Consider the following 45,794-nt stretch of genomic DNA (forward strand, 5'->3'; position numbering starts at 1 on the left):
CGCGTCACACCGACAGAGTGCTCACACTACTTCGAAAACTCAGGCTATGACCAAAGCTAATCTCATCCCGCTCTAGGGAATTGCGTGAAAACAAAGAGTCTAAAACCACATATCGCGCACGCAGCGGCCATCGCGGGGCAGATCGTCGTAAGAGTCGAGACCGTCGAAATGGTCGATCGGCAGATCGGCGACGGCTTCGGGCGGCGCCAGCCGCACATTGACGGCGATGCGTATTCGGCCAGAATCGCTGGCGCGCATGCCGCGCCATGCCAGCACGCAGGCGCAGATCGGGCAAAACAGGATTTCAAGCGACGGCTTGTCCTTTGCGGCGCGCGTATAGCTGGCCGTCGGCCCCGAAACGCGAATGCGCTCGTCGACATAATCATAAGCCCAGAGCGCGCCATAGCGACGGCAAAGGGTGCAGTTGCAAGCCGTCACCGGGCCGGGATCGCCTTCCAGGGTCCAGTGGGCAGCGCCACAGTGGCAGGTTCCCGTCAGCATGCGTTCTCCCCGGTTCCGACGATGGAGGCTCTACTCGACGACCATTTTGCCGGACCCGATGCGATGCGCGCAAGCCGCGGCTTGGCTCGCTACACCAGCCGCTCACGCACGACGTCACCTTAGTTCCGTGTAATGTCCTTGCCTTCACCGCGGGCTTTCGCCAGAGAAGGCCGATGAATTCGCCTCCGCCAGCCAGCACACGCCAGCGGCTCGACGACCTGCTCGTCCAGCGCGGGCTGTTTGCCAGCCGTTCGCGCGCCCGCGACGCGGTCGAGCGCGGCACGGTGATGGTTGACGGCGCCATTGCCCGCAAGCCCGGCCAGAACGTTTCGCCGCAATGCCTTGTTGTCATCGACGATCCGGCGCGAGGCTATGTTTCGCGCGCGGCGCTCAAACTGATCGGCGGACTGGACCATTTCGGCCTCGATCCCGCCGGCCGCGAAGCCCTCGACATCGGCGCCTCGACAGGCGGGTTCACCCAGGTGTTGCTCGAACGCGGCGCGTCCCATGTCACGGCCATCGATGTCGGCCACGGCCAGATGCATCCCGATGTCGGCGGCGATCCGCGCGTAACCGTGGTCGAAGGCTTGAATGCGCGCGATCTCACGACCGCCGATCTTGCCGGCCGCAGTCCGGATTTCATCGTTTCCGACGTCAGTTTCATCTCGCTTAAACTGGCGCTGCCGCCGGCGCTTGCTCTTGCCAAGCCCGGTGCCGGCGCGGTCTTTCTGGTCAAACCGCAATTCGAGGCCGGTCGCGAGGCGATCGGCAAGGGCGGTCTGTTGAAGGATCCCTTCGATGCCGCCCGTGTCGCGGGCCTGCTGCAGGATTGGCTGGATGCGGTTCCCGGCTGGCGCTCGCTCGGCCTGCATCTGTCGCCGATCGAAGGTGGCGACGGCAATCGCGAATTCCTGCTCGGTGGGATCAAGGACCGATGAGCGCACGCTTCACGATACGAAAGCTCGGATCGCAGGGTGACGGCATCGCTGAAACCGAAAGCGGCGATCTGTTCATTCCCTTCACGCTGCCGGGCGAGACCGTCACTGCCGCGCGCGAACGGGATCGCGCCACGCTGATGGCGGTGCTGGAGGCCTCGCCGCTGCGCATCGAACCCGCCTGCCGCCATTTCACCGAATGCGGCGGCTGCGCCCTCCAGCATTTCGAGGCCGAAGCCTATCGCCAGTGGAAACGCGAAAAGGTGGTGCACGCCCTGAAGGGCAAGGGGATCGAGTGCGAAATCATCGGAGAGTTGGTCGCCTGCGCGCCGCAGTCGCGCCGCCGTGTCGTGCTTGCCGCCCGGCGCACCGAAACAGGCATGTTGCTCGGCTTCAATCGCCATCTGTCGCCGGAAATCATCTCAATATCCGAATGCCCGATCTCGCTGCCCGAGATCGTCGCGGCACTCGGCCAGCTGAGGGCGCTGGCCGAATTGATATGCGCCACCACCAAATCGTTCCGGATGGCGGTCACCGTTACGGGTTCCGGTCTCGACATCGCGGTGCATGACTCCGGCAAGCTCGGCGAACACCAGCGCCGTATCGCCTCCAATTTTGTCATTGCGCAGGGCTTTGCCAGACTGTCCATCGATGACGAGATCGTCATCGAGCCAAGGAAGCCCGTGGTCATGTTCGGCAGCGTCGCGGTGGCGCTGCCGCCGGGCGCCTTCCTGCAGGCGACCGAGGCAGCCGAACGGTCCATGGCCGAGATTGTCGGCGGACATCTGAAGCGAGCCAAGAAGGTCGCCGACCTTTTTGCCGGTTGCGGCAGCTTCGCCTTGCGGTTGGCCGCGAAGTCGGAAGTGCACGCGGTCGAAGGCGATGCGGCCGCACTTTCGGCGCTCGACCGGGGATCCCGCTTCGCGACAGGCATCAAGCGGGTGACGGGCGAGCGGCGCGACCTGTTTCGACGGCCACTGACATTCAAGGAGTTGAACACCTTCGACGGCCTGGTCTTCGATCCGCCGCGCGCCGGCGCAGAGGATCAGTCGAAGCAGATCGCCCGCTCGGATGTTCCATTCGTTGCCGCAGTGTCCTGCAACCCGGTGACGCTGGCTCGCGACCTGCGCATCCTCATCGACGGCGGATATGCGTTGAAAAGCGTGACGCCGATCGACCAGTTCCTGTGGTCATCCCATGTCGAGGCCGTCGCGCTGCTGGAGAAGCCGAAGCGGCGGCGGTAGTTCACGACCGCCGGTTCGCAGGAAATTTCTGAAGCCTCTGTTCTTTCGACGAAATTGCGCCCCAAAAGCCGCCTTTGCGCGGGCTCCTAATTTCGCATCTTTGGGAAACATTTCGACCCATTCGTCGTTACTAATATGAACCGATGGCGATAGCGGACATGCAGACGCTTCAGAAATTCACCGGCCTCATCGTCGTTCTTATCTTTTTCGCGGTCAGCTCGGCGACCGGGGCTCTCGCGCAAGGTGAAAGGCGCTTGGCGTTCGTCATCGGCAATGGCGCGTATCAGTCCGGCGAGCTCGCGACCGCCGCCAATGATGCGGGCCTGATCGCGCAGACCTTGCAGGCGGCCGGGTTCGATGTGGTCGGGGCGCGCGATGTCGATCAGGAATCGCTGCGCGGCGCATTGCGCGATTTCCTCGGCAAGGTCTCCGCTGCCGGTCCCGACGCGACCGTTTTCGTGTACCTCGCCGGCCGCGGCGTGCAGTTCGAAGGTGAGAACTATTTCTTGCCGGTCGACGCCCAGATCGCCAGTCCAGCCGACGTGCCGCTGCAGGCCATGCGCCTCTCCGATATCACCAAGTCCCTGGCCGGACTGCCGGCGAAGGTCAATATCGTCGTCCTCGATGCGGCCCGGCCGAATGCCTTCCCAAAAATGAGCCAGCCGCTGGCCGGCGGTCTCGCGCTGGTCGATCCCGACCCGAACATGCTGATTGCGTTCAATGCGGCTCCGGGAACAGTCGCGCCGGAAGGCAAAGGCCCGTACGGCGCCTATGCTCAGGCGCTCGCCGAGATGATACGCGATGGAGGCTTGTCGCTTGACGACGTGTTCGATCGCACACGGCTGCGTGTCAACGAGGTGACGCAAGGCGCGGAAGTGCCATGGAACGCCTCGAAAATTATTGCGCCGTTCGTCTTCTTCGACCGTGCTGCGGACGCGCCTGCACCCAAGGTTTCGGAGGCCGAATCCCGGGCCGACCGGACTAGGGCGATCCGCGATTTCAACGCTCATGACGCCTACGTCGCGGCTCTCGACCGCGACACGATGCGCGGCTACGAGGATTTCCTCGTCACCTATCCACACGATCCGATGGCCAAGCGCGTGCGCGCCATGATAGCCGCGCGCCGCGAGGCGATCACGTGGCGCGAGACCTGGCTGCAGGACACGCCGGAAGCTTACTGGTCTTATCTGCGGCGCTATCCGCATGGTCCGCATGCTTGGGACGGGCGCCGGCGGCTCGAACATTTCGACGCTGCCCTGGAGCCCCCGGCGGAGTTCACCGTCTATGAGTATGATTTGCCGCCGCCGCCGGAGGAGGAAATCGTCTACGTCGACAGGCCGGTGCTCTATTTCGACGATCCCGATTTCGACTTCGAGCCGCCACCGCCGATCGCGGTGATCTTCCTGCCGCCGCCGCCGCCGGATTTCGTCGTGCTGGCGGCGCCGCCGCCGCCGGTCGACGTCTTCGTCCTGCCGACGCCGGTGTTCGTGCCGATACCTGCGTTCATCAACCCGCCGCGTCACATCGTGCCGCCGCCGAACGACATCATCTTCAACAACATCCACAACACGACCGTCATCAACAACATCAACAATACGACGATCAACGAGACCGCCAATCAGGCCGGGCAGCCAAGCGGCGGTCTAACCACCGGGCAGAAGATGGCCGTTGGTGCGGGCGCGGCCGCGCTCGCGGCCAAGGTGGCGCTGCCGCCTCTGCTGCAGAAAAAGGCCGTGCTGTCGAAGCAGAGTCAGGGCGGCCAGCCTCTGAAGCCCGGCCAGGCTGCCACGCAAGGCCAGCAGCCGGGTGCGACGCCACAGTCGAAGACGGGCAAGCGCTCTACCGACCACGCCTTGCCGGGGGCCAATGGCAAGACGCTGCCGCTCGTCAACGGCAAGCCGGTGCTCAACGGCCAGAACGCGCCAAACCGGAAAGTGCCGGGCAAGCAAGGCACGGTGAGCGGCAACCAGCAGCCTACCGGAAATGCCGGTGCCGCCGTTACCGGCAATGGCCAGCAGAACGGAGCTGTCAACGGTCAGGGCAAGAATGGCAAGTTCCGCAAGCCGCCGACCGTCAATGGCGCGCAGGGCGAGAACGGGCAGAACGCTCAGCAGAGGCCCGGGAAGAACAACCCGAATGCGTTGTCCGGCCGAGGCAAGCCGAAGAAGCTGACCCGCAAGGATCTGTCGGCAGGCCAAACGGCTGTCGGATCGAGCGATCAAGGCTCGGCCAACGGAAGCGAAAGGGGCAAGAAGCTCCGCAAGCTGCCGACCGTCAATGGTGCGCCGGCCGACAACCGGCCGAGCGTGCAGGAGCGGCTCAGGAAGAACAATCCGAACGCGTTCTCCGACCAAAATCAGGGTTCGGCCAATGGGAATAGGAGGTTCCGCAGGTTGCCGAACGGTCAAGATGGTTCCGCCGGTGCGAGCACCAACGTCCAGCGCAACTTCAAGCAGCAAAGGCCGAACGTGCAGGTGCTGAGTCCGCAAAGACCGAAGTTCCAGGCGCAGCCGAAGCCTCAGGTGCAAGAGAGACGCCTGCAGCAACAGCCGAGGCCTCAGCCTCAGGAGCAGCAACGACGCCTGCCGCAGCAACCTAGGGAGCAGCCGCCACAGGGAAACAAAAAGCCGACCTGCGGGCATCCTGGGGAGCCGCCCTGCAAGCAATAGCCCGGCAGGCTTGCTCGGCCGAGGGCGGCGACGCCCCCGTTCATGGGCCGGATTTTCCGGCCCGTGAACTTGCGAGGTAGAGGCATCAGGTTGATGAAGCGTCAGGCGATCGAAGAAGACCGCTCCGGTCGCGGCGAGAGCAATTCCGGGAAAGCGGCGACTTCGCCCTGGCCCTCTGTTCGCAATTTAAGCAAGGAATAGAGCGGTTCGCCGTCTCCATAGAACGGTGAAACGCTCCAGCCTTTACGAGTCGGGCAATATTCGCTTCGCGGTGCCGCCCCGCTGGTTGATCGATAACCAGACGTTCGGATTCTGCTGCGACTGACGTTTCAGGAAATAATAGCCGGTCGCGTTCCAGGGCCTGATTTCGTCGACCATATTGTCGAGGATGAGATCGCCTCGGTCGGTTTTCACTGTCAAGACGGTGTGGCCTTCATTGTTGAGGTCGCGCACGACCGTCATCAACAGTGCCTGCCGGGGAAATCCAGCCTCCTGAAGGAGCTTGCGCTTGTAGAGCGCGTAGATCTTGCAGTCGCCCTTGCCGTCCACCGGATAGTCCCAGTGGTCCATCATCGTGCCCCAGTGGTCGAAATTGCTGACCGGTTTGATGGAACTGTTCGCCTTCTGATTTATCCGTTTGAGGATGCGGAGGGTCCGCGCTGTCAGCTTGACGTTCACAGCCGGCAGAGCAGGCACCTTGCACTCTTTTGGTCTGCGATGACAGAAATCGATCCAACCATAGGGGACGCTGGTGCTTCCACCCACGGAGGCCGAGCGCAACCCATCGATGGCATATTGGGTCGATCGCGACCTGAACAATGTCGACTGCGCCGACGCCGGGCCGGCTAGCAGCGATGTCGCGCCAATCAACGAAACAAGGCCAAGCCGGAGAGCCAGGACGGGGGAGTGCCGCATTGCCAAAACCACCACCGCAACGAGGAACTGGCGCTGCGTTCGTGCGCCAAAGGCAGCCCAGGCAGTCAAAGACCTAATAATTTGTTAATGGGATTGTGTTCACTTCAAGGTCCGGCCGCCGAAATGCCCGCACCTGTCAGGACGACGATGGGCATGGTCGAGGGCACCTGCGTCCGGAAACATCACTCGGCGGGTGATGATACCGGACCGAGCCTCAAACCCGCGTGCCGCCGACCGTCATCTGGTTCATCCTCAGATGCGGCTGGCCGACGCCGACGGGTACGCCCTGGCCGGCCTTGCCGCACATGCCGATGCCATTGTCGAGCTTCATGTCGTTGCCGACCATGGTGACGCGGTGCATGGCGTCAGGCCCGTTGCCGATCAGCATGGCACCCTTGATCGGCTGCGTCACCTTGCCGTTCTCGATCATGTAGGCCTCGGTGCAGCCGAACACGAATTTGCCCGACGTGATGTCGACCTGGCCGCCGCCGAAGGAGACGGCATAGATGCCGTTCTTGACGGAAGCGATGATCTCGTCCGGCTCCATGTCGCCCGAGGTCATGTAGGTGTTGGTCATGCGCGGCATCGGCTGGTGCGCATAGCCTTCGCGCCGGCCGTTGCCGGTGGCTTTCATGCCCATCAGCCGGGCATTCTGCCGGTCCTGCATGTAGCCGACCAGCTTGCCGTCCTCGATCAGCACGTTGCGGGCCGAAGGCGTGCCTTCGTCGTCGACGGTCAGCGACCCTCGCCGTTCGGGGATGGTGCCGTCGTCAACGACCGTAACGCCCTTGGCGGCCACCTGCTGCCCCATCAGGCCGGCGAAGGCCGATGTCTTCTTGCGGTTGAAATCGCCTTCCAGTCCGTGCCCGACGGCTTCGTGCAGCATGACGCCCGGCCAGCCGCTGGACAGCACGATGTCGAAAGTGCCGGCCGGGGCCGGGATCGCCTCCAAATTGACCAGCGCCTGCCTGAGTGCCTCCCTGGCGGCGTCCTTCCAGCTATCCTCGATCAGGAAGTCGCCGAACGCCTTGCGTCCGCCCATGCCATAGGAGCCGCTCTCCTGGCGGTCGCCGTCGCCGACGACGACCGAGACGTTGACGCGGACCAGCGGCCTGATATCGCGCACCACCTGGCCGTCGGCGCGAACGATCTCGACATGCTGCCAGGACGCGGCGATCGAGGCCGTCACCTGGCGCACGCGCGGATCCTCGGCGCGCAGCCAGGCGTCGATTTCCTGCAGCAGCTTCGCCTTGGCCTCGAAGGAAGGCGAGGGGATCGGGTTCTCGTCGCCGTAGAGGTGGCGGTTGGTGCGGGCGGGGGCTGCGGCAAGCGTACCGGAATAGCCACCTTTAACTGTCGACACGGCTTCGGCCGCGCGCAGCAGCGATGCCTCGGACAGGTCGCTGGAATGGGCGTAGCCGCTGGCTTCGCCGGCGACGGCCCGCAGGCCAAAGCCCTGGTCGGTGTTGAAATTGGCGGTCTTGAGCCGGCCGTTGTCGAACATCAGCGCCTCGCTCTCGCTGTATTCGAGGAAAAGCTCGCCGTCGTCGGCGCCCTTGATGGTGTCGGCGACGATCTGCTTGATGCGGTCGTCTGAAATGTCGAATTGGCCGATCAGGCTGTTCATGGCGCGTCCGTCCGTGGGATGATTGCTTTCCCCCGATGTAGGCGTGAAGCCGCGCGCGTACAATCGGCAATGAAGATCGGCGCCCACGAATGACACCGTCCACTGGATGCAAGGCATGCGTCTGGCGTCGGCAAAAGCCGCGTCCAGGTCTGGTTCAGCGCGAAGCCGCGATCAGGGCAGGGCGGCGAAGCCTTCGGCGAAACCCTTGAGGTCGACCGGGATGCCGATGCCTTCCTCAGGCGTCTGGAAGACGATGAACGTTGCCGACGTGCCGGTCTTCAGCGTGTCGAGCAGCGGCTTTTCGAGAATGACCTCGGCATAACAGCCGTCCTGGAAGCAGCGCACGAAATAGGCGCGGCCGATGTCCTTGCCGTCGACGTTGAGGCCGAGGCCGTTCGGCAACAGCACGCCGAGCGGCGCCAGCACGCGCAGGATCTCGGCCTTGTTGTCGGCGGTGCGCAGCACGACGACCGAAAGCCCCATCTCCGGACGGTCCTCGGCGACGACGTTCTGCATCATCACGCATTGTTCCGAGGTGGCTCCGGCCGGCGTGTCGCAAATGATCGACCAGGCACCATGCGTCGAGCGCACCGTGCCGCTCGGCTGGGCGGCATCGGCTTGACCAGCGACGAACAGACCGGCCGCGGACAGGACAGCGAGAAACACGGCGTTCGCCAGGGTTCTCGAGAGTCCCGGTCGCGTATGCCTCAGTCTCGAAAGCCAAGAGTTCATGACGGCTCCATTGCGAATCACGGCACTTTAAGCCGCGCCAATGCCAAGTAAAGGACGAGACCGCGGCCGGACTGTCCCGAACAGCGCTTTTCCCTGCCAAATTCGCCTGAATTACGACGCTTTGCCCGGTCGCCGGCATAGGACGGACAGCCCGCCGAATAGACCCGATTCGCCACCATGGCCATTGCCCCGGACGAGCCACGCCAGCTCGCGCGCAAAAATGCCGCACGGTTTCGACCGCTCCTTTCTTGCGGAGGGAAAAAGAGTATGGTTTGAACCACCTTGAGACTGTCGGGATTCCCGTCCCGGCATTGTTCGTTATTCTCGTTGGCAAAGCCGCGAGGAACTGGGAGACGAAGAGGGCGATGAGAAATTTCCTAGCTGGCGCCAGGTTTCTAGCAAGTGCCAAGTTTCTGAGTGCTTGTGCCGCCGCCACGATTTTTGCCGGCACATCCGCCCATGCCGATCAGCCCGTGGAGTGGGAGACCACCTTCCAGGCGCCGGCGACCGACATGATGCGGCAGATCGAGTGGTTCGGAAACTACACGATGTGGTTCATCGTTCCGATCACCATCCTGGTGCTCCTTCTCCTCGCCTACTGCATCGTGAGGTTTCGCGCGAGCGCGAACCCGGTTCCCTCCAAGACCAGCCACAACACGCTGATCGAGGTGATCTGGACCGTCGGCCCGGTAGTCGTCCTGCTCTGCCTTGCCATTCCCTCGTTCCAGCTCCTGACCGCGCAATACACTCCGCCGGAAGAGGCCAAGCTGACGGTCAAGGCGACCGGCAACCAGTGGAACTGGGACTACGAGTACCAGACCGACAACACGCTCGCCTTCAACTCCGCGATCCTCCAGGACGGTGACCGCGCCGCCGCCGGCAAGGAAGACCGCAAGGTCTATCCGCGCCTGCTCGCGGTCGACAATGAGCTGGTGGTGCCGGTCAACACCATGACCCGCGTGCTCGTCACCGCGACCGACGTGATCCACTCCTTCGCCATGCCGTCGTTCGGCATCAAGATTGACGCCATTCCGGGCCGTACCAACGAGACCTGGTTCAAGGCGGAGAAGGAAGGCCTGTACTATGGTCAGTGCTCGCAGCTCTGCGGCAAGGACCACGCCTTCATGCCGATCGCCATCCGTGTCGTCTCGGATGCGCAGTTCAAGACCTGGCTGGCGGCAGCCAAGACCAATCTGCCGGGCGCCAACAAGACGCTCATGGCCGAGGTCGATGGCCAGAACAAGGTAGCGGCCGCCGGCAATTGATGCCGCGGGTTAGCAAGATTTAGGGAACGGAGCGGAACATGGCAGACGCTGCAGCTGACGACGGGCACGACCACAAGCCGTATCATGGCTGGGTGCGGTGGGTTTATTCGACCAACCACAAGGACATCGGTACGCTCTACCTGATCTTCGCGATCATGGCCGGTATCATCGGCGGCGCGCTGTCGGTCGCCATCCGCATGGAGTTGCAGGAGCCTGGCATCCAGATCTTCAGCGGCCTGGCGCAGATGGTCTACGGCATGAACGGTGACGCCGCGGTCGACGGCGGCAAGAGCATGTACAATGCCTTCGCCACAGCGCACGCCCTGATCATGATCTTCTTCATGGTCATGCCGGCCCTGATCGGCGGTTTTGCCAACTGGATGGTGCCGATCATGATCGGTGCTCCGGACATGGCGTTCCCGCGCATGAACAACATCTCGTTCTGGCTGCTGCCGCCGGCCTTCATCCTGTTGCTCACCTCGATGTTCATGCCAAGCGCACCAGGTGCTTACGGTGTTGGTGGTGGCTGGACGCTTTATCCGCCGCTGTCGACTTCGGGCCAGCCCGGACCGGCGATGGATCTGGCGATCCTGTCGATCCACATCGCCGGTGCGTCCTCGATCCTGGGCGCAATCAACTTCATCACCACCATCTTCAACATGCGCGCCCCGGGCATGACGCTGCACAAGATGCCGCTGTTTGCCTGGTCGGTGCTGGTCACCGCGTTCCTGCTCTTGCTGTCCCTGCCGGTTCTGGCCGGCGGCATCACCATGCTGCTCACCGACCGCAATTTCGGCACCACCTTCTTCGCTCCCGATGGCGGCGGCGATCCGCTGCTGTTCCAGCACCTGTTCTGGTTCTTCGGCCATCCGGAAGTGTATATCCTGATCCTGCCGGGCTTCGGCATCATCAGCCACGTCATCTCGACCTTCTCGAAGAAGCCGGTGTTCGGTTATCTCGGCATGGCCTACGCCATGGTCGCGATCGGCGCCGTCGGTTTCATCGTCTGGGCGCACCATATGTACACGACCGGCCTGTCGCTCGACACGCAGCGCTATTTCGTCTTCGCCACCATGGTCATCGCGGTGCCGACGGGCGTGAAGATCTTCTCCTGGATCGCTACGATGTGGGGCGGGTCGATCTCGTTCAAGACGCCGATGCTGTGGGCGCTGGGCTTCATCTTCCTGTTCACCATCGGCGGCGTCACGGGCGTCCAGCTGGCCAATGCCGGCCTCGACCGTTCGCTGCATGACACCTATTTCGTCATCGCGCACTTCCACTACGTGCTGTCGCTGGGCGCGGTGTTCGCCATCTTCGCCGGCTGGTATTATTGGTTCCCGAAGATGACCGGCTACATGTATTCGCCTGTCATCGCCAACACCCACTTCTGGGTCACCTTCGTCGGCGTCAACCTGATCTTCTTCCCGCAGCACTTCCTCGGCCTCGCCGGCATGCCGCGCCGCACCATCGACTATCCCGACGCGTTTGCGGGCTGGAACTATGTGTCGTCCATCGGCTCTTATATCTCGGCCGTCGGCGTCCTGATCTTCCTCTACTGCGTGTTCGAAGCCTTCCAGAAGAAGCGGGTGGCCGGCGCCAACCCATGGGGCGAGGGCGCAACGACTCTCGAATGGCAGCTGCCTTCGCCGCCGCCCTTCCACCAGTGGGAGCAGCTGCCGAAGATCAAGTAAGGCGGCTCCCACTCGAATGCGAAACCGCCGGTCCGCCGGCGGTTTTGGCCAACGGAATAATGGACTTGAGTACGCATGGCCCTAGTCGACAAAACCAGCATTGACGAAGCGGGCTTCCGCATGTCGGAAGCGACGGCGGGCGATTTCTTCGCCCTCCTGAAGCCGCGCGTCATGTCGCTGGTGGTGTTCACCGCCTTTGTCGGGCTGGTCGCGGCACCGGTGACCATCAATCCGCTGCTGGCGGTGATAGCCATCCTGGCTATTGCGATCGGGGCTGGCGCCTCGGGTGCCCTCAACATGTGGTACGACGCCGACATCGACGCGGTGATGACCAGGACAGCCAGCCGCCCGGTTCCGTCCGGTCGTATACTGCCGCACGAGGCGCTTAGCTTCGGCCTGGTGCTTTCGGTCCTGTCGGTGATGACCCTCGGCGTGCTGGTCAACTGGCTGGCCGCTACGCTGCTGGCCTTCACCATCTTCTTCTATGCCGTCGTGTACACGATGTGGCTGAAACGCTCGACGCCGCAGAACATCGTCATCGGCGGTGCCGCGGGCGCCATCCCGCCGGTTATCGGCTGGGCCGCGGCGACCGGGTCGGTCAGCCTCGAAAGCATCATCCTGTTCCTGATCATCTTCCTGTGGACGCCGCCGCATTTCTGGGCGCTAGCGCTGTTCAAGTCCGAGGACTATGGCCGCGCCGGCATCCCGATGATGCCGAACGTCGCCGGCCATGCATCGACCCGCCGTCAGATTTTTGCCTACGCACTGGTGCTGGCCCCGGTCGGCGTGCTGCCCTGGCTGCTCGGCTACACGACGCCATTCTATGGCGTGGCCGCTCTGCTGCTGGGCGTTGGTTTCGTCTGGTATGCCTGGAAAGTGCTTGGCATGGCCGATGACGACCGCGCCATGAAGCCGGCCAAGGCCCTGTTCGCCTATTCGCTGCTCTATCTCTTCGCCATCTTCGCTGCCTATCTGGCCGACTGTGTCGTCGAACGCGCGCTTGCCATGGGTGGGGCATGACCATGGTCGAGAAAGAACTCGAGACGGTCACCTTGACCGATCGTCAGAAGAAGGCCCAGCGCAGCCGTTCGATTGCGATGGGCGTAGCGCTGGCTCTGCTGGTCGTGATTTTCTACATCGCGACGATCGTGAAGTTCGGCCACAATTTGTCGGGCAAGATGTGATGAGCGTCGAGACGCCCAGAAAGACGGCCGGCAAAACCGGCAACCTCGTCGTCGCGGCTGTTTGCCTCGCGTTCTTCACCGGCATGATCGGCATGGCCTACGCAGCCGTGCCGCTCTACAAGATGTTCTGCCAGGCGACCGGTTATGGCGGCACGACGCAACGTGTCGAGAAGCAGTATGCCGGCCACGTGCTTGACCGCGAGATCACCGTCCGCTTCGACGCCAACATTGCTGGTGTGCCTTGGGATTTCCAGCCGGTCCAGCGCTCGATGACCATGAAGATTGGCCAGACCGTGCAGGCGCATTACCAGGCGACCAACAAGTTCGATCGCGTCGTCACCGGCCGCGCCACCTTCAATGTGCAGCCGGAACTGGCGGGTCCATACTTCAACAAGGTCGAATGCTTCTGCTTTACCGATACGACGCTGAAGCCCGGGGAGACGCTGGATATGCCGGTCCTGTTCTATGTGGACCCCGATATCGTGAATGTGCCGGAACTGAAGGACATCAAGACGATCACGCTGTCCTATACGATGTTCCCGGTCGAGAAGAACAAGCCGGTCGCCTCCTCGGAGCCGGCCAAGGGCAATAGCAAGACAGTTTCAGATACCGAAGGAAATCTCGGGGGTTGATATGGCAGACGCGCACGCAAAACCACACCATGACTACCATCTCGTCGACCCGAGCCCGTGGCCTTTCCTGGGATCGGTCGGGGCGCTTGTCACCGCTTTTGGCGGTGTCTGCCTCATGGAATATTTGAAGGGCGGTTCCTTCCCGATCTTCGGCTTCAACATCGCCAATCCCTGGCTGTTCTTCATCGGCATCGTGATCGTGTTGTACACCATGTTCGCCTGGTGGTCGGACACGATCAAGGAAGCGCATGAGGGTCATCACACACGCGTCGTGTCGCTGCACCTGCGCTATGGCATGATCATGTTCATCGCCTCGGAGGTGATGTTCTTCGTCGCCTGGTTTTGGGCCTATTTCGACGCCAGCCTTTTTGCCGGTGAGGTGCAGAACTACGCACGCCACACGTTCACCGGTGGTGTCTGGCCGCCGAAGGGCATGGAGGTTCTCGATCCCTTCCACCTGCCGCTCTACAACACCGTCATCCTGCTGCTGTCGGGCACCACGGTCACCTGGGCGCATCACTCGCTCATCCATGGCGACCGCAAGGGCCTGATCAACGGCCTGGTGCTGACCGTCGGCCTCGGCATGCTGTTCACCATGGTGCAGGCCTACGAGTACATACACGCGCCGTTCGGCTTCAAGGATTCCATCTATGGCGCCACCTTCTTCATGGCGACCGGCTTCCATGGCTTCCATGTCATCATCGGCACCATCTTCCTGCTGGTCTGCCTGATCCGCGCGATGAAAGGCGACTTCACTCCCAAGCAGCATTTCGGCTTCGAGGCGGCCGCCTGGTACTGGCATTTCGTCGACGTGGTCTGGCTGTTCCTGTTCGCCTCGATCTACGTCTGGGGGTCGGCCGGCGCGGTGATCGAAGGTCACTGATCCCACCTTTGGGATTTCGATTTTAGAGAAGGCGGCCGCGGCGACGTGGCCGCCTTCTTCTTTTCGGCGCAATGATCGTCGATCGATGACGATGCGGCTGACTTCGGCAGTTTGCGCATTTGTCGTCTTGGCATTCCGGCTCTTGCCGCTGAGAAGATGATCTGGTGCGTGTCCGCAAGGCCGAACGGCTTCGGCTGGTGGGGTTGGCTGCTTCAATTGGTCGACTGGACCGATGGCCGCATTGCGGTTACGGACTCCGACAAGGACGAAATCTGGGCAATGGTGGCCGATGGGACACCGATCGACATCGAGCAATGACCATGAATGAAGACAACCATGAGTGAAGATAGGGCGATCTGGCCTCCGATCGATCCGATTTCGGCCGGCCTGCACGGCCGTTGTCCGCGTTGCGGCGAGGGGCGGCTGTTTTCCGGCTTTCTCACAGTCGGCAAGCGTTGCGTCAATTGCGGCCTCGACTATTCCTACGCCGATGCCGGTGACGGGCCGGCGGTCTTCGTCATCCTGATCATCGGCTTCATCATCGTCGGCCTGGCGCTCTGGGTCGAGGTGACGCTGAGCCCGCCGCTCTGGCTGCATCTGATGATATGGATTCCGCTGGCCCTGGTGCTGTGCCTGACGGCGCTCCGGTTGATCAAGGGCGTGCTGCTCACCCTGCAATACCGCAACAAAGCGGCCGAGGGCCGGCTGGACCGCGGCGAATGATCGAGGCTTCCGTCAGGGCCGGCGGCCGTTCGCGGCCGAGATCGGCGCTGTTGCTCGCCCTTGGCCTTGTGCTGTTCTTGGTCCTGCTGGCGCTCGGCACCTGGCAGGTCCAGCGCCTGCATTGGAAGGAAGGCCTGCTGCAGACCATCGACCAGCGCACGCATTCGGCGCCGCTGCCGCTGGCCGAGGTCGAGAAGGAATTCGACTCGACCGGTGACGTCGACTACACGCCGGTCACGGTTACCGGCACTTTCCTGCATTCCGGCGAACGGCATTTCTACGCGACCTGGGAAGGGGATGCCGGCTTCAATGTCTACACGCCGCTGGCCCTCGACGATGGCCGGTTCGTCCTGGTCAACCGTGGCTTTGTGCCCTACGACCTCAAGGACGCCGCCAAGCGCGCCAAGGGACAGGTAACGGGCAAGGTCACGGTCACCGGGCTTGCCCGCAACCCGCTGCCGGCAAAACCCTCGATGATGCTTCCCGACAATGATGTGGGGAAGAACATCTTCTACTGGAAGGATCGCGACGTCATGGCCGCGAGCGCCGGCCTACCGGCCGGGTTCACGCTGGTGCCGATCTTCATCGATGCCGACAAGACGCCAAATCCTGGCGGCCTGCCGGTCGGTGGCGTCACCATCATCGACCTGCCGAACAGCCATCTGCAATACGCTGTCACCTGGTATGGGCTTGCCGCGGCGCTTGCCGCCGTACTCATCCTACGGCTTCGCCGGCCGGCGAAAGAGGACTGAACGCGAGCGATACCCTTGACAGGGCAGGGGTGGGCACCTCATTTCGGCGCTGACGAACCGGCAGGATTTAATGCTTCACACAATCGCCAAGCCTCCTCTGACGATCCGGCTCTGCCAGCCGCGCGGTTTTTGCGCGGGCGTCGACCGTGCCATCCAGATTGTAGTGCTGGCACTGAAGAAATATGGCGCGCCGGTCTATGTCCGCCACGAGATCGTGCACAACCGCTATGTCGTCGAGGGGCTGCAAAGCCTCGGCGCCGTCTTCATCGAGGAACTTTCCGAAATCCCGGCCGAACATCGGCAGTCGCCGGTCGTCTTCTCGGCACATGGCGTGCCCAAGTCGGTGCCGGCGGACGCGCAGGCCCGCAACCTTTTCTATCTCGACGCAACCTGTCCGCTGGTCTCCAAGGTCCACAAACAGGCGATGCGTCACCAGCGGCTTGGCCGCCACGTTCTGCTGATCGGCCACGCAGGGCACCCCGAGGTGATCGGCACCATGGGACAGTTGCCGGAAGGCGCGGTAACGCTGATCGAGACCGAAGCCGATGCCGCCCGACTTGCGCCAGCCGATCCCAAGGCACTCGGTTTCGTCACCCAGACCACGCTCTCGGTCGAGGATACCGCCGGCATTATCCGCGCGCTGCAGGAGCGCTTTCCGGACCTGCAGGCGCCGGCGGCGGAATCGATCTGCTACGCCACCACAAACCGTCAGGAAGCGGTCAAGGACACAGCCCCGGGTGCCGACCTCTATCTGATCGTCGGCGCCCCCAATTCCTCGAATTCGCGCCGCCTCGTCGAAGTTGCGGAACGCGCCGGCGCCGCCATGTCGCTTCTCGTGCAGCGAGCCGCCGAAATTCCGTGGAATGACATCGGCGGCATTTCGACCCTCGGCCTGTCGGCGGGGGCATCGGCGCCGGAGATCATCGTCGACGAGATCATCGACGCGTTCCGCCAGCGTTTCGATGTGACCATCGACCTGGCCATCACGGCCACCGAAACAGAGGATTTTCCGGTCATGCGGGTATTGCGCGATGTCGAACTGACGCCGGCCGACATGGCCTTCGTCAACGGGGCCGCGTGAACGGCCATGGCGGTTTACACAGACGTTGCGGAGGGCGAACTCGGCGCTTTCCTGAAACACTATCCGGTCGGCGATCTCCTGTCCTACAAGGGCATCGCCGAAGGCACCGAGAATTCGAACTTCCTGCTGCACACCTCCAGCGGCTCCTACATCCTGACGCTCTATGAAAAGCGGGTCGAGAAGGCGGATCTGCCGTTTTTCCTCGGGTTGATGGGCCACCTCGCCAACAAGGGGGTGTCCTGCCCGCTGCCGGTGACCGCGCATGACGGCAGCGTCATCGGCACGCTGGCCGGCCGGCCAGCGGTCGTCATCACCTTCCTTGAAGGGCTTTCGCTGCGGCGACCGGCCGCAACGCATTGCGCCGAGGTTGGCAAGGCGCTGGCGGCGCTGCACCTGGCCGGCGCCGATTTTTCGATGAGGCGCCCGAACGCGCTCGCACTCGACGGCTGGCGCAAGCTTTGGGATGCGTCTCGCGGCCGCGCCGACGAGGTCGAGCCGGGCCTTGCGGCCGAGGTCGACGCCGACTTCGCCGATTTCGAGCAGAACTGGCCCAAGGGCCTCCCCGAGGGCATCATCCATGCCGATCTTTTCCCGGACAATGTCTTTTTCCTCGGCGAGAAGCTTTCGGGTCTGATCGATTTCTATTTCGCCTGTGATGATCTCTACGCCTACGATGTCGCGACCTGTCTCAACGCCTGGTGCTTCGAGAAGGATTTTTCCTTCAACCTTACCAAGGGCAAGGCATTGCTTGCCGGTTACCAGAGCGTGCGCCCCCTGAGCACCGAGGAGAAGGCGGCGCTGCCGATGCTGGCGCGCGGCTCGGCGCTGCGCTTCATGCTGACCCGGCTCTACGACTGGCTGACCGTGCCCGATGGCGGCCTGGTGATGAAACGCGACCCGACCGAATACATCAGAAGGATGCGGTTCCATCGGGCGATCAGGTCTCCTTCGGAATATGGATTGGCCGAAAATGGGGCATCATGAGCAAGCAGGTTGAAATCTTTACCGATGGCGCCTGTTCAGGCAATCCCGGCCCCGGCGGCTGGGGCGCCATCCTGCGCTTCAACGGCACCATCAAGGAGCTTTCCGGCGGTGAGGCCGAAACCACCAACAACCGCATGGAATTGCTGGCGGCCATTTCGGCGCTGAACGCGTTGAAGGAGCCTTGCACGGTCGAGCTTCATACCGACAGCAAATACGTCATGGACGGCATTTCCAAATGGATCCACGGCTGGAAGAAGAATGGCTGGAAGACCGCCGACAAGAAGCCGGTCAAGAACGGTGAGCTCTGGCAGGCGCTGGACGAGGCCAACCGGCGCCACAAGGTCACCTGGAACTGGGTGAAGGGCCATGCAGGCCATACCGAGAACGAGCGTGCCGACGAACTGGCAAGGGAAGGCATGGCGCCGTTCAAGAAAGGGCCTTTCAGGCCGGCGGCGGCAGCGCCAAAACCTGATGCCCAGGCAAAACAACCGCTGGCCTCGAAGGCTCGTCGTTCGACCCAGAGCTATTGAGCTCCCGTTTCGCGGCGGCCGGCTGGAGAGTTTCTGTCATGCCGATCGCCTACTACATCACCCATCCCCAGGTTCAGATCGACACCACCATTCCGGTACCGGATTGGGGCCTGTCCGACGTCGGCCGGGCCAGGGCACACGCAATGCTGGACCAGCCGTGGATCGCATCGATCGGGCGTGTGGTGTCGTCGGGCGAGCGCAAGGCCATCGAAACCGCCGAGGTGCTCGGGCGGCATCTAAATCTTGCCGTGCAGGTCAGGCAGCGGATGCATGAGAACGACCGGTCGGCGACGGGTTTCCTGCCGCCTCCGGAGTTCGAGGCGGTCGCCGATCAGTTCTTCGCCAATCCACACGAAAGCGTTCGCGGCTGGGAGCGGGCCATCGATGCGCAACAGCGCATCGTGAGCGAGGTCGAAGCCGTGCTCGACGTCAACGACGCCGGCAACATTGCTTTCGTCGGACATGGAGGCGTGGGAACGCTCCTGCTGCTATCGCTGAGCGACAGGCAGATCAGCCGCGAAGCGGATCAACCGGCGGGCGGCGGCAACTATTTCGCTTACGATCTCGGCGCGCGCCGCCTCATCCATGGATGGCGGCCGATCGACAGGCTGTCTTGACCGGGCGCTCGGCAGCGTAGGCATGGCGCACAGGCTCTTCTGGTGGCGCAGCAGTTGCTCAAGGATATGGATGGGAGTAATATTTCCTACTATGGAGCAATACAGGAAGGACGCAGCGTGGCAAACGTTGAAAAAATGAGCGTGGCTGTGACCCCGCAACAGGCAGCCCTGATGCGCGAGGCTGTGGAAGCAGGCGAGTATGCCACCGCAAGCGAGATTGTGCGTGAAGCGGTTCGGGATTGGCTGGCCAAGCGCGAACTGCGGCATGACGATACCCGCCGGCTGAGACAGCTGTGGGATGAAGGCAAGGCAAGCGGGAGATCTGAGCCTGTGGATTTCGATATGTTGCGAAAGGAAGCTCGGCGAAAGCTGACGGAAGCCTCGCCGAATGGCCGTTAGGCTGGTCACCCGCAGCCACGGCTGACCTCATCGATATCTACATCATGATAGGCAGCGAAAACATACGGGCGGCCGATCGTTATTATGATCAGTTGGAAGCGCGGGCTCGGCAACTGGCGGACCAGCCGCGCATGGGTGTCAGGCGACCGGATATCAGGCCCTCCGCACGAATGCTGGTGGAGGCGCCGTTTGTACTGCTCTACGAAACCATTCCGGACACGGACGATGGCCCAGTCGACTGGGTTGAAATCGTCCGTGTGGTGGACGGGCGTCGGGATCTGAACCGTCTGTTCTAATGCATGTCGCCCGGAAGTGTCCTCGGTTCCGGGATAACGACATGCATAAAATCAGAAGCTTACAGCAGGTCGGGCGAATCCTATTCGCCGCGACATGCTGTAGCTGTCTAGCGGATCAGCAGCGCTGTGCCCCAAAGCCCGAGCGCGAACACCGTGTGCGACACGAGGTTGAGGGCGCGGATCCGCATCGGGTTCGGCCGCTTTGAAGCCGCCCAGCCGGCGCCCATGCCTGGCGCCAGCAGAAACCAGCCGGCCCCGACGGTGACGATGCCGAGGATGAAGGCGGGCAAGAATGTCGGCGCGGCCAGCCAGCCTGCGCCAACCAGCACTACGAGGATGATGCCGTAGACGATGCCGACGAAGTAATGGAAAGCCCAGCCCAGCGCCTTCTCGTGGGCATAGGGCGCCGCATCGCCGATGTCGTCGTGAAACACCTTGTCGCCGAGATGCCAGACCCAGCGCCCGACCGGCCCCCAGTTCGGCCGTGGCTGGCCGAACGCCTTGTGCAGGAAGAAGGCCCAGATATCCATCAGGACAGTGGCGCCGACGCCGATCGCGATAGCGCGCCAGAAGATGTCAGACATCATTGATCCCCCGGGGAGCCGGCAGTTCTGGAGCGCAGCCGCTTGTCAAGCGAGGCTGGCCGTTGCGGCCTCGCCCTGACTGGCCGTCGAACTTCAGAGCTGGCCGAGAATATGAGCCGCACCGGACTCGTCGACGCCGGGTTTGGTCTCGACATTGAGCGCGGTGACCTTGCCGTCGTCGACAATCATCGAAAACCGCTTTGAGCGCAGGCCCATGCCGCCACCGGACAAGTCCGCGTCAAGACCGACCGCCTTGGCGAAATCGCCATTGCCGTCAGCGAGGAACAGGATCTTGCCTTCGCCGCCGGTGAAGCGCGCCCAGGCGCCCATGACGTGGACGTCGTTGACCGAAACGACGGCGATGGTGTCGACGCCGCGCGCCAGGATCGCGTCATGGTTCTCGAGATAGCCGGGCAGATGGTTGTTGCTGCAAGTCGGCGTGAAAGCGCCGGGAACGCCGAACAGCACCACCTTCTTGCCCGGGAAAATCTCGGCCGACGTGATCGGCTTGGCGCCATCGGCTGTCATGGTCTTGAAGGTCGTCTCGGGCAGCTTGTCGCCAACGGAGATGGTCATGAGTTCCTCGCTTGGGGATTGGGGAAGGACGCGTTTTGCGATAGCGAAACGTGCCTATTTCCGCAACTGGCCAGCAGCCGGTATCGAGACGGCCAAGCTCAAGGAAAAGGCAGCAGCCCTTCGACCGCGCCCGCCGAACTCGTCAGCGTGTAGTGGAGCCCGCCGTCCGTCGGCGTCGTCGAGGGGCGATCGAGGATCGGCACGGTGAAGATCAACTTGCCGTCCTTTTCCGCGCGGGAAGGACTACCGAACATATAATCGCGCTCGCCGGCGACGAAGAAATCCGTTGCCTGCGGATCGCCAGGAAAACTCGCCTCGACCACCAGCGTCTCGTGATCGCCCGGGAGCACCTTGACGCCGAAGTCAGGTTTTGCAGCCGCCGGCAATGCAGTGACACTCGCCTTTACCAATGCCGCGTCGTCGGCATTGTCGGGATCGGAAGCGGGATCGACGCTCAGCCGTGTCTGCACCGGGATGCAGATGGTTTCACAAATGCCGAGAAAGATGTCGGCATCGATAACAGCCGGCTGGTTTGGCGTCGCCAGCGTGAACGTCACCGGCAGCGAAACCGGGTGGTTGTAGCCGGCCCATTTGCCATAGCCATCGTCGTGGCGCTGCGGCGCGGGAAAGGACAGTGTGGCATCGGCAATATTGGTGCTGGCCGATATGTCGAGCTGCGGCGGCACACCTGCGTCCCCCGGGTCGCGCCAGTAGGTCTTCCAGCCGGGTTTGAGCGCGATATCGAGAACACCCTGGATACGGCCGGCATCGTCCGGCTTGCCTGATGTCACCAGCCGCACCTTGCCGCCCTCGCTATTGTACCAGGCGGATGACGAGGCGGTGGCGGGAAGGGAGGTTGCCAATCCGATGGCGGCGCCGAGCAACAGGAGTTTCAAGCTTTGCATGGCGATGATTTGATCGTCCGTTCGTGGCCGCGCAATGATTTCATGGCCTTGCTGATATCATATTTGCGTGACCTTCGCGGGCAAGCCAAGACCGGCCTGGCAATATGGGCTTTGGTCGAATCCGGTACGGCGCATCTTTTCGACGCCCGGGAAACACGGTACCCTGCCTGGCATGGATTTGTTGCGCCACAAGAAGACAGCCGCCGGCGGCGGCTTTCTCGACGATCAGTTCCTGATTGCCATGCCTGGCATGAAGGATGATCGTTTCACGCGCTCGGTCATCTATATCTGCGCCCACAGCGATGAAGGCGCGATGGGCCTGATCATCAACCAGACACAGCAGATGCTGTTTCCGGACCTTCTGGTGCAGCTCGGCATCATGAACGAGCTGGAGGCGATCCGCCTTCCGGCGCAGGCGCGCGATTTCGTCGTGCGCAACGGCGGGCCTGTCGACCGCAGCCGGGGCTTCGTCCTCCATTCGGGCGACTACCGCGTGGACTCCTCGCTCACCGTTTCCGACGACATCTGCCTGACCGCGACCGTCGACATATTGCGGGCGATATCGTCAGGGCGCGGCCCGCGCCGCGCGCTGATGGCGCTCGGCTATTCCGGTTGGGGCGCCGGCCAACTGGAAACCGAGATCGCCGAGAATGGCTGGCTGACCTGCCCGGCGACGCCGGAATTGCTGTTCGACGCCGACATCGAGCGCAAATACGACCGGATTCTCGCCTCGATCGGCATCGATCTCGCGCATCTCAGCATGGCCGCCGGACACGCCTGAGATTCTTCTCAAGCCTGGGTTAGCGGATACTGCTCCTTCAGCGTCTTCAGCACCTGGTCGCCCGGCATCGGCGCGCCGAACATGAAGCTCTGCACATATTCGCAGCCCATCTGGCGCAGCTCCAGCGCATCGCGCTCGTCCGATATGCCCTCGGCGACCACCGACAGGCCGAGTTCATGCGCCATGTTGACCATGGATTTGAGCAGCACCGCGCGTTTGGGCGTGCTGTCGTCGACGAAGCTCTTGTCGATCTTGATGGTGTCGAACGGGAACCGCGTCAGATAGGCGAGCGATGAATAGCCGGTGCCGAAATCGTCCAACGACAGGCCGATGCCGAGCTGCTTCAGCTTGGTCAGCACATGGGCCGTCTGCTCGGGATTGTCCATGACCAGGGATTCGGTGAGTTCGAGCCGGAAGCAGCGAGGCTTCAAATTGGCGCGTGCGATCACGGAACGCACATCGCTGACGAGGTCGCGGCGGATGAGCTGGCGGCTGGACAGGTTGACCGAGACCGACAGCGGCGCATCGCCGATCTGCTTTTGCCATCCTGCGAGATCCTCGGCCGCCTGCTGCATGGCAAACAGCCCAAGCTGTACGATCAGTCCGCAGCTTTCGGCGACCGGGATGAAATCGGCCGGCGGAATCATGCCGCGGCGTGGATGGTCCCAGCGCAGCAACGCTTCGAAGCCGGCGACGCTGCCGTCTTCCAGGCGCACGATCGGCTGGTAGGCCAGCGTGAACTCGCGCCGCTCGATGGCGCGCCGCAGGTCGGATTCGAACTGCAGACGGTCGGTGCCGACGGTGCGGAACGCAGGGCGAAACGGCTCGATCCTGTCGCCGCCGAAGCGCTTGGCCTGATGCATGGCGAGTTCGGCGTCCTTGACCATGTCCTCGGCCGAGGTCTGCGCCGAGGTCCAGGTGATCAGGCCGATAGAGGCGGTCAGCACGATCTCGCGCTTGGCAAAGGTGATCGGGTTGTTGATCGCGTGCTTGATCGCATCGGCCACGCCGGCGATGCGGGCGGGATCCTGCTCGGAAAGCAGCATCAGCGCGAACTGGTCGCCGGCGAAGCGCGACAGAGAATCCTTCGGCTTCAACAGCCGATGCAGGCGGCGCGCGATGGTGAGCAGAATGGTGTCGCCGGCCGAGATGCCGAGCCCGTCATTGACCTGCTTGAAGCGGTCGATGTCGATGACGAAGACGGTCGGCCGCACCTTCTCTTCGGTGCGGGCGATCGAGATGATCGCCTCCAGCCGGTTCATGAACAACTCGCGGTTCGGCAGGCCGGTCAGATTGTCGTGCACGGCGTCGTGCAGCAGTCGCTCCTCGGATTTCTTCTGTTCGGTGACGTCGACCATGGTGCCGACGCAGCGAATGACCTCGCCGTCCGAGCCGATGACCGGGCGCGCGCGCAGGGCAAACCAGTGATAGTGCCCGTCGGCTCCACGCAGGCGGAAATTCTGCGCCACCTTGCCACGGCGATGCTCCAGAACGACGTCGAGCGTCGTGCGGAACGTGTCGCGGTCATCGGCATGCAGCACCGGCAGCCAGTTGCGCGCGGCCCCGCCCAGGCTGTTGGGGGCCAGGCCGAGCTGGATGCTGACATCGGGTTTGGTCACCACGCGGTCGCGCAGCACGTCCCAGTCCCACACCGTATCGCCCGACCCCGCGACGGCCAGCGCCTGTCGCTCGAGATCGGAGAACAGCCCCTGATGCAGCGCACCGCCTGCAAAGGCGTGCTGCATGACGGTGAAGCCGATCAGCAAGATAATCAGGATCAGCCCGCCGCCAAGTGCCGGTTGGGCGATGTCGTTGTCGAGCATGCCGGTGATCGCCATCCACGACCCGCACAGCCACAACAGCACCATGACCCAACTGGGCACCAGCATGATGGCTCGGTCATAACCACGAATGCCGAGGAAGATGATCAGGCCGAGCCCGGTCAGCGCCGTGGCGGCAAACGAGATGCGGGCGATGCCGGCGGCGACCGCCGGATCGACGATGGCGACGCCGGCGATCAGCAGCAGGCCCAGAATCCAGACAAGGGCGCCATAGCTGAAATGGCCGTGCCATCGGTTGAGGTTGAGATAAGCGAACAGGAAGACCACGAAGGTCGCCGCCAGCGCCACCTCCGTTCCGGCCCGCCACATCTGTTCGTTGCCGGGCGAGATCTCGATGACTTTGTTGAGGAAGCCGAAATCGACGCAGATATAGGCAAGCACCGCCCAGGCAAGGGCCGCCGTCGCCGGGAACATCGACGTCCCCTTGACGACGAACAGGATGGTCAGGAACAGCGCCAGAAGGCCGGCGATGCCGATGACGATGCCGCGAAACAGCGTGTAGGAATTGACCGAATCCTTGTAGGATTCCGGATCCCACAGGTAGACCTGCGGCAGCTTCGGCGAAGCGAGTTCGGCGATGAAGGTGATCACCGTGCCGGGATTCAGCGTCACCCGGAACACGTCGGCATCGGGGCTGGTCTGGCGGTCGAGCGCGAAGCCTTCGCTGGGTGTGATGGCGGCGATGCGCGTCGAGCCCAGATCCGGCCAGAAGATGCCGGAATTGACCAGCCGGAAATGCGGCGCGACGATCAGCCTGTCGAGCTGCTGGTCGGTGGTGTTGGCGAGCGCGAAGACAGCCCAGTCGCCGGTCGAGCGGGCATCGTTGGCTTCGACCTCGATGCGCCGTACGATGCCGTCCGGCCCGGGCGCGGTCGACACCTGGAAGTTCTCACCCTGGTTGCGGTAGATCTCGACGGCGCGCGACAGGTCGAGCGCGACATCGTCGCGGGCGATCTTGATGGGTTCGACGGCAAAGGCCGACGAAGCCGCGCACAGCGTCAGCATCGTCGCCAGCAGAAAGGCGAACAGCGGCCCGTTTCGCAGGAAATTCGTCAAAAATCAGTCCTTCGTTCCAGCGCCCGGCGGATCGTCGGCGATCCGGGCGTAGAGGTAGTGGTCCTGCCAGATGCCGTTGATCCTGAGATAGGATCGCAGAAGTCCTTCGCGCCGGAATCCGGCTTTTTCAAGCACGCGGATCGACCGGATATTGTCGGGAATACAGGCGGCTTCGATCCGGTGCAACCTCAGCGTATCGAAGGCGAAGCGGGTCACCACCTTGACCGCGTCGGTCATCAGGCCACGGCCGCCGAAGCGCTCGCCGATCCAGTAGCCGACATGGCCGCTTTGCGAGACGCCGTGGCGTATGTTGCCGAGCGTAATGCCGCCCGCGAGCTTGCCGCTCGACTGCTCGAAGATGAAGAAGGCGATCGCGGTTCCCTGCGCATAGTCCTCGCGGTAGCGACTGATGCGCAGGCGCCATGCCGTGCGGTCGAGTTCGTCGGGGGTCCAGCGCGGCTCCCACGGCTCCAGGAACGCCCGGCTTTCGCCGCGCACCGCCGACCACTCACGGTAGTCGTTGGTGAACGGCACGCGCAGCGTGACGAGGTTGCCCTTCAGTGCCGGCAGGTCACGGCGAAAGAAAGGGAGCGCGAACACGGCGCTTGGGACTTAGACGGCGAGCCTGCGGGCCGTGGTCTGCGTGCCCGGAAGCGAATCGAGGATCGCCTCGTATGGTGCCAGCGTACCCACGGGCCCGACAGCGGTAAGCGTCGGCTTGGTCGAGAACATCCGCGACGACAGATCGGTCAAGCGCTCGACCGTCAGTGCCGCCAGCCGCTCCATCAGCTCTTCCTTTGCGATCGGACGGCCGAACAGGAGCAGTTGCCGCGCGATCTGCGAGGCGCGGCTGGCCGGGCTTTCGGCGGACATGATTAGCCCGGCGCGATACTGGGCGCGCGCGCGGTCGAGTTCTTCCTGCAGGATGCTCTCGCCGGCCTTCTGCAACTCGTCGACGATGACGGGCACCAGCTTGGCGATGTCGCTCTGTCCCGTGGCGGCATGGACGCCGAATATGCCCGTGTCGGAAAAGCCCCAGTGGAAGGCATAGACCGAGTAGCACAGGCCGCGCTTTTCGCGGACTTCCTGGAACAGACGCGATGACATGCCGCCGCCGAGAATCATCGACAGCACCTGAGAGGCGTAGAAATCGCGCACATGGTAGGCGCGGCCCTCGAAACCCAGCACGATCTGCGCGTCCATCAGGTCGCGGTCCTCGCGGAAATCGCCGCCGACATATTGCGCGTATTGCGGAATGGTGCTGTCGGCCTTGCTGCGGAAACCGCCGAGCCGGTTTTCGACCTCGCGCACGAACTTGTCGTGCTTGATGTCGCCGGCGGCCACGATCACCATCCGCTCGGCGCCGTATTGGCGTTCGATGAAATCGTGCAACTGCTTGGAGGTGAAGGATTTTACCGTCTCGGGCGTGCCCAGGATAGAGCGGCCGATGGTCTGGTGGCGGAAGGCCGTCTCGGTGAAACGGTCGAACACGATGTCGTCGGGCGTGTCGTGCGCGGCGCCGATCTCCTGCAGGATGACGTGCTGCTCGCGCTCGAGTTCCTGCGGGTCGAATTCGGACTCCTGCAGTATGTCGGACAGGATGTCGACGGCCAGCGGCACATCGTCGGAGAGCACCCTGGCGTAGTAGGATGTGGTCTCGACGCTGGTGGCGGCATTGATCTCGCCGCCGACGTCCTCGATTTCCGAGGCGATCTCGAAGGCGCTTCGCCGCTTCGTCCCCTTGAACGCCATGTGCTCGAGCAGATGGGCCATGCCATGCTCTTCTTCGCGTTCATTGCGGGCACCCGACTTGACCCAGGCACCCAAGGCAACCGATTCGATACTTGGAAGGGTTTCGGTGGCGACTGTCAGGCCGTTCGACAGACGGCTTACCTCAACACCCATATGGCTCGTACTCCTTAACGCGCCGCCCGCGCGCGGCGGCTGACGTAATCTTCCACCATTTTGAGGTCCGATGGAAGTACCGTGTATTTTTCCTCAAATGTCATCAATCCCCCTAGCCATGCGGGCAGGGCGGGCGAGACCCCGCTGGCGGCTTCGACGGCGGCAGGAAATTTCGCAGGGTGGGCGGTGCCCAGCACCACCATCGGCACGGCGCCAGCCTTGCTCGCCGCCACGTGCATGGCCGCCGCCGTGTGCGGATCGAGCAGGTAGTTGCTGTTTGCCAGCGTCGAGCGGATGGTGGCGGCAACCTCGTCCATATCGGCGCGGCCGGCGTCGAATTCGGACCGCATCCCGGCGATTTCCGCGGCTTCGATGGTGAAAGCGCCCGATTGCTTCAGGCCGGCCATGTAGCGCCGCACCGTTGCCGCATCGCGATTTGAGGCCTCGAACAGCAGGCGTTCGAAGTTCGACGAAACCTGGATGTCCATCGACGGCGAGGTGGTCGCAAAGACCCCCTTGGTCCGGTATTCGCCGGTCGCAAAGGTGCGTGCCAATATGTCGTTGTCATTGGTGGCGATGACCAGCCGTTCGATCGGCAGGCCCATCTTCTTGGCGGCATAGCCGGCGAAGATATCGCCGAAATTGCCGGTCGGCACGGTGAAGGAGACCGGCCTGTCCGGTGCGCCGAGCGAGAGTGCCGAGGAGAAATAATAGACGATCTGGGCCATGATCCGCGCCCAGTTGATCGAATTGACGCCCGACAGCGACACCTGGTCGCGGAAGCCGTGATCGTTGAACATATCCTTCAGCAGGCCCTGACAGTCGTCGAAATTGCCCTCTATCGCCAGCGCATGGACATTTTCAGCCGTCGACGTGGTCATCTGCCGCTGCTGCACCGGCGAGACGCGGCCATGCGGAAAAAGGATGAAGATGTCGGTGCGGCTGCGCCCGGCAAAGGCATCGATGGCCGCGCCGCCGGTATCGCCCGACGTGGCGCCGACGATGGTCGCATGTTGGCCGCGTTCGGCAAGCACATGGTCCATCAACCGGGCAAGCAACTGCATCGCCACGTCCTTGAACGCCAGCGTCGGCCCATGAAAGAGTTCGAGGACAAAAGTGTTGGCGCCGGTCTGCACCAGCGGGCAGACAGCCTCATGGCGGAACGTGGCATAGGCTTCGCGGACGAGACGCTCGAAGACCGGCGCGGCGATCTCGCCGCCGAGAAACGGCGTCAACACGCGTATGGCGAGGTCGGGATAGGCAAGGCCGCGCATGGCGCGGATGTCTGCCGGCGAGAAGTGCGGCCATTCGCGCGGCACATAGAGCCCGCCATCGCGCGCCAGCCCAGTCAGGATGGCGTCGGAAAATCCAAGCGCGGGCGCTTCCCCGCGGGTACTCACATAATGCATGTCACAGATCCGTTTGCCGCCTGATTTTTCCGTTCACCACAAGGTGGTTAATTTCTGCACCGGCTCTAGTCGCATTTTTGCCGCGCGGTTGATATACGTCACCAGCTTTGCGAGAGGGAAGTGCAGTTTCATGGCGTTTCGTATATCAAGTGGTCGCTTTTTGGCGGGTCTTGTGCTCACGGGCTTTATGCTTGCCGCCGCCGGCTGCCAATCAGGCGACAATGGCATCCTGAACCTCGGTTTCGGCAAGAAGGACCCGACGGCGCCTCCGCCGCCACAGGATCCCAAGGTGCTTGCCAGCCAGCTGAACGCCTATTGCCCTAGGGTGACGGTGCGCGATGGCACCGCCTTCTTCAACACCTATGTCAACGAGGTCCAGAAGCCAAAACCGAAGCTCAAGAAGACCGGCGACGCGGCCGCGGATGCCGCGGCCCAGGCCGCGGCTGACGCCGCTGCTGCTACGCCGCCCGACGATTCGGCGAGGATCATTTATCAGGCGTCGATCAGCGACGTGACCCGCGATTGCAGCCGTGCCGACGGACAACTGACGATGAAGATAGCGGTTGCCGGCAAAATCGTACCGGGACCGAAGTTCACGCCGGGCACCATCACCATGCCGATCCGCACGGCGGTAATGCATGGCACCGACGTACTTTATTCGCAGATCCACCAGTACCAGGTTCAGGTGACCGATCCCTCGGTCGCCACCCAGTTTGTCTTCACCGATTCCAATGTCGTCATACCAGCGCCAACGGCCGCGGACTATCAGGCCTATGCCGGTTATGATGAAACCGCGCCCAAGGCGACGACCGACAAGCCGAAGCGCAAGAAGAAGAAAGCAACGAACTGAACGAAGCCCAGGTGCCTCGCGGCGAGTTTGCCGAGGCGCATCGTCACATGCAGGGGACAACGGCGGCATCGCTGGCCGACCAAGACCCCCACGCAGTCAACCGAGCTACTCGGGCAGTCCCGCGCGTCGTAGTGCGCTTCCAAGAGCCTCCGCGAGCGCGGGCGCGCAATTCACGCCTGCGAACTGGCGGCTGTAGCGAAAGCCAGGCTGAAGCTCGAGCACGCGAGCGGCGGCCACCTCCGCTTCATCCAATCGGCCAAGGTTGGCCAGCGCGGCAGCCAATTGCACATAAGTGATACTATGCGCCGGGTTGGCTTGAACGGACTTGTAGGCCGCACGGCAAGCTTCTTCGTAACGACCGCGCAGCAAATGGCTCATTGCTTGAGCGTCAAATGCCGCCCAAGTCCACGAATCGAACGGGCTTAGCCGCATACCCTGCTCGCTCCATTCTATCGCGCGCTCGGCTTCGCCGCTCCATCCGAGGATGACGCTGCCAAGAATGTAGGTCAGCGCCGATGACGGACTGATGGCGAGCGCGGCCTCCAATGCAGTAAATGCAGCGGCGCGATCGTGGGCATCCATTCCGATGGAAAAGCCGGCCCAAGTCAGAGCGAGCGCGTCGTCCTGTCCATGGACAATGGCAGACCGGGCGTGACGGATCGAAGACGCACGGTTGATTTCCTGCAAGCCGGCGCGAAGAAACAGGCAATGGTGGCACATCGCGGCATTGCCATGCGCCAGCGCATAAGTCGGTTCGAGTCCGATAGCACGGTCAAGAAGCAGCAGCGCTCTGGTCACTTGCCTCGGCATGCCTGAATCGACGTCAGGCTGGGCTTGCAGCACGAGATCGTAGGCATCGAGGCTGTCAGGCCGCTTCCGCTTGACACGTTCGATTTCGGCTTTCCGCACGCTCGGCGCAATTGCGCCGACTGCTGACAGCGCAATCTCGTCTTGAAGCGCAAAGATGTCTTCGGAGCTACGGTCGTAGCGCTCGGCCCATACATGCGCACCGGTCGATGCATCGATCATCTGCCCGGTAACACGCACATTACCGCCGGCCTTGCGCACACTGCCTTCGAGGACATAGCGAACGCCGAGCTCGCGACCGACCTGCTTCACGTCCACGACGCGACCCTTGTAGGTGAAGGTCGAGTTTCGTGCGATGACGAACAGCCACTTGATGCGTGCCAGGCCTGTGATGATGTCGTCCACCATTCCATCGGCGAAGTACTCCTGCTGCGGATCGCCGCTCAAGTTGGAGAACGGCAGGACCGCGATGGAAGGCTTCTCAGGCAAGGTCGGCGCCGACGCGGCGCGGACGGCTGCCGAGGCTTCAGGAACATCCCTGGTGACAGCCGGTCCGACATAGCGATAACCGCGGCGCGGCAATGTTTCGATCCAGCTGTCGACATTCGCCGTGTCAGCCAGGACGCGGCGCAAGGCCGCGATCTGAACCGTCAAATTGTTATCGGCAACCGCCAATCCGCCCCATCCGGCCTCGATCAGCGCGTCCTTGGATACGGGAACGCCCGCATTCTGGATCAGCAGGCGCAGCAGCGCGACGGCGCGTTGCCCAAGTATGGTCGGCTCACCCCAGCAAAAGAGAATGCCCACCTCCGGATCAAGGCGGAACGGGCCGAACTGGTAGAGGTCGCCCCTTACGGTCATCAGAGTCTTTTAGCAAATTTTTGGGAACGGATTCACGACTTTCCGCCACGAACGGCCGATGTTGCACAAATGCTTGTTAAAAGCATGCGCCCAGCCAAAGGAGGGTTATATGAGCGCCAATGCCTTCATCCGCAGGCCCGATGAGAAGAAGGGCGTCATGCTGCGTGGTCATCCCATGGCTTTCCTCGTAACCGGCAAGAATACCAGGCACACCAGCATGTTCGATTGGACGATCCCCCCGCAGTTCGCCACCGGGCGGCATGTGCACCGGGTGCAGGAGGAGACCTTCTACCTGCTCGACGGCGAGTGTGAGTGGCATTTCGGCGACGAGACGATCCGCGCGACGCCTGGAACCTTTCTGTTCATCCCGCCGGGGGTGCCGCACAACATCACCAATGTCAGCGAGAAACCGGCTCGCGTGCTGATGACCGTTTCTCCGCCTGGCCATGAGCATTATTTCGAAGAGCTCGCCAGCCTCGCGGCGCAGGGGGCGCCGGATCCAAAAGCCCTCGCCGATCTGCGAAATCGCTACGACACCGACCAGCTCTCGACTTTGACGACACGCGCGTAGGCTCGTCACCAGACTTCGATGGCCGCTCCGGGCTTTTCTGAGTTCGGACCTTTCTTCCGCGAGCCGCCGGACGCGCTTCGGGAACGACACTGGCTAAGCAAGGGTCGGACGCGCTGGAAATCTTCGCGAGCAGAGTTTCCAGCGCGCCGCCCTAGAGCCGGATGATTTCAGGTCGAGTCGACCTGAAATCCGAACCGTCTCTAAATCAAAGAGATAGAGCATGATGTCGTCCGAAAACCGCTTCACACTTTTCGGCATCATGCTCTAGGCGTCTTCCGACCATTCCGACAGCGCCGCGATCACGCTTTTCAGCTCCGCCCAGCGGCGGATCACCGTTTCGGCGCCGGCCTCCGTCAGGGCATCGGCGTGGCCGGGATAGCTGTGGCTGGCGCCCGTAAAACCGATCACGCGCATGCCGGCGGCCTTGGCGCCGGTGACGCCATGCACGGAATCCTCGATGACGAAGGTGTTCGCCGGGTTGGCGGCGAGCTTTTCGGCGGCATGCAGGAACACGTCCGGAGCCGGCTTGGTCTTGCCGGTCGGCGTCTCCATCGCCGAGAAGATGCGCCCGGCGAAGAATGGCAGCAGATGCACCTTCTCCAGCATGAACTCGATCCGCTCCGAACGTGAATTGGAGCAGATGCAGCGCTGCGCCGTGACCGAGGCGACCGCTTCGCGCACACCCTCGATGGCACGCACGTCGCTGCGCAGTTTGCGGTCGACCAGTTCCTCGGCGCGATCGATCAGCGACACCTGGAACGGGATCTTGGACTTCTCCTCGATCCGCATCAGTATGTCCTTGAAGGTCAGGCCGGCGTAGGTCTCGGCAATTTCCTCCGCCGAGATTTCATATCCGGCCAGGGTGATCAATTCGGCCTCGACCCGCGCGGCGATGATTTCGGAATCGACGAGCACGCCGTCGCAATCGAAGATGACAAGGTCTGGCTGGGGCATGGTGATCCGGACGATGGAGGATGGAGGGATGGCCACTCAGGGTCCAAGCGGCGCGGCATACACCAATGACCGGGCCTTCGCAAATCTGGTGGCCATCCGCGCGCCTTCACCGAATATTTACGCTGATCGGTAACCATAACGGGGAGTAAACAGTAACGCGTGCATTGGGTGTAAAAATGTCAGCCGTGCGTCTTCTCGACGAGCTCTCCCACGCTCCTCAGCAATCCGAATGGCTGGACACCATCCTGAAAGGCGATTGCGTCGCGGCTCTTGACCGCCTGCCCGAAAAATCGATCGACGTTATTTTTGCCGATCCGCCCTACAATCTGCAGCTCGACGGCGATCTGCACCGTCCCGACCAGTCCAAGGTCGATGCGGTCGACGACGACTGGGACCAGTTCGAGAGTTTTGAAGCCTATGACGCCTTCACCCGCGCCTGGCTGCTGGCGGCGCGCCGCGTGCTGAAGCCCAATGGCACGATCTGGGTCATCGGCTCCTACCACAACATCTTCCGGGTCGGCGCCAAGATGCAGGATCTCGGCTTCTGGATTCTCAATGACGTGGTCTGGCGCAAGACCAACCCGATGCCGAATTTCCGCGGCCGCCGCTTCCAGAACGCGCATGAGACGATGATCTGGGCCTCGCGCGACCAGAAGGGCAAGGGCTATACCTTCAACTATGAAGCGTTGAAGGCATCGAACGACGATATCCAGATGCGCTCCGACTGGCTGTTTCCGATCTGCACCGGCGGCGAGCGCTTGAAGAACGACAATGGCGACAAGCTGCATCCAACGCAGAAGCCCGAGGCGCTGCTTGCCCGCATCATGATGGCCTCGACCAAGCCGGGTGACGTCGTGCTCGACCCGTTCTTCGGCTCCGGCACGACGGGTGCCGTGGCCAAGCGCCTCGGCCGCCACTTCGTCGGCATCGAGCGCGAACAGGCCTATATCGACGCCGCCAATGAGCGCATCGATGCCGTGCGGCCGCTCGACGAAGCGGATCTCACCGTGCTTACCGGCAAACGCGCCGAGCCGCGCGTCGCCTTCGTCAGCCTGATCGACACCGGGCTGGTGACGCCCGGCGCCACGCTCTATGACGCCAAGAAGCGCTGGGCCGCTAAGGTTCGCGCCGATGGCACCGTTGCGATCGGCGACAGCGCCGGCTCGATCCACAAGATCGGCGCCGAGGTGCAGGGGCTAGACGCCTGCAACGGCTGGACCTTCTGGCATTATGAGCGCAGCGGCGGGCTGACCCCGATCGACGAGTTGCGCCGCATTGCCCGTCTCGGCATGGAGCGGGCAGGGGGCTGACCCCCCCTGCCGCTTGCCTCATATTCGTTGATTCAAAATCTCAACGGATCGCCGCAACCGATAGAGATCACGCCTTGATTCCAAAGCGTTGAAGATCTGCTTGCAGCGTCCCGGCATCGGTGAACAGCACCGCTTGCCAGCCGGCGGCCTTGGCGCCGTCGACATTCTTCTGGCTGTCGTCGATGAACAGCGTCGCGGACGGCTCGAGGCCGAACGCAGCCACGTGATGGTCGTAAATGCCGCGGTCCGGCTTGATCTTGCCGATCTCGCCGGAGATAGTGACGCCGCGCGGGCGATCCAGAAAATCGAAGCGTTCGCGCGCTTCGGCAAGCGTGTCGGAGGCAAAGTTGGTCAGCATGGTGACATCATGGCCGCTTTCGATCAGGCCGAGCATGATGGCGACGCTGTCGTCATAGGCGTGCGGAACCATCTCGTGCCAGTGGCGGCGGAAATTGCGGATGTTTTCGGCGTGCTCGGGGTGCTCCGCAACCAGTAGCGCCTCGGCCTCTTCCCATGTCCGGCCGCGATCCTGTTCGATGTTCCAGTCATGCGTGCAGACATTGTCGAAGAACCATTTTCGCTCTTCGGCATCGGGAATGAGGCGGCTGAACGGGATGTTCGGATCGTAGTGGATCAGCACGCGGCCGATGTCGAAAACGATGTGGCGGATTTCAGTCATGGGGCCTCTTTGTACTCAATGGCGACGGCTTTTTCGTCGCGCCGGGTATCGCAGCCTCGATTGCCTTTTTCATGACAGTGGGCAGCGCCTCGCCCGAAATCTCATGGGCGGGCGACCAGAAATACCCTGCCAGTGCATCACCTTTGATGTGGGCGCGAAAGACTTCGAGTTCGAGAGCAAAATGGGTGAAGACATGCGTGATGGTTCCAGCGTGCCGCCAGTCGCCGGGAAAAGGCGCCGCGGCTTGCGTCGTGGCTCCGTCGACCCGCGCTGTCCAGGCGGTGGTCGGCACTTCCGTCATGCCGCCGAGCAGCCCCTTTTCCGGTCGCTTGCGCAAGAGAAGGGAGCCGTCCTCGCGCGTGGCCACGAAAGCCGCGCCGCGCCGCAGCGGTTTGTCGGCCTTCGGCAGCCGCACCGGGAAATTCTCGGGATCGCCTGCAATGACGGCGCTGCAGTCCTCGCGCAGCGGGCACAGCATGCAGCGCGGCCGGCGTGGCGTGCAGATCGTGGCGCCGAGATCCATCATCGCCTGGGCGAAGTCGCCGGGCCTTGTCGCCGGCACCATGCGCTCGACATGGGCCCGTATCTCGGCCTTGGCTTCGCTCAGCGGCGTCGTGATCGAAAACAGTCGTGAGATGACGCGTTCGACATTGCCGTCGACAACGGCGGAGGGACGGTCGAAGGCGATTGCCGTGATGGCCGCCGACGTATAGGCGCCGATCCCCGGCAATTCCCGGAGTCCGGTCTCGGTGTCGGGAAACCGGCCGCCGCGCGCCGCCACCAGATCGGCACAGGCCTTGAGATTGCGGGCGCGGGAGTAATAGCCGAGCCCCGCCCAGGCTTTCATCACATCCTCGGTCGGCGCCGCGGCCAGCGCTTCGACGTCGGGCCATTTCTCGACAAAGGCACGGAAATAGGATTTCACCGCTTCGACGGTGGTCTGCTGCAGCATCACCTCGGACAGCCAGATACGGTACGGGTCGGGCCGCACACCGCGTGCATGCTCGCGCGGGGTGATGCGCCACGGCAGTTCGCGATGATGCGTGTCGTACCAGGCGAGCAGGCGTGACGCCGTATCGTTCGAGATGGCTTTGCTTGTCGGAGCCTTGCGGGTCTGGTCTGCTGGTGCCATTGATCTTGTGTTGGCCTGGCCGATATCTGCTGGGTCGTGGCTGGAGAACGCACATGGCAGGGAAAAGGCCCTTCGGCAATCCCGTTCCGGTGAGCGATCTCGCCACCGAGATCCTCGACCCGGTGCTGCGCAAGCGGGCCGGCATCTCGATTGGTCTCGTCCAGTCCTGGGAAGAGATTGCCGGACCGCGCCTCGCGAAACACTCGCGGCCCGAAAAGATCCAGTGGCCGCGCCGCCTGCACGAGGATGATCCGTTCGAGCCGGCCGTGCTGGTCATCGCCTGCGAAGGCATGGCCGCGCTTCATCTGCAGCACGAGACCGGCGAGATCATCAACCGGGTCAACGCCTTCCTCGGCTTTACCGCGATAGGCCGCATCAGGATCGTGCAGAAGCCGGTAAGCTCCGGAAAGGCCCGGCCCAGACCTGCCCTCAGGCCACTGAGCGCGGCGGAAAAGGCGAAATTGGCCGATACTGTCGGGCTGATCGAGGATGACGGGCTGCGCGCCTCGCTGGAAAGGCTGGGTGCGACCATTTTGGGCGGAAGGAAAGCCTAGTTCCGACTGGAAACAGTCATAGGTTTGTCGTTAATCTCGCGCTTTCGTGATCACCCTTGTTAGGTTTCGCGATTGGATTGGGGACAGGGATGCCTTAATTCGCGCCAACTCTCGCTTTTTCGTGCCATTGCATTGCAAAATTAACCCTTATCAGGTGATTCGTATGAGCCGTTCCCCGTTTGGTCAAAGCTTCTCTCGCAGAAACGTCCTGACTTCGCTGGCCGCCGTCCCGGCGGTGGCTCTGCTCGCCGCCTGCAGCGATTCCGGCGAACAGGCCAAGGCTGCGGATGTCAAGCCCGCGGACCCGGCAACGGCCGCAAAGCCGGCCACCCCCGCCGCGGTCCAGGTGCCGGAGGCGCAAGGCACGGTGGATATGGCCGAATTGCTGAAGCCGGGTGCGCTGCCCGACAAGCAGCTCGGCAAGGATGACGCCAAGGTCACCATCGTCGAATACGCCTCGATGACCTGCCCGCACTGCGCGCATTTCGCCGAGACCACCTTCCCGGAATTGAAGAAGAAGTACATCGATACCGGCAAGGCCCGCTACATCCTGCGCGAATTCCCGTTCGATCCGAGCGCAGAAGCCGGTTTCATGCTGGCGCGCTGCGCCAAGGACAACTATTTCCCGATGGTCGATGTCCTGTTCAGGCAGCAGGCGAACTGGGTTGGCGTCTCCAACACCAAGGAGGCGCTGCTGCAAATCTCCAAGCTGGCCGGTTTTACACAGGAGTCCTTCGAGGCCTGCTTGACGGACCAGAAACTTCTGGACGATGTGAGATCGGTCCAGAAGCGTGGCGCCAATGAATTCAAGGTCGACTCGACACCGACCTTCTTCATCAACGGTAAGACCTACAAAGGGGCGATGTCGATTGAGGAAATGTCGGCCATCATCGACCCTCTGCTCTGACATCGGCTCAGCGGCGAAGCGGCAGCGCTCCGGCGCTGCTTGCCTCTCTATCTGTTCACGCGCCATGCGCCCTGCCGCAAAACCCCGGTACAGTTTTGCGGAACCGGTGTATGAGGCGCGTGAATGAAGTTTTCGCGCCTCCGCCTTCTTGGTTTCAAGTCCTTCGTCGAACCCGGCGAGTTCGTCATCGAACGCGGCCTGACCGGCATTGTCGGGCCGAACGGGTGCGGCAAGTCGAACCTCGTCGAGGCGCTGCGCTGGGTGATGGGCGAAAGCTCCTACAAGAACATGCGCGCGTCCGGCATGGACGACGTGATCTTTTCCGGTTCGGGCACGCGTCCCGCCCGCAACACCGCCGAAGTCACGCTGTTCCTCGACAACAGCGACCGCTCGGCTCCATCAGCCTTCAACGATGCCGACGAACTGCAGGTGTCGCGCCGCATCGAACGCGAGGCCGGCTCGCTCTATCGCATCAACGGCAAGGAAGCGCGCGCCAAGGACGTGCAGCTTCTGTTCGCCGACCAGTCGACCGGCGCGCGCTCGCCCTCGATGGTCGGGCAGGGCCGTATCGGCGAACTGATCCAGGCCAAGCCGCAGGCGCGCCGCGCGCTTCTCGAAGAGGCCGCCGGCATTTCCGGCCTGCATACCCGCCGCCACGAGGCGGAACTGCGGCTCAAGGCGGCCGAGCAGAACCTCGAACGCCTGGACGATGTCGTCGGAGAGCTGGAAAGCCAGATCGAAAGCCTGAAGCGCCAGGCTCGCCAGGCTTCCCGCTTCAAGAACCTGTCCGCCGACATCCGCAAGGCCGAAGCCACGCTCTTGCATCTGCGCTGGACACTGGCCAAGACGCAGGAAGGCGAGGCGCGTTCGGCGCTGGCTACGGCCACGGCGCTCGTCGGCGACCGCGCCGCCACGCAGATGAACGCAGCCAAGGAGCAGGGCATCTCCGCCCACCGCTTGCCCGACCTGCGCGACGCGGAAGCCGCGGCTGCCGCGGCCTTCCAGCGGCTGTCGATCGCCAGGTCGCAGATCGAGGAAGAAGCCGGCCGCATCCGCACCCGTCAGGCCGAACTCGAGCGCCGGTTGCAGCAGTTCGACGGCGATATCGCCCGCGAAGAGCGGATGGTGCGCGACAACGCCGACGTTCTCGAGCGCCTGCGCGCGGAAGAGGCCGCGCTGAACTCCGAAAACGCAGGCGCCGCGGAGCGCGAGGCCACGACCCGCGCGGCATTCGAACAGGCCGCCTCGACGCTTGCGCAAAGCGAAGCCAGGCTCGCCGCGCTGACCGCCGAGCGCGCCGAGGCTGCCGCCTCGCGCCATCAGATCGAACGCACTTTGCGCGAGACCGCGGAGCGGCGCGATCGCTTCGCCCGCCAGCTCGCCGATGTCGACCGCGAATTGTCGGACATCCTCGCAAAGGTGGCCGGCCTGCCGGATCCGACCGAGAAACGGATCCTGGTCGAACAGGCGCTGGCATTGCTGGAAGAGTCGGAGGCTGCGGTGGCGCAGGCCGAGCAGTCGGTCATCGACGCTCGTGGCGCCGAAAGCGCCGCTCGTCCCCCGCTTCAGGACGCCAGGGCGGAACTGGCCGGGATCGAGACCGAAGCGCGTACGCTGGCCAAGATCCTGAACGCGGCCAGCGGTGATCTTTTCCCTTCCGTGCTGGAGCAGATCAGCGTCGAGCGCGGCTTCGAGACGGCTCTGGGAGCGGCCCTGGGCGAAGATCTCGACGTGCCGCTCGACCGCAGCGCACCGGCGCATTGGGGCGAAAGCGAAATCCAGCCCGGCGACGCCGCGCTTCCGGAAGGGATCAAGAGCCTGGCCAGCGTGGTACGCGCGCCGGCACAACTTGCCCGCCGTCTGGCGCAGATCGGTATCGTCGAGGCCGTTGACGGCCGCCGGTTGCAGGGGCTTCTGGCTCCCGGCCAGCGCCTGGTCAGTCGCGGGGGCGCGCTGTGGCGCTGGGACGGCCTGACCGCCAGCGCCGATGCACCGACCGCCGCGGCACAAAGGCTGGCGCAGAAGAACCGCCTTGCCGAACTCGACGCCGAAGCGGTGCAGGCGACGCTCGTCCTGCGCCAGGCCGAGGAAGCGTTGGCGCAGGCCGAGCAGGCGCTGCGCCAGGCAAGCGAAGCGGAGCGAACCACGCGCCAGGCCGGACGCGAGGCCCAGCACCGGCTGGACGCCGCCCGCAATGCGCTGGCCGAGGCCGAAAAGGCCGGGGGTGAACTGTCGAGCCGGCGTGCCGCGCTGGACGAGGTGCGCGCCCGCATCGTCGACAGCCACGAGGAGACGTCGGCGGCTTTCGTCGAGGCCGAGATGTTGTTGCAGGACGCGCCGGATCTCGGCGACCTGCAATTGCAGCTCGAACAGTCCTCGGCCAATGTCTCTCGCGACCGCGCCACGCTGGCTGACGCGCGCGCCGTCCATGAAGGCTTGCGGCGCGAAGCCGAGGCCCGCACGCGACGGCTGGACGCGATCGGCGCCGAGCGCAGCAACTGGCTGGTGCGCGCCGAAAACGCCTCGACACAGATCGCCTCGCTCGGCGAACGCAAGGCCGAGGCCGAGGCCGAGCGCGAACGGCTGGCCGACGCGCCCGACGAGATCGACGCCAAGCGTCGTGCGCTGCTGTCGCAGCTCACCGAAGCCGAGACCTTGCGCAAGGCGGCCGCCGACCGGCTGCAGGAGGCGGAGACCAGGCAGGCCGAACTGGACAAGGCGGCCACATCAGCCATCCAGTCGCTGGCCGAGGCGCGCGAAACCCGCGCCCGCGCCGAGGAACGGCTGACGGCGGCGGACGAACGCCGGCTGGAGGTCGAGGCGCGCATCCAGGAAACGCTGAACACGCCGCCGCATCTGGTCATCCGCCACACCGGCCTGGAAGCCGACGATCCGATGCCCGAGATGCCCGAGATCGAACGCCAGTTGGATCGGCTGAAGATCGAGCGCGAACGGCTCGGCGCCGTCAATTTGCGCGCCGAGGAAGAGCAGAAGGAGCTTTCCGATCGCCTGGAGACCATCGTCTCCGAGCGCGAGGACATCATCGAGGCGATCCGCAAGCTCAGACAAGCGATCCAGAGCCTCAACCGCGAAGGCCGCGAGCGGCTGCTGGCCGCTTTCGATGTGGTGAACAGCCATTTCCAGCGGCTGTTCTCGCATCTGTTCGGTGGCGGCACGGCGGAATTGCAGCTGATCGAATCCGAGGATCCGCTGGAAGCTGGGCTTGAAATCCTGGCCCGTCCGCCCGGCAAGAAGCCGCAGACCATGACGCTGCTGTCGGGCGGCGAGCAGGCGCTGACGGCGATGTCGCTGATCTTTGCCGTGTTCCTGACCAATCCGGCGCCGATTTGCGTGCTCGACGAAGTCGACGCGCCGCTCGACGATCACAATGTCGAGCGCTTCTGCAATCTCATGGACGAGATGGCCAAGACCACCGAGACACGTTTCGTCATCATCACCCACAATCCCATCACCATGGCGCGCATGGACCGGCTGTTCGGTGTGACCATGGCCGAGCAGGGTGTCAGCCAGTTGGTCTCCGTCGACTTGCAGGCCGCGGAAGCGATGCGCGAGGCGAGCTGACGCCGAAAGCGCCGCCGGTCGTAGGAGCTGCACGTTAGGCGTTGCGAAGGATCGTAGCGAAGGGATCGCGGGCGATAGGCCACGGATTTAGGCATCGACTTTCCCGGTTATCGCAAAACTTGCGGCAAAACCGAACCAGTCTTGGAAGGCGTCAGGCTGAAGCGGGTTGAATACGCGACAGTGCAAAGCCGCCTTTGCCCGACAAGCTCTCTTCCGCCGGCCGGAACATGTCTTCGAAGTCCAGGTCCTGCTCGAAAACCACGCCCCCGACGGTGACGGCCAGGATCTCCTCGGCGCCCTGAGGGGCAAAATAGACCTGCGAGATATTGGCGCGGATACGCTCGCCAACCGTCCTGGCTTCGGCCTCGCTCGTTCCGGGAAGGAAGACGCCGAACATGGACGCGCCTATGCGGCCGACGACGTCTTGCGAACGCACGCCGGACCGGATGGTCGAGGCTATGAGGCGCAAGGCCTCGTCGCCCCAACTCAGGCCGAAGCGCAAATTGATGGCGTTCAGATGTTCAGGATGAATGACCAGGAAGGCGCCCGATCGCTCGCCTGGAACGGAAGGCTTGATCGCCCGTCTCTCGATCAGCGACGTGAAGACCCTGCCGTTCAGGCAACCGGTCAGCGTATCGAAGGTGGCGGCCCTGTTGAGTTCCCGCCGATAGCGACGAATCTCGGCCAGTTTCAGGCCTATGAACACAAAAAGCGGCAGGCAGATCACCAGAGGCAAAACCGTTGCGGTGATCATGCTGCGCCCGAAAGGCGTCAGCATCTCGCTGAACAACATCAGGTAGTTCAGGGTCAGGGAGACGCACAGGCTGCCTATGGTTCCAAGGAACGCCAACCAGGCGACGTTCTTCCATTCGTGATGGGGCGGGACATCAGCTGCTGCGTTGCTCATCGTCGATCTCCATTCGAACGCCAAGCATAAGACCGGCAAGTTACGATTTCGGTTTCGAAGAACAATACAATTTGACGCTTCGGGATAGATCGCCAAGCTGTTCTGAACAGAGGATGCGGCCCTTTGTGGCGAATCCGGTTGCTGCCGCCTATGGGGGGCCGAAGATTCCCATCTCCGCCGTTCTGGCTGTTGCTTCGGCCTTGCCATAGATGCCGCTCGGCAAGGCCAGCGCCCAGCCATTCGATACGAGCCAGGCGCCGACATCCTGTCTGCCCAGCCTGCATGTCGCCGCGACAGGGAAGCGGTCGACCGCCGGAGGCACGAAACAGGTCAGCGCCCGCCCGCGCATCCAGTTGTTGAAAGCCGCGCGCGCCCGCTGCCCGCAAGGCCAAGCACTATCGTGAAACAGGCAGACCCTGTCGGCCTCGACGCTCTGGGTTCCGCTGATGAACAATTTCCGCCCCATGGAGTCGAAACCAGCCGACGACGTGGCCACTGGACGGTACAGCGGTGTTTCCGGCCAGTCCTTGGGCATCGATGGCTTGGGCTGTGAGGCGAGGCCGAGGTCGCCAAGGGGCAGACGAGGTTCCACCCGCTCCATGTCGGATCCCTCGATCTGCGGCGGTGCGATGAGATCCTCGGCAATCTTGCGGGCTGAATTGACGATCGATCGAACCGGGTGTTGCGCGGCTTCATCGCTGACGCCCGGGGCCGGGTCGGTGACGGTCCGTTCGACAGGGAACAGGGTCGCTGCCTTGACCAGCAGCAGGATGCCGACGAGAAGCTCGAGGCTTGCGACCGCGACCATCATGCGAAGGCGCGCCGTTTGTCTCATTAGGCCGACGCGCCCAATTCGCTAGAAGCTGGATGTCGATTTGGCAACCGGTTTGAGCGCACCTTTTTCAATCCGGTAAAACGGCATCGAGCGTTCGCTGGATCCATCCGCGCGAAACCTGAACAAGCCGGTCGATCCGCGAAATCCACTCCGGTTCTCGAAAACCTGCCTGTTGAAACCGTTGGGTCCGGCAGCGCTCGCGATCCCCGCGGTCAGGGCAACCATGTCATAGGCATAAGCGACATTGGTGTCGGCCTCGTAGTTGAAGGTTGCCTTGAAACGATCCGCAATCGGACCTGGTTCGTGTTGGTCGAGCGTCGCGACATAGGCGCCTTCGAAAAGTGGGCTGGTCGGATGCTCCAGCCAGCGGTTCGTGCCAACCACGGAGGTCGATTTTCCAGGAATGCCCTTTGCCTTCAGGGCGAGCAGGATTGGCGACGGATTGCTGTCGCCGCTGGCAACGACCACGGCATCGGGCGCGTCCACCAGCGAACCCATGTCCGCCACCGCCTTTGCCGCGCTGTCGGCGCTCGTATAGGGTATGGTGATCGCCAGTGCGGCGCCATACACGCTGAGGCTGTTGGCGACCCGCTTCTCGACGACATCGGCACCCGCGCCCGCTGGCACCAGCAGGACGAACTTCTTGCCGCCCTTGGCCGCGATCGCGCCAGCTCCCGCGGCCGCGCTGTCCGCCTCGCTGAGGCATACCGCATAGACGCCCGGGCCACCGGCAAAATTGTCCGCAAGAGCCAGAACCACCGGCCGGTTCGAGCCCGACAATTTCGCGACATGCTGCGCCGCCGCCAGTTCGGTCGGACCGATGACCACTTTCGCACCCGACGTAATGGCCTTTACCGCCAGTTGCTGGGAGTAGGTCGCGTCTCCCCTTGTGTCCTCGATGGTAAGCGTCAGCAGCGGGTTGCCGAGGTCCGTCATCGCGAGCTTGGCGGCGTCGAGCATCTTTCTGCCGTTTTCGCCCGCGGATCCGGAGGCGGACAGCGGCAGCAGCATGACGACTTTCGTGGGGCCGGTGCCGAGGGACTGCGTTGCCATGCTTGCGTTGGCGACAGCAATCGCAGCGGGCTGATTGGGGGCCTGGATGGACGCGGGATCGAGCGCGTCGGACACCGCGCCTTTCGATTGGCAGCCGAGCAACGACATAGCCAGCACGAAAGCGACCACCCATGTCAGCGGGCCGTGGACCTGCCGGTCAGATTCCATTTTCTGCCAGCGCGCTTTGGCTCCCGCGGTCAGTTCATGTACTCGACCATGCGGTCGTGAAAACACTCGCACTTGTTGAGCGTGTCTTCGTCCTTGTAGTTGGTCTTCAGGTAGCCGTAAGCCATGCCGCAGGCGACCTTGGCTTCCGATGCCCAGACGAAGACCGGCCGCGACGAATGGATCCATTCCGGGCTGTTGGCGACGGCGACCGACTCGTCCATGAGCTTCACGACCTGTTTCGTGAGGTCGACCGTGTTTTCGGTCAGCACGAGGTTGGATGTTCCGACGGTGCGGCAATAATCGGCCGTCGGGCCTTCGATGATGTCGGCTGCAAAGCCTGTCGATCCAGCCAAGAGCAGCGCCGTGGCCGAAACCAGCAATCGTGCGGAATGCTTCATATACTTTCCCTCTCCAATCCCCGATTTTATCGATCACTAATACATAGCATGGGAGCGCGAGCGCGCAGAAGCGCTAAATCGTGACCGAGTGCTGTGTGTGTGCCGTGTCGTCGTAAAGGATGTTGATCGTGCCGGGAGTGGTCGGTCCGTTCTGGAGCACGGCCACATCCACGAAATTGGCCGCATTGCCCGGGCCGTCCGTATCGACGCTCAGCGTCTTGGTGCTGGTATCATAGTGCACATAGTCGGCAATGGTGCCGGCCCCTTTGTCGAACAACGCAGTCAGGTCGATCTTGTCTCCCTCGCCACCAGGGCCGGCGCCGTGATAGTCGGTGATGAGATCCTTGATATCGAGGTGGTCGAGCTTGAATGTATCGGCGCCTGCTCCGCCTGCCAGTATGTTGTAGCCCGGAGCAGCGATAAGGATATCGTCGCCCGGTCCGCCCGACAGGATGTTGGGATCATAGGCTGCGTTGCCGGTGAGCGTGGCCTGGTGTCCATCATTGGCGTCAACAACGATGTCGAAGCCATGACTGGCCTTGTCGCCGTCGCCGTCCACGATATCGACGTTGAAATGCAACCCGACGTCGTTTGGTATCTCTATTGCAGTTGTTACACTGGTGGTGGTTCCGGCAACAATCAGTCCCGTACTGCCGATGTTAACAACTGAGATGCCATAGATCAGGTTGGCCGAGGTGAAATCCAGAACGCCGTTGACGATGTTCATGTTGCCCTGATCGTGGGCAGTCCCGGACTGGTCATAAGTGACCACATGGACGGCATAGCTGCCCGTCATTTGGCCGCCATTCGAACCCTGCAGGAAGTTGATCATGACATGGTCCATACCAACTTTAGTCGTTGAATGGGTTGAAGAATTATTGTCGCCGTCCCCTTGAAGAAATTTTAGAGTTATCGATTCATTGTGGTCCATGGCCTGGCCACTACCGATGCCCAAACCATTGTTGTTCGAATTTACAGTGGCGGAACTGCCAAAATTTGTACCTGATGTCCATCCGGAATTCCCAGTGAACAATATATCTGTGTGGGGAGCATCGACATGATTCTTGACGGTTATTTGCTCCAGGTAAACGCTATTGCTATTCCCGCCAAGGCCAGTGGCGCCGAGAGCGGTTGTATCCGTTACCACTTTGGTGGGTACGGGATTGATCACCTCAAACGTATAGGTGCCATCCGATTTCATGGCGACCGTGAAGTAAGGCTGTGTACTTCCGGCATCGAAGAACGCCGTGTAGTGGGCAGTGCCGGTGGCCGCATCGTAGGTCGAGGTTGAATGGTCGATCAGCGGTATACTCGCCTGATTTGCCAATGAAACCGCAATTGTCGACAATCCGTCGGCCCCAGGCGTAAGTGACCAACTGCCGTCATGCGTGCCGGCAGAGTTAGCAACGATCTGGCTTTCAATGGAGGAAATCACAGGCACGTCGTCGACGATGGTGACGGTGACGGAGCTGGCGCCATGGGTGCCGCCAATGCCGTCGACCGCGACCG

General features: G+C 62.9%; 43 protein-coding genes and 2 pseudogenes. 25 read left to right on the forward strand and 20 right to left on the reverse strand.

Features of this window, described 5'->3' with window-relative positions; genetic code table 11:
- Nucleotides 1-99: 99 nt before the first annotated feature.
- Complete coding sequence (locus LB543_RS29170; protein ID WP_224616617.1) at nt 100-501, reverse strand: GFA family protein; 402 nt, start codon at nt 499-501, stop codon at nt 100-102.
- Nucleotides 502-674: 173 nt separating this feature from the next.
- On the opposite strand from LB543_RS29170, the gene LB543_RS29175 reads away from it, so the two are divergent.
- The 3 genes from LB543_RS29175 (at nt 675) to LB543_RS29185 (ending at nt 5,349) form a co-directional block, all read left to right on the forward strand.
- The gene (locus tag LB543_RS29175; RefSeq protein WP_224616618.1) at nt 675-1,439 is read left to right on the forward strand and encodes a TlyA family RNA methyltransferase; all 765 of its coding nucleotides are present in this window, start codon (nt 675-677) and stop codon (nt 1,437-1,439) included.
- Nucleotides 1,436-2,680, forward strand: a complete 1,245-nt coding sequence (locus LB543_RS29180) for a class I SAM-dependent RNA methyltransferase (protein ID WP_224616619.1) — start codon at nt 1,436-1,438, stop codon at nt 2,678-2,680. The genes LB543_RS29175 and LB543_RS29180 overlap by 4 nt, the downstream gene beginning before the upstream one ends.
- A 158-nt stretch (nt 2,681-2,838) precedes the next feature.
- A complete protein-coding gene (locus LB543_RS29185) occupies nt 2,839-5,349 on the forward strand; it encodes a caspase domain-containing protein (protein ID WP_224616620.1) in 2,511 nt (836 codons plus the stop codon).
- 243 nt (nt 5,350-5,592) lie between these two features.
- Here LB543_RS29185 and LB543_RS29190 read toward each other — a convergent pair whose 3' ends face one another.
- From LB543_RS29190 to LB543_RS29200, 3 genes are all read right to left on the reverse strand, one after another.
- On the reverse strand, nt 5,593-6,264 hold the full coding sequence (locus LB543_RS29190; RefSeq protein ID WP_224616621.1) for a transglutaminase-like cysteine peptidase: 672 nt from the start codon (nt 6,262-6,264) through the stop codon (nt 5,593-5,595).
- A gap of 214 nt (nt 6,265-6,478) precedes the next feature.
- A complete protein-coding gene (tldD, locus tag LB543_RS29195; protein WP_224616622.1) occupies nt 6,479-7,891 on the reverse strand; it encodes a metalloprotease TldD in 1,413 nt (470 codons plus the stop codon).
- A 171-nt stretch (nt 7,892-8,062) separates the two neighbouring features.
- Complete coding sequence (locus LB543_RS29200; RefSeq protein WP_224616623.1) at nt 8,063-8,623, reverse strand: invasion associated locus B family protein; 561 nt, start codon at nt 8,621-8,623, stop codon at nt 8,063-8,065.
- A gap of 365 nt (nt 8,624-8,988) precedes the next feature.
- Between LB543_RS29200 and coxB the strand changes: the two genes are divergently transcribed.
- The 15 genes and pseudogenes from coxB to LB543_RS29275 form a co-directional block, all read left to right on the forward strand.
- Nucleotides 8,989-9,888 carry a cytochrome c oxidase subunit II gene (gene coxB, locus LB543_RS29205; RefSeq protein WP_140761110.1) on the forward strand — a complete coding sequence of 300 codons (900 nt, stop codon included), beginning with the start codon at nt 8,989-8,991 and terminating at the stop codon, nt 9,886-9,888.
- A gap of 38 nt (nt 9,889-9,926) precedes the next feature.
- Nucleotides 9,927-11,579 carry a cytochrome c oxidase subunit I gene (gene ctaD, locus LB543_RS29210; protein WP_224616624.1) on the forward strand — a complete coding sequence of 551 codons (1,653 nt, stop codon included), beginning with the start codon at nt 9,927-9,929 and terminating at the stop codon, nt 11,577-11,579.
- Nucleotides 11,580-11,654: 75 nt separating this feature from the next.
- Nucleotides 11,655-12,599, forward strand: coding sequence for a heme o synthase (locus tag LB543_RS29215; RefSeq protein ID WP_140761106.1), 945 nt, complete (start codon nt 11,655-11,657; stop codon nt 12,597-12,599).
- Nucleotides 12,596-12,763 (forward strand): hypothetical protein, encoded by a 168-nt coding sequence (locus LB543_RS29220; protein ID WP_181178701.1) that lies wholly within the window; start codon nt 12,596-12,598, stop codon nt 12,761-12,763. Before LB543_RS29215 ends, LB543_RS29220 begins: the two co-directional genes overlap by 4 nt.
- A complete protein-coding gene (locus LB543_RS29225; protein ID WP_224598284.1) occupies nt 12,763-13,395 on the forward strand; it encodes a cytochrome c oxidase assembly protein in 633 nt (210 codons plus the stop codon). The genes LB543_RS29220 and LB543_RS29225 overlap by 1 nt, the downstream gene beginning before the upstream one ends.
- A 1-nt stretch (nt 13,396) precedes the next feature.
- The gene (locus LB543_RS29230) at nt 13,397-14,278 is read left to right on the forward strand and encodes a cytochrome c oxidase subunit 3 (RefSeq protein WP_140761102.1); all 882 of its coding nucleotides are present in this window, start codon (nt 13,397-13,399) and stop codon (nt 14,276-14,278) included.
- A gap of 168 nt (nt 14,279-14,446) precedes the next feature.
- Nucleotides 14,447-14,596: pseudogene (locus tag LB543_RS29235) on the forward strand (hypothetical protein); the annotation flags it as partial.
- 18 nt (nt 14,597-14,614) lie between these two features.
- A complete protein-coding gene (locus LB543_RS29240) occupies nt 14,615-15,001 on the forward strand; it encodes a DUF983 domain-containing protein (protein ID WP_140761098.1) in 387 nt (128 codons plus the stop codon).
- On the forward strand, nt 14,998-15,753 hold the full coding sequence (locus LB543_RS29245) for an SURF1 family protein (RefSeq protein WP_181178700.1): 756 nt from the start codon (nt 14,998-15,000) through the stop codon (nt 15,751-15,753). Before LB543_RS29240 ends, LB543_RS29245 begins: the two co-directional genes overlap by 4 nt.
- A gap of 70 nt (nt 15,754-15,823) precedes the next feature.
- Nucleotides 15,824-16,834, forward strand: coding sequence for a 4-hydroxy-3-methylbut-2-enyl diphosphate reductase (ispH, locus tag LB543_RS29250; protein WP_140761096.1), 1,011 nt, complete (start codon nt 15,824-15,826; stop codon nt 16,832-16,834).
- Nucleotides 16,835-16,840: 6 nt separating this feature from the next.
- Nucleotides 16,841-17,818 (forward strand): homoserine kinase, encoded by a 978-nt coding sequence (locus tag LB543_RS29255; RefSeq protein ID WP_224616625.1) that lies wholly within the window; start codon nt 16,841-16,843, stop codon nt 17,816-17,818.
- Nucleotides 17,815-18,348 (forward strand): ribonuclease HI, encoded by a 534-nt coding sequence (gene rnhA / locus LB543_RS29260; RefSeq protein WP_140811665.1) that lies wholly within the window; start codon nt 17,815-17,817, stop codon nt 18,346-18,348. The genes LB543_RS29255 and rnhA overlap by 4 nt, the downstream gene beginning before the upstream one ends.
- A 38-nt stretch (nt 18,349-18,386) precedes the next feature.
- Nucleotides 18,387-18,965, forward strand: a complete 579-nt coding sequence (locus LB543_RS29265) for a histidine phosphatase family protein (protein WP_224616626.1) — start codon at nt 18,387-18,389, stop codon at nt 18,963-18,965.
- Between the two features lie 171 nt (nt 18,966-19,136).
- On the forward strand, nt 19,137-19,364 hold the full coding sequence (locus LB543_RS29270; RefSeq protein ID WP_411908794.1) for a type II toxin-antitoxin system ParD family antitoxin: 228 nt from the start codon (nt 19,137-19,139) through the stop codon (nt 19,362-19,364).
- Nucleotides 19,361-19,660 (forward strand): annotated as a pseudogene (locus LB543_RS29275) (type II toxin-antitoxin system RelE/ParE family toxin); the annotation flags it as partial. The gene LB543_RS29270 and the pseudogene LB543_RS29275, both read left to right, overlap by 4 nt.
- 107 nt (nt 19,661-19,767) lie before the next feature.
- Here the strand turns inward: LB543_RS29275 and LB543_RS29280 are convergent.
- The 3 genes from LB543_RS29280 to LB543_RS29290 all read right to left on the reverse strand — a co-directional run bounded on the left by LB543_RS29280 (nt 19,768) and on the right by LB543_RS29290 (nt 21,725).
- A complete protein-coding gene (locus LB543_RS29280) occupies nt 19,768-20,244 on the reverse strand; it encodes a DUF2938 domain-containing protein (RefSeq protein WP_140761085.1) in 477 nt (158 codons plus the stop codon).
- Between the two features lie 93 nt (nt 20,245-20,337).
- Nucleotides 20,338-20,820 (reverse strand): peroxiredoxin, encoded by a 483-nt coding sequence (locus tag LB543_RS29285; protein WP_140761083.1) that lies wholly within the window; start codon nt 20,818-20,820, stop codon nt 20,338-20,340.
- A gap of 98 nt (nt 20,821-20,918) precedes the next feature.
- Nucleotides 20,919-21,725, reverse strand: coding sequence for a protein-disulfide reductase DsbD domain-containing protein (locus tag LB543_RS29290; RefSeq protein WP_140761081.1), 807 nt, complete (start codon nt 21,723-21,725; stop codon nt 20,919-20,921).
- 172 nt (nt 21,726-21,897) lie between these two features.
- Between LB543_RS29290 and LB543_RS29295 the strand changes: the two genes are divergently transcribed.
- Nucleotides 21,898-22,506 (forward strand): YqgE/AlgH family protein, encoded by a 609-nt coding sequence (locus LB543_RS29295; protein WP_140761079.1) that lies wholly within the window; start codon nt 21,898-21,900, stop codon nt 22,504-22,506.
- A gap of 8 nt (nt 22,507-22,514) precedes the next feature.
- Here LB543_RS29295 and LB543_RS29300 read toward each other — a convergent pair whose 3' ends face one another.
- From LB543_RS29300 to thrC, 4 genes are read right to left on the reverse strand one after another with little or no spacing between them, the layout of a single operon-like run.
- Nucleotides 22,515-25,403 (reverse strand): EAL domain-containing protein, encoded by a 2,889-nt coding sequence (locus LB543_RS29300; protein ID WP_127873126.1) that lies wholly within the window; start codon nt 25,401-25,403, stop codon nt 22,515-22,517.
- A 3-nt stretch (nt 25,404-25,406) separates the two neighbouring features.
- Complete coding sequence (locus LB543_RS29305; protein WP_224598262.1) at nt 25,407-26,003, reverse strand: GNAT family N-acetyltransferase; 597 nt, start codon at nt 26,001-26,003, stop codon at nt 25,407-25,409.
- Between the two features lie 12 nt (nt 26,004-26,015).
- A complete protein-coding gene (locus LB543_RS29310; RefSeq protein WP_224598260.1) occupies nt 26,016-27,308 on the reverse strand; it encodes a M16 family metallopeptidase in 1,293 nt (430 codons plus the stop codon).
- 14 nt (nt 27,309-27,322) lie between these two features.
- Nucleotides 27,323-28,717, reverse strand: a complete 1,395-nt coding sequence (gene thrC, locus LB543_RS29315) for a threonine synthase (RefSeq protein ID WP_224616627.1) — start codon at nt 28,715-28,717, stop codon at nt 27,323-27,325.
- 130 nt (nt 28,718-28,847) lie between these two features.
- Between thrC and LB543_RS29320 the strand changes: the two genes are divergently transcribed.
- Complete coding sequence (locus LB543_RS29320) at nt 28,848-29,567, forward strand: hypothetical protein (RefSeq protein WP_224616628.1); 720 nt, start codon at nt 28,848-28,850, stop codon at nt 29,565-29,567.
- A gap of 105 nt (nt 29,568-29,672) precedes the next feature.
- Here the strand turns inward: LB543_RS29320 and LB543_RS29325 are convergent, their stop codons facing one another.
- Complete coding sequence (locus tag LB543_RS29325; protein ID WP_224616629.1) at nt 29,673-31,235, reverse strand: winged helix-turn-helix domain-containing tetratricopeptide repeat protein; 1,563 nt, start codon at nt 31,233-31,235, stop codon at nt 29,673-29,675.
- A gap of 109 nt (nt 31,236-31,344) precedes the next feature.
- Between LB543_RS29325 and LB543_RS29330 the strand changes: the two genes are divergently transcribed.
- Nucleotides 31,345-31,806: a cupin domain-containing protein gene (locus LB543_RS29330; RefSeq protein WP_224616630.1), complete on the forward strand. Its 462-nt coding sequence runs from the start codon at nt 31,345-31,347 to the stop codon at nt 31,804-31,806.
- Between the two features lie 264 nt (nt 31,807-32,070).
- On the opposite strand, the gene LB543_RS29335 is transcribed toward LB543_RS29330, so the two are convergent.
- Nucleotides 32,071-32,760, reverse strand: coding sequence for an HAD family hydrolase (locus tag LB543_RS29335; protein ID WP_140761118.1), 690 nt, complete (start codon nt 32,758-32,760; stop codon nt 32,071-32,073).
- A gap of 176 nt (nt 32,761-32,936) precedes the next feature.
- On the opposite strand from LB543_RS29335, the gene LB543_RS29340 reads away from it, so the two are divergent.
- On the forward strand, nt 32,937-34,070 hold the full coding sequence (locus LB543_RS29340) for a site-specific DNA-methyltransferase (RefSeq protein WP_127278140.1): 1,134 nt from the start codon (nt 32,937-32,939) through the stop codon (nt 34,068-34,070).
- A 67-nt stretch (nt 34,071-34,137) separates the two neighbouring features.
- Here the strand turns inward: LB543_RS29340 and LB543_RS29345 are convergent, their stop codons facing one another.
- The gene (locus tag LB543_RS29345; protein WP_224616631.1) at nt 34,138-34,749 is read right to left on the reverse strand and encodes an HAD family hydrolase; all 612 of its coding nucleotides are present in this window, start codon (nt 34,747-34,749) and stop codon (nt 34,138-34,140) included.
- Nucleotides 34,742-35,881, reverse strand: coding sequence for an A/G-specific adenine glycosylase (gene mutY / locus LB543_RS29350; protein WP_224616632.1), 1,140 nt, complete (start codon nt 35,879-35,881; stop codon nt 34,742-34,744). The genes LB543_RS29345 and mutY overlap by 8 nt, the downstream gene beginning before the upstream one ends.
- Nucleotides 35,882-35,934: 53 nt before the next feature.
- Between mutY and LB543_RS29355 the strand changes: the two genes are divergently transcribed.
- From LB543_RS29355 to smc, 3 genes are all read left to right on the forward strand, one after another.
- Nucleotides 35,935-36,435, forward strand: a complete 501-nt coding sequence (locus LB543_RS29355; protein WP_224616633.1) for a DUF721 domain-containing protein — start codon at nt 35,935-35,937, stop codon at nt 36,433-36,435.
- Between the two features lie 163 nt (nt 36,436-36,598).
- Nucleotides 36,599-37,342 carry a DsbA family protein gene (locus tag LB543_RS29360; RefSeq protein WP_224616634.1) on the forward strand — a complete coding sequence of 248 codons (744 nt, stop codon included), beginning with the start codon at nt 36,599-36,601 and terminating at the stop codon, nt 37,340-37,342.
- 123 nt (nt 37,343-37,465) lie between these two features.
- Nucleotides 37,466-40,924 carry a chromosome segregation protein SMC gene (gene smc / locus LB543_RS29365; RefSeq protein ID WP_224616635.1) on the forward strand — a complete coding sequence of 1,153 codons (3,459 nt, stop codon included), beginning with the start codon at nt 37,466-37,468 and terminating at the stop codon, nt 40,922-40,924.
- 151 nt (nt 40,925-41,075) lie between these two features.
- Here the strand turns inward: smc and LB543_RS29370 are convergent, their stop codons facing one another.
- From LB543_RS29370 to LB543_RS29390, 5 genes are all read right to left on the reverse strand, one after another.
- Nucleotides 41,076-41,927 (reverse strand): GGDEF domain-containing protein, encoded by an 852-nt coding sequence (locus LB543_RS29370; protein ID WP_224616636.1) that lies wholly within the window; start codon nt 41,925-41,927, stop codon nt 41,076-41,078.
- A gap of 52 nt (nt 41,928-41,979) precedes the next feature.
- On the reverse strand, nt 41,980-42,642 hold the full coding sequence (locus LB543_RS29375) for a thermonuclease family protein (protein ID WP_224616637.1): 663 nt from the start codon (nt 42,640-42,642) through the stop codon (nt 41,980-41,982).
- Between the two features lie 45 nt (nt 42,643-42,687).
- Nucleotides 42,688-43,887 carry an ABC transporter substrate-binding protein gene (locus LB543_RS29380; RefSeq protein WP_224616641.1) on the reverse strand — a complete coding sequence of 400 codons (1,200 nt, stop codon included), beginning with the start codon at nt 43,885-43,887 and terminating at the stop codon, nt 42,688-42,690.
- A 29-nt stretch (nt 43,888-43,916) separates the two neighbouring features.
- Nucleotides 43,917-44,285, reverse strand: a complete 369-nt coding sequence (locus tag LB543_RS29385) for a hypothetical protein (protein ID WP_224616638.1) — start codon at nt 44,283-44,285, stop codon at nt 43,917-43,919.
- Between the two features lie 73 nt (nt 44,286-44,358).
- A partial coding sequence (locus tag LB543_RS29390) for a type I secretion C-terminal target domain-containing protein (protein ID WP_224616639.1) occupies nt 44,359-45,794 on the reverse strand: 1,436 nt, incomplete at its 5' end.

It is taken from the genome of Mesorhizobium sp. ESP7-2 (genome assembly GCF_020164715.1).
Classification (GTDB): Bacteria; Pseudomonadota; Alphaproteobacteria; order Rhizobiales; family Rhizobiaceae; genus Mesorhizobium.

Bases quoted from the DNA above. Each gene is read 5' to 3' on its own strand.
- LB543_RS29265 (WP_224616626.1), top strand. From the start codon at position 18,387: ATGCCGATCGCCTACTACATCACCCATCCCCAGGTTCAGATCGACACC.
- LB543_RS29285 (WP_140761083.1), bottom strand. From the start codon at position 20,820: ATGACCATCTCCGTTGGCGACAAGCTGCCCGAGACGACCTTCAAGACC.
- ctaD (WP_224616624.1), top strand. From the start codon at position 9,927: ATGGCAGACGCTGCAGCTGACGACGGGCACGACCACAAGCCGTATCAT.
- LB543_RS29380 (WP_224616641.1), bottom strand. From the start codon at position 43,887: ATGGAATCTGACCGGCAGGTCCACGGCCCGCTGACATGGGTGGTCGCT.
- LB543_RS29230 (WP_140761102.1), top strand. From the start codon at position 13,397: ATGGCAGACGCGCACGCAAAACCACACCATGACTACCATCTCGTCGAC.
- LB543_RS29225 (WP_224598284.1), top strand. From the start codon at position 12,763: ATGAGCGTCGAGACGCCCAGAAAGACGGCCGGCAAAACCGGCAACCTC.
- LB543_RS29180 (WP_224616619.1), top strand. From the start codon at position 1,436: ATGAGCGCACGCTTCACGATACGAAAGCTCGGATCGCAGGGTGACGGC.
- thrC (WP_224616627.1), bottom strand. From the start codon at position 28,717: ATGCATTATGTGAGTACCCGCGGGGAAGCGCCCGCGCTTGGATTTTCC.
- LB543_RS29320 (WP_224616628.1), top strand. From the start codon at position 28,848: ATGGCGTTTCGTATATCAAGTGGTCGCTTTTTGGCGGGTCTTGTGCTC.
- LB543_RS29270 (WP_411908794.1), top strand. From the start codon at position 19,137: ATGCGCGAGGCTGTGGAAGCAGGCGAGTATGCCACCGCAAGCGAGATT.
- LB543_RS29290 (WP_140761081.1), bottom strand. From the start codon at position 21,725: ATGCAAAGCTTGAAACTCCTGTTGCTCGGCGCCGCCATCGGATTGGCA.
- mutY (WP_224616632.1), bottom strand. From the start codon at position 35,881: ATGGCACCAGCAGACCAGACCCGCAAGGCTCCGACAAGCAAAGCCATC.
- LB543_RS29240 (WP_140761098.1), top strand. From the start codon at position 14,615: ATGAGTGAAGATAGGGCGATCTGGCCTCCGATCGATCCGATTTCGGCC.
- LB543_RS29340 (WP_127278140.1), top strand. From the start codon at position 32,937: ATGTCAGCCGTGCGTCTTCTCGACGAGCTCTCCCACGCTCCTCAGCAA.
- tldD (WP_224616622.1), bottom strand. From the start codon at position 7,891: ATGAACAGCCTGATCGGCCAATTCGACATTTCAGACGACCGCATCAAG.
- LB543_RS29335 (WP_140761118.1), bottom strand. From the start codon at position 32,760: ATGCCCCAGCCAGACCTTGTCATCTTCGATTGCGACGGCGTGCTCGTC.
- coxB (WP_140761110.1), top strand. From the start codon at position 8,989: ATGAGAAATTTCCTAGCTGGCGCCAGGTTTCTAGCAAGTGCCAAGTTT.
- LB543_RS29175 (WP_224616618.1), top strand. From the start codon at position 675: ATGAATTCGCCTCCGCCAGCCAGCACACGCCAGCGGCTCGACGACCTG.
- LB543_RS29310 (WP_224598260.1), bottom strand. From the start codon at position 27,308: ATGGGTGTTGAGGTAAGCCGTCTGTCGAACGGCCTGACAGTCGCCACC.
- smc (WP_224616635.1), top strand. From the start codon at position 37,466: ATGAAGTTTTCGCGCCTCCGCCTTCTTGGTTTCAAGTCCTTCGTCGAA.
- LB543_RS29330 (WP_224616630.1), top strand. From the start codon at position 31,345: ATGAGCGCCAATGCCTTCATCCGCAGGCCCGATGAGAAGAAGGGCGTC.
- LB543_RS29220 (WP_181178701.1), top strand. From the start codon at position 12,596: ATGACCATGGTCGAGAAAGAACTCGAGACGGTCACCTTGACCGATCGT.
- LB543_RS29345 (WP_224616631.1), bottom strand. From the start codon at position 34,749: ATGACTGAAATCCGCCACATCGTTTTCGACATCGGCCGCGTGCTGATC.
- LB543_RS29385 (WP_224616638.1), bottom strand. From the start codon at position 44,285: ATGAAGCATTCCGCACGATTGCTGGTTTCGGCCACGGCGCTGCTCTTG.
- LB543_RS29280 (WP_140761085.1), bottom strand. From the start codon at position 20,244: ATGTCTGACATCTTCTGGCGCGCTATCGCGATCGGCGTCGGCGCCACT.
- LB543_RS29245 (WP_181178700.1), top strand. From the start codon at position 14,998: ATGATCGAGGCTTCCGTCAGGGCCGGCGGCCGTTCGCGGCCGAGATCG.
- LB543_RS29190 (WP_224616621.1), bottom strand. From the start codon at position 6,264: ATGCGGCACTCCCCCGTCCTGGCTCTCCGGCTTGGCCTTGTTTCGTTG.
- LB543_RS29255 (WP_224616625.1), top strand. From the start codon at position 16,841: ATGGCGGTTTACACAGACGTTGCGGAGGGCGAACTCGGCGCTTTCCTG.
- ispH (WP_140761096.1), top strand. From the start codon at position 15,824: ATGCTTCACACAATCGCCAAGCCTCCTCTGACGATCCGGCTCTGCCAG.
- LB543_RS29355 (WP_224616633.1), top strand. From the start codon at position 35,935: ATGGCAGGGAAAAGGCCCTTCGGCAATCCCGTTCCGGTGAGCGATCTC.
- LB543_RS29185 (WP_224616620.1), top strand. From the start codon at position 2,839: ATGCAGACGCTTCAGAAATTCACCGGCCTCATCGTCGTTCTTATCTTT.
- rnhA (WP_140811665.1), top strand. From the start codon at position 17,815: ATGAGCAAGCAGGTTGAAATCTTTACCGATGGCGCCTGTTCAGGCAAT.
- LB543_RS29325 (WP_224616629.1), bottom strand. From the start codon at position 31,235: ATGACCGTAAGGGGCGACCTCTACCAGTTCGGCCCGTTCCGCCTTGAT.
- LB543_RS29295 (WP_140761079.1), top strand. From the start codon at position 21,898: ATGGATTTGTTGCGCCACAAGAAGACAGCCGCCGGCGGCGGCTTTCTC.
- LB543_RS29200 (WP_224616623.1), bottom strand. From the start codon at position 8,623: ATGAACTCTTGGCTTTCGAGACTGAGGCATACGCGACCGGGACTCTCG.
- LB543_RS29170 (WP_224616617.1), bottom strand. From the start codon at position 501: ATGCTGACGGGAACCTGCCACTGTGGCGCTGCCCACTGGACCCTGGAA.
- LB543_RS29360 (WP_224616634.1), top strand. From the start codon at position 36,599: ATGAGCCGTTCCCCGTTTGGTCAAAGCTTCTCTCGCAGAAACGTCCTG.
- LB543_RS29375 (WP_224616637.1), bottom strand. From the start codon at position 42,642: ATGATGGTCGCGGTCGCAAGCCTCGAGCTTCTCGTCGGCATCCTGCTG.
- LB543_RS29215 (WP_140761106.1), top strand. From the start codon at position 11,655: ATGGCCCTAGTCGACAAAACCAGCATTGACGAAGCGGGCTTCCGCATG.